Raw genomic sequence first — 55884 nt, 5'->3', positions numbered from 1 at the left:
CAGCACGATGCCGTGGTTGTAATGCGCTTCGGCGTGGTCGGGGTGAAGCGTCACCGCCTGCCGATATGCCGCCTCCGCTTCGGCGCGGTAGCCGAGCCCGTAAAGCACGTTGCCGAGTTGATAATGCGCGTTCGCGTCGAGCGGGCGCAGCGACAACAGTTGCCGATACGTCGACTTCGCGGCCGACAGGCGGCCGAGCGATCGGAATAGCGAGCCGAGACTCGCGTAGACGTCCGCGTAATCGGGCTTCAGATACAGACACTGGCGCCAACGATTCTCCGCGTCCGCCCACTGACCCAGCGCGAACGAACACGCAGCGGCGATATTGAACGCTTCGGCCCGCTGATCGTTCGGCAAGGCGGAATCTTCGAGCAGCGGCGCGACGAGGGGCAACGCGTCGGCGAACTGCCCGGCCGAACATAGCGCCACGGCTCGCTGGCTGATGTCGGCGATCGAAGAAGCAGGCGTCTGCGTGAGTGTCATGTGTCGTGGCGATGTTTCAGCGGCGGGGCCGTGCAGCGGGTGCGCCGCCGTTGCGCCGCTGTTGCGCTGTTGATTCGATACGCGCACCTCGCGCGATTTCACAGCATAAGTGATTCGCCTCGGCCTCAGCGCCCCGAAATAAGCGCTTTTTCACCGTCTAATCCGCCGTTATGCCCGTCATTGCGAATGAAAGGATCGCGCGGTGATGCTAGAATCGCGCCCGTCTTTTCTTCGACGATCATGACTCGACACTCGCGCAACCACCTGACCGCATGGCTTGGCCTCGTCGCCATGTGGCTCGTCGTGTTCGCGCCGCTCGTGAGTCAGTTGCTCGAATCGGGCCGCGCCCACGAGCCGATTGCCGCGCTATGTTCGGCGCTTCATCCGGCTGGTGCAAGCAATGTGAGCGATGCGAGCGTCGTCGCTCAAACCAGCCCCGCGCCCGTGCATCTGAGCCACGACGATGCATTCGGCGCCTGCGGCTACTGTCATTTGCTCGAACATCACGTCGCGATGCCGACGCTCGCCGCCGTCGAGCCGCCGGCCGTGCTGCCGCTGGCCGGCACCGCGCCGCCCACGCTGTCCACCCGCTTCACCCCGCTTGGCGCCTTCCCGTCGGGACGTCCGCGCGCCCCACCTGCCGTTTCCTGATCGCTACCGGTTCTGATCGCGCATTCGTCGCTCACATCGACGAGGCCTGCGATCGCCTGTTCAATGCATCGAGGAAACGCTCATGTTCAACTTCGCGCTGCGAAGGCTCTCTTATTGCGTCCGTCGTGACGCTGTCTTTTCCGCTCATCGCGCGGTTCGTCGTTCCGTTCTTTGGCCCGCGCTCATGCCTGCCTTCGTGCCGGCTTTCGTGCCGGCTTTCTTCGCAACACCCACGTATGCCGCCGACGCAAACACCGACGCGACGCTGCCCGCCGTCAGCGTCAGTGCGAGCGCCAGCGCGAGCGCCGCACCGCGCGCCGTCGATCCGAACCTGCCCGCCTCCGTCGAAACCGTCACGCGCGATCAGTTCGCGAACTGGAACGTCGTCAACACGGAGGACGTGCTCAAGTACATGCCGAACCTGGCGGTGCGCAAGCGCTTTACCGGCGATCTGAATTCGATCATCGCGGTGCGCGGCACCAGCAATACGCAGAGCGCGCGCGGCCTCGTCTATGCGGACGGCTTGCTGCTGAGCAACCTGCTCGGCAATAGCTATTCGTTTCCGCCGCGCTGGTCGATGGTGTATCCCGACGAAATCCAGCAGGTCGACGTAATCTACGGGCCGTTTTCCGCGCTGTATCCGGGCAATTCGCTCGGCGCGACCGTGCTGATCGGCACGCGCATGCCAAAGCGGTTCGAGGCCAACGCCGACGTGAAGGCATTCACGCAGCACTTCAGCCTGTTCGGCGTGAACCAGAGTTTCAACGGCAGCGAAGCGAGCGCGTCGATCGGCGATCGGATCGGCAAGTTCTCGTACCTGCTCGGCGTCAATCATCTCGAGAACACGAGTCAGCCGCTGCAATTCGCAACGCTCGCTAAATCGACCACGCCCGCAAAAGCCGGCGACACGCCTGTCACCGGCGCCTATTTCTACAACAACCAGACCAATGCGCCGACGGCCGTGCTCGGTGTGAACGGCGAAGGCATCGAGCACACGGTGCAGGACCAGTTCAAGCTGAAGATGCAGTACGACTTCACGCCGACGTTGCAGGGCGGCTTCACGCTCGGCTACTGGCACCAGACGTACAACAGCGAAACATCGACGTTCCTGCGCGACGCGGCCGGCAACCCTGTGTACAGCGGCAACGTATCGATCAACGGTTACCACTACACGATTCCGGTGGCCGCGTTTGCGCCGGGTGTCGGGCACAGCGAGAACTGGCTCTACGGCGTGTCGCTGAAAACGCGCAACGCGACCGGCTGGAACGGCGAGGCGATCGCCTCGTATTACGACATCGACAATGGCGTCGCACGCACCGCGAATGCCGGCGGCCCGGGCAATGGCCCCGGCACCGTGCTGTTCAACGACGGCACCGGCTGGAAGACGCTGGACCTGCGCGGCACCTATACGCCCTCGACGAACCAGCCAGGACTGGCCAATCACGCACTGAGCGTCGGCTACCACTACGACAACTACTTCGTCGACAACCAGACCTACAACACGCAGGACTGGCGCGACGGCGACGCGACCTCGTTCGCCAACGCGTTCACCGGCAAGACGCAGACGCAAGCTCTTTATGCGCAGGACGCGTGGCGCTTTCTGCCGCGCTGGAAGTTCGTCTACGGCGTGCGCTATGAAGACTGGCAAGCCTACGATGGCGCACAGTCGCTGCCCGGCACGACGATCGCGTTCAGCAATACCAGCCAGCGCCACCTTTCGCCGAAGGCGTCGTTATCGTTCGATGTCAGCGACGAGTTGACTTTGCGCGCGTCGATCGCTCGCGCGTATCGCTTTCCTACCGCGAGCGAACTGTTCCAGGGGCAAATCAATGGCTCCGCGATCGTCAACAACAATCCATATTTGCAGCCCGAAGACGATCTGTCGAAAGAGCTGAGCGCCGAATGGGCGCATTGGAATGGCGTGTTCCGCTTCTCGCTGTTTCAGGACGACGTGAAGAACACGATCTTCAGTCAGACCGACACCACCGTGATTCCGAACGTGACGAACTTCCAGAACATCGGCAAGGTTCGCTCGCGCGGCGTCGAAGCAAGCTATTCGGGCGAAGACGTGTTCGTGCGCGGGCTCGATCTGCTCGCGAGCGTCGCGTACACGCAGTCGAAGATCCTCGAGAACGCACGGAGTCCGGCCTCGGTCGGCAAGTACTTCTACCGGATTCCGCTGTGGCGCGCGAACTTTGCCGCGACGTATCACTTCGACGCGCGCGCGGCGCTGACGCTCGCCGCGCGTTACTCGGGTCGTCAGTACAACACGCTGACGAATACCGACACGAACCCCAACGTGTTCGGCGGCACCAGCACCTACACGGTCGTCGACGCGAAGTTCACGTTCAAGCCGACGAAGCTCAGCGAACTCGGCATCGGCGTCGACAACCTGTTCGACGCGCGCTACTTCGTCTACCACCCGTATCCAGGCCGCACGTTTTATGTCGAAGCGAAGCTGCATATCTAGGCCTGACGCAAGACGCGGCAAACCGCTTGTCGCACACGAACCATCGCCCCATTTGCCCGACGAGGATTTCATGTCCACGACTCAAACCGCCGAACGCGTGCGCGCGCAGAACGGTACAACCGCCGCCACGAGCGGCCCGACACATCCAGGCTATCGAACACTGTGGCGCTGGCATTTTTACGCGGGTCTCTTCGTGATGCCTTTTCTACTCGTGCTCGCCATCACCGGCACGCTGTATTGCTTCCAGCCGCAGATCGAGCCGCTGCTTTATCGACAGCAACTGGTCGTCGCACCGCAAGCCGTCCCGAGGCTGGCCGACAACGCGCTGCTCGCGAAAGCGCGCGCGGCGATGCCGCCCGGCTCGATCGCGACGACCGCCGTGATTACACGCGATCCGCAGCGCAGCGCGGAATTCGTATTTCGTCTCGCGGACGGCTCGCAGCAGAGCATCTATCTGAATCCGTACAGCGGCGATGTGCTGGGCACGCTGAGCGTCGAGCATCGCTTGATGCAGATGGATCGCATGCTTCATCGCAAGCTGCTGCTCGGCAAGCCCGGAGAACTGCTGATGGAACTGGCCGCATGCTGGACGCTCGTGATGATCGGCACCGGCGTCGCACTATGGTGGCCGCGCGGCAAAACGACCGCGCGCGCGGTGCTGCTGCCGCGCCTGGCGCTGAAAGGACGTCCGCTATGGAAAAGTCTTCACGCGGTGATCGGCATCTGGCTCGCGCTTGGCGCACTTGCGTTCGTATTGACGGGGCTGCCGTGGACCGGCTCCTGGGGCAAGCAGTTCAAGTCGTTCGCGACCGCGACGAAGCTTGGCGCTCCGCCGGGCGCGTGGGGCGGCTTGCCGTTGCGCTCCATCGTGCCGGGAACGCCCTCGGACCACCCGGACCACGCGAGCGCCACGGTCGCGCATGCCACGCACGCCGACATGGACTCGATGCCCGGCATGGTCATGGACGACCTGCCGTTGCCGCTGACGCCGTGGGCCGCGGGCAACTCGAGCGTGCCCTCTTCCGCGGCCACCGACGCGGCGCAGCCTCTGTCGCTCGGGCATATCGTCGCGCTCGCCGCGTCGCTCGGTATCGCGGACGGCTATCGCATCGTGCTGCCGAACTCCGCAGCCGGCGTCTACACGCTTTCCTGGTTCCCCGCGAATCCCAAAGACGAACGCACGCTGTACGTCGACCAATACAGCGGCGCGATCCTGAAGGACATTCGCTACGGCGATTACGGCGCGATCGCGAAGGCCGTGTCGTACGGCACCTCGCTGCATATGGGTCGCTACTTCGGCGTCGCGAATCAGATACTGTGCGCGGCCATTTCGCTCGGCCTTGGCGCGCTCGCTGTGACCGGCTTCGTGATGTGGTGGAAACGTCGGCCGCAACGCTCGCTCGGCGCGCCGTCGCGCGAGCGCGCCGCGCCGCCGATGCGTGGCTGGGCAACCGGCCTCGCGCTTCTCGGCGTCGTTTTCCCGCTGATGGGCGCAACGCTCGTCGCGGTGTGGCTGCTCGACCGGCTGGTTTTCGGCCGTGACTCACGACCCGAACCGCACGGCGTGGCGTGAGATCAAGACGAGCCGGGGCGCACCGCTTGTGTCTCACGAGCGTTTACGATATATTTTGCTCGTTTATGATCGATTCACTCCGAAACGGAGAGGAGACCCATGCAGCGAACCCGGGAAGATGCAATCAACGGGCTACTGCCCGAGCAGCGCGAAGCACTGATTCTGGAGCGATTGCGCACGCACGGTCGCGTGCTCGCGGCCGAGCTGGCCGCCGAGCTGCAGATCTCCGAGCACACGGTGCGCCGTCATCTGCGCGATCTCGCGGATCAGGGGCACTGCAAGCGCGTGTACGGCGGTGCGCTACTGATGTCGCCCGCCGACAAACCCGCGGCGCTGCGCATGCATGAGGCCGTCGATCGCAAGGCACGCCTTGCCGCGGCGGCCGTATCGATCGTTCGTCCGAAGCAGATCGTGCTGCTCGACGCAGGCACGACGAACGTCGCGATCGCGTCGGCGCTGCCCGACAACGCCGGCCTGACCGTCGTCACGAATTCGCCCGAGACCTGCGCGCGGCTGCTGAACCGCCCGGGTATCGACGTGATCCTGATCGGCGGCCGCATCGCCGGCGGCGCGGCGGGCTCGCTCGGCGCGACCGCGCTGCTGCAAATCCAGCAGATCCGCGCGGACCTCTGTTTTCTCGGCGCCTGCGCCTTCGACCCCGACGAAGGCGTCGCCGTATTCGACGCAGAGGACGCCGAACTGAAACGCGCGATGGTCAAAGCGAGTAGCCAGATCGCCATCGCACTGACCTCGGAAAAGCTCATGACAGCGGCGCCGTTCGCGGTAGCGCCTGTTTCGGCCGTCGATTATCTGTTCGTCGAAGCGGACGTGCCGGACGCGCGTGTCGCGAGCCTCCGGGCCGTCTGCGATAACGTGATGGCGGCACGCCCATGAACTCACTCGTCAGGGAACGCATCGCGACGCTCGCCGTCTTTCTCGCCAACGGTTTCGGCATCGGCGCATGGGCGGTCGAGGTGCCGCGCATCAAGGAAAGCCTGGCGCTCAGCGACACCTCGCTCGGCATCGCGCTGTTCTGCTTCGCGCTCGGCGCCATCGTTGCGATGCCGCTCGCGGGACAGCTCGCGCCGCGCGTCGGCAGCGGCCGCGCGACCGCGCTGCTCGGCGCGGCATTCGCGATCGCGTTGCCGTTGCCCGCGCTCGCGCCGGGCATGCTGACGTTGTGCGTGGTGCTGTTTGCGCTTGGCGCGTCGAACGGCGCGCTCGACGTGTCGATGAACGGACATGCGAGCGCGATCGAAACACGCTGGCGCGCGCCGATCATGTCGTCGTTTCATGCCGCGTGGAGCGCGGGCGGCCTGCTTGGCGCGGCGAGCGGCGCGATGTTGCAGAAAGGCGGCGTCGGCGTCATGGGCGGGCTGTTCGCGCCCGATCTGTTGATCGCAGCCCTGATCATTTTCGCCGCGTCGTTCGCGTTGCGCGATATCGGTCCCCGCGCGGCCGCCGCGTCGAGCGGCTTCGCATGGCCCGACAGCAGCGTGATGAAACTGGCGCTGCTCGCGTTCATGTGCATGCTCGTCGAAGGCGCGGTGGCCGACTGGAGCGCGGTGTACCTGCGCTCCACGTTGAACCAGGAAGCGAGCGTCGCCGCGATCGGCTACTCCGCGTTCGCGTTTTCGATGGCCGCCTGCCGGATCGCCGGCGATGCATCGGTGCGGCGCTTCGGTTCGAGCAAGGTCGTCGCGCTCGGCGGTCTGATCGCGCTCGCCGGACTCGCGCTCGTGCTGAGCCTGCCGACGGTGCTAACCGCGTGCGTCGGCTTCGCGATGGTCGGCATCGGTCTCGCGAATATCGTTCCGGTGATTTTCAGCGCGGCGGGTCGCTCGAGCGCGACGCCGGCGATCGGCGTGTCGATGGCGGCCACGTTCGGCTATGCGGGCTTTCTGGTCGGGCCGCCGCTGATTGGTTTCGGTGCCGGCGTGGTTGGCCTGCGCGCGACGCTGGGCGTGCTCGTGATGGCCACGCTGATCGTGTCGCTGCTGGGCGGCAACGCGGTGCGCGCCGCGCAACCCGCATAGCGAGCGTTATTTCACTTTCTTGTCGAGCACGGCAAGCGGCTTACGAACGGGTAACGCATCGCGTGCCGCATGCTGACCCAATGGCCAGCTGAACGCGCCGAGCAGCGAGCTCGGCTGCGTTCCATCGTCGAGACCGGTGGCGGGCCACTCGTGTTTCGCGGGCACCCAACGCGTGCCGAACACGTGATCCCACATCGGCAATAGCTGCGTGAAGTTGTGATTGAAATGCTCGGCGCGAATCGAGTGATGCAGCCGGTGATACTGCGGATTGTTGACCCACGTGACGTAGCGGCCGAGGTCCACGCGCAGATTCAGATGCGCGAAATAGTTGCCGAACATGAACACGATCGAGGTCGCACCGACGATCCACGGCTCGACCTTGAACAGTACGCCGACGAGCGGATAAAGCAGGCAGCCCTTGAGCAGCACTTCTATCCAATGATGCCGCAACGTGATCGTCACGTTGAAATCCACCGCGCTATGGTGCAGCGAATGCAGCTTCCACAGGATGGGCCATGTGTGCTGCAAGCGATGAAACGCGTATTCGAGGAAATCGATCGTCAGCAGCACGATCACGAACGAAGCGAGCGCGCCCCACCCGCGCGACACCAGCACCACCATCCCGCCGCCAAGTGCATTGACGATCGCGACGCTCGCGGCCGCCGTCAGCGGCTTCGTGGCTTCCGCCAACGCCAGATACAGGCCCGCATACGCCATGTTCAAACGCTGCCCCGCACGCGATTGCAGCAAGGCGGCCGGCCAGCGACGCTCGAGCAACGCACCGACGCCCATCATGACCAGCACGAGCGCGTAGGCTTGCAGCCACAGATTCGCGTGGTGCAGCAATGCGGGAAACGGGCTCGACGCTAACATGGAATTCCCTGATGCGGCGGTCGTTAGCATGATCTTCGCAGCCCGCCGGCCCGCGCGCAAGCGCCCTTTAGCGGGAGCCCGCCGCGAATTCGGCTTGCCCCGCATGCACGGAAAAAATGGCGGGGTCATCGCTTCACGCCGTCACGATCGCGAGCGGACGTTAGATGCAGCCGTATCGTCCACTCGCGTCGTCGTTGTTTGTCGACATCCGTTTGCTATTGGCCCCGCCGCACCTCGCAAGTTGCGCCAAGCTCCCCGAGCGCGAATCGCGAGACTTTTGCTGCCGTCGGCATTTGTTCACTGCGTGAAATTCCGGCTGCAACATATGTAGTTCTTGTGCATTCGTCATTGCAATGGCTATGCCATGCTGGGATGAAGGCTTGCTACGTATGGAGAAATGCCTGCCGGGGCACTTCGAAGCGGGCCTGATCGCACGCGATGCATCGAAAATGAGACGCCGCGGGGATGCCCCGACGCCTTCGTGCTGGCTCGCACACGTCGTTCGACGCGCGCGGGAATACCCGAACGCGCATTGACGAACCAAGCTTTGCGACCTGTACCAGCCAAAAAGCCGACACGTCATGCGATGAAAGCGCGCCTGAATCATGCGGACCGGCGTGTCGCAAAGTTGAGACGGCAAGCGGCTTACAGCAGCGGGGTCAATTGCGCGACGCGCGACTCGAACTGCCGTAATTCATCGGAGGCAAGCGACCTCTTCTGCGGCAGGTCGACCTTGAGCGGATCCTGCGGCACATCGTTCACGTGGACCTCGAAATGCAGATGCGCTCCGGTCGCCCAACCGGTCTTTCCGACATAGCCGATCACCTGATCGCGCCTTACGCGGCTGCCGGAGCGCAGTCCTTTCGCGAAGTGCGACAGATGCGCGAACGTCGTAGAAAACGGTGCGGGGTTCTGAATGACGATCACGTTGCCATAACCGGCCTGACGGCCGATAAAGCGGATTACGCCGCGCGCGGTGGCATGCACGGGCGTGCCGGCCGGCGCGGCAAGGTCGACACCGTCATGACTTTGCCAACGATGCAGCACCGGATCGAAGCGGCGCAACGAGAAAGCCGACGACACGCGCGTGAAGTCGAGCGGATAGCGCTCGAACGCAGGCCCTGGGCTGACGCCGTCTTTCGAGTAGTAGAACGGTTGGCCGTGACGATTTTTCTGAAGGAACACGTCATGCGCGGTCGAGCCTCGCATGATGCGCACCGCGAGCGGTTCGCGCGATGGGTCTTTGCTGTTGTCGCTACCGGTGTCGAATACGGCGCTCACGCGGTCGCCAGGTTGCAGATCGCGCGACAGATCGAGCTCGTCGCGAAACGCGCGCGACAGAATGGCTGTGGTGCCCGCATCGACGCCGATGCTCTGCGCGGCCGCCGCGAATGTACGCTCGACCGGCGCTTCCCTCACGGTGAACGCGGGAGCTTGCGCAGCGGGCACGACCGGTGCGGATGCCGATGCCGGTATCGGCACGCGCGCAACGGCCTGCGTCGAGTCCTTGCTCAGGAGCGACACGTCGGGTTCGCCATTGCGCGCGGCGCGTTCATGAGTGACAAGATAGGCGGCGCACGCCGAGCTCATTGCACATACGACAATGATTTTGCTGGTGCGCCCCGGCAGAAGACGAGCTACGGATAGAGGCATGGTCAGGAACGACTGTCGACCATCGCATGCGCGAAAGGCACGCACGGCGAGGTGGTTTCGTTGAATCAGCATCTCCAGGCACTGCGTAAGACGCTGCATGAGGCTCGGGGCAGCCTATGGTTGCTTTCTTATGTCAGCCTTAAGCTGCCCCCAATTGAGCCTGCGATGCGGCGAGGGCACGAGCTCGAACTTTGGCCGCTGAGGCTCGACGGGCATGACGGCGCAATCGCGCTGCGCCGACGAGAGAACAAGCCGGAATATTCGACTCGGCCGCGCGGACGTCGACCGGGTTACGACAACGAAGCAAGCATGTTCGATAGCCGTCGGACATGGGCCTTGAACGCGTCGCTCGTTTCGCGGTTCGTGGTGGGATTCAGATGCGAGCTTTCGGCGAGTTGCGCCTGCTCGTGAAAGTCGTTGGCGATCCTGCGCTTGATATCGTCGGGCAGCGACCGCACGATGGAGACCAGCAAAGCCTCTTCGGCATGCAGCATGCCGAGAATTGAATGTGTGTCCATACGGGAACCTCCGTGGGGAACATCGTCGGTGCCGGCCGGCAGTGGTGCCGGCGCTCCTCATGTTACCCCGTTGGTTCCGCGTCGTTGGTCGTGCGCGTTACTCGGCGATCGAATAGCGCGACGGACGAGCTCGCGGAAGCTCCGCCTCACGCTCGACGCGCGGATTCGCGCCGCGGATGAACAGGACCGCGCAAAACGCGACCATGGCCCAGATGCAAAGAATGACGGTCAAAGCGCTCATGTCAGTTTCCGGAACTGCGGGTTAGTACGGTGATGCTGCCGCGTAGGCTGTCAATGCAGCGTGGACCGCTCGGGCGCACCGAACAGCAGCTCATCGATCAGGGCGGTCGTGAACGTCAACTGCGTTTCGAGCAATTGGCGCGCGGCTTGCGCGCCCGCTTCGTCGCTTCGGGCGACGGCCGCGTGTGCCTGCGTGGCGAGACGCACGATGGCTTCGGAACGGCGTAGCAGTTCGCGCATCGCGGGGGCGTCCGGACCCGGTGTCGGCTGATCCCGTTCCGGGGTGGTGAGTTCCGGCAGGTCGGCGTCGAACCGGCGGGGTTTGCTGTGACGGGAAGACATCCGGGGCTCCTGACGGAAAAGCGCGATATACGCGGGGGGACGAATCCAGTGTGCGCCGCCCCCCGCGTTTCAATTCACCGAACAGAAGCCGAATCTGAAGCCAATCCGGGGCTTCGGGAAAAACGAGGGTTTTTACGGAGCAATTAGCGCAGGTGGCCCGCAAATCCCGTCGCCGGGGCGTTGGAATTCGCGGCAGCGGCAGGAAAACGTCTACCTTGCGGGCGCGGAAAAGACTTTGAGCGGCCTCAAGCTGCCGGAACAACATCGATGCGCAATACCTCGCCGCCAGCGGCAATCGCCAGCAGGTGGTCGACGTTCGGATGCGCGCCCGGACGGTTGCGCGCGTCGGCCGTATGCTCGGCAAACAGCGCGAGGCCGTGTTCGGCCGCCTTCGCGTCGAGCGTGCCGCACGCGCCGCGCAGGTAGTTGTACACCGCGAGCGAGCCCTGCTTGCCCGGTTTGTTCTCGATGCTGGCGACCACGGTGCCGCTGACGTTGACCAGATCGATGCGTGCGATGCCGTCGATCGCCGGCATTCTGGCGAGATTTTCCTTGAAAACGTTGCTCGGTTCGATCATTGAAACCACTCCTTCCGTTCTAAAAAATGCATGGCGGGCCGTATCTTATCCGATGGGCGGCGAGCGGGCGAATTGGTGGCCACGACGGATCGGCACGCGCATCTGATACCTGGTATTCCTGGTAATCTTTCGCATGGCCCCTGGTCTCGACAGATCAAAGAAAACGTTTAACCTGAAACGCACAAAGCGCACGAATTCGGCCATCGTGTAACCACTTTCGAAGGAAGTCGGCATGGAGGCGAAAGCAATGCGTCGGCTCCACGACGAGTGAATACTTCGCCAACCTAACCAGGCGGGAAGGCCTCGTTCGATGGTTGATAGGTGTAGCAGCGATACCGGTAGCAGAATTTGGACTTCGCGAGCGAAGTCGGCGAAGGCAAGCGGCCTCTCGATAGTGCGCGCGCGGCGTTGAATGCCGTTATGCAGCGGGTCAACCCGCCGTCAGCTGAAAAGCGTTGATCGAGAAGTCAGCGTGCGAGCAGCAGTTCGCCACGCCGAAAAAAAGCCCGCTTCCGCGGGCAACCCTTCTCTACGCGGCAGCGCCACGCGTGAACAGCATCACCCCTTCGTCGCGCCAAACGTCAGGCCCGCGACGAAATGCTTCTGCATTGCAAAGAACATCATGACCGATGGCAGCGCCGCCAGAATCGATCCCGCCGAAACGAGATTCCACGCGGTCGTCCACTGCCCTTTCAGCGCGGCCACGCCGACCGTGATCGGCGCGGCGTCATCGCCTTGCGTCAGACACAAGGCCCAGAAATAGTCGTTCCACACGAACGTGAACACGAGGATCGCCAAAGCCGCGAGCGCCGGACGAATCAGCGGCAGCACGATCCTGAAGAACACGGTCCACTCGTTCGCCCCTTCGATGCGTGCCGCCTCGACCAGCTCGAATGGCAACTGCTTGATGAAGTTGCGCAGAAACAGCGCGCAAAAGCCGGTCTGGAACGACACATGAAACAGAATCAGCGCGCTCACGGTATTGAACAGACCGAGTTGCAACGACAGATCCCGCACCGGAATCATCAACACCTGAATCGGCACGAAGTTGCCTGCGACGAACGTCGCGAACAACGTCGAATTGCCGCGAAAGCGATAGATCGCCAAGGCAAAGCCCGCCATCGCCGCGAGTGCGATCGAGCCCACTACGGAAGGAACCGTAATCAGCACGCTATTCCAGAAGTAATGCAGCATCGGCGACGTCGTCAATGCCTCGCGATAGTTATCGAACATCGCGAAGTGCTTCGGCCATCCCCAGTAATTGCCCTCGCTGAGTTCTTCGGTCGAACGCACGGACGTGACCAGCACCGCGATCATCGGCAACAGCCAGATCACGAGTGCAATCGGCAACGTCAGTTTGTATGCGCGGCGCGTGGCCGGCTTCCATTTGTCGATTGGAATCGGAAACATCAGCGGCTCCTCATTGCTCGGCGCGCAGCATCCGCCGCAAGTGATAGACGATGTACACGAGCATGATGCCGAACAGCACCACCGCGATCGCCGCCGAATAGCCGATGCGGTAGTACTTGATCGCCTGGTCGTACATGAAATAGGCGAGCACCGTCGAGCTTTCGAACGGACCGCCGCCCGTCATCACCGAGATCAGATCGAAGCTGCGCAGCGCGCCGATGATCGTCACGACGATCGCCATGAACGTCGTAGGCCGCAACTGCGGCAGAATGACATGCCAGAGCATCGACCAGCCCTGCGCCCCTTCCATTCGCGCAGCTTCGATCTGCTCGGCGTTCAACGTGGTCAGGCCGGTCAGATAAAGAATCATGCAGTACGCGGTTTGCGGCCACAGCGCCGCGAACACGATGCCGAGCGTCGCATAGCGCGGATCGCCGAGCACCGGCACGCCGTGGCCGAGCATCATCGCGAGCAGGCCGAAGGTCGGATCGTAGAACCATGAAAAGATCAGTCCGACCACCACGCCCGACAACACGAATGGCGCGAAAAACAGCGACTTGACGATGCGGATGCCCGCCACCGCCTGATTCAGATACAGCGCGACGGCGAGGCCCGTCGGCGGTGCGAGCAAAAACAGCACGAGCCAGATCAGGTTGTTCTTGAGCGCCGTATAGAACGTGGGCGTATGGACCAGCTCGATGTAGTTCGCGAGGCCGACGAAGGTCGGCTCGGTCATCCCATCCCAGTTGAAGAAGCTCAGGCGGATCGTCGAGAGGATCGGCCACACCACGTACACGGCCACCATGAAGCAGGCCGGGGCGAGAAACAGGAACGCGGCGCGCCGCTGCCGCCGTGCGGTCGGCGTGGGGCCGCGCCGGCGCGACGCGACGGACGCGCCGCTCAGCGCACCGCCCGACGCCGGCAAGCCCGGGCCGCCGGGTTCAACAGGACCGTCGACGCTATGACGGCTGACGGAATGCGACACGATCAATCTCCCGATCCAATCCGATGCATCGGGCAGCGGCCTTGCGGCCGCCGCCGCTCACTTCTTGTAGATACGCTGACGCGTCTGCTCGAGCTGCGCGAGGATGTCGTCCAGTTTCGACGGATCGGAGACGAACTGCTGCATCCCCTTCATCCCCTCGTCGGCCATTTCCTTCGTCATGTCGCGATCGTAGAACTGCGCAATGCCGCCCTTCGTGTTCGACAGGATCTGGAAGCCGATCTTCGAAATCGGATCTTCAGGCTCCGGCGATTTGCTGTTCGCCGACAACGAGCCGAGTCCCTTTGCGAGTTGCGCACCGATCTGAGGCGTCTCGACGAACGCAAGGAACGTGTGCGCATCGGACTTGTTCTTCGCTTTCGACGGAATATGCAGCGATTCGACCGGTCCATCCTCGGCGGTCGGCACCTTGGAGTCGATGATCGGGAACTGGAAGTACCCCATTTGCGGCTTCACGTTCTCCGGGAAACCCGCCGCAATGAACGTCCCCATCAGCATCATGGCAGCCTTGCCCTGGAACAGGAACGGCTGCACCGCGTCGAGATCGTAGGACAGTGAATTGTTGATGAAGTAGCCGTCGTCGATCAGTTGCTTCCACGTCGTATAGACCTTCTTCACGCGCGGATCGGTGTACGGAATTTCGCCGGCCATCAGCTTCTGGTGAAACGCATTGCCGTTCAGGCGCAGATCGAGATAATCGAACCAGCCGGCCAGCGTCCAGGCATCGCGGCCCGCCACCGCGATCGGCGCAATGCCGGCGGCCTTCAGCTTTTTCGCGGCGTCGAGAAACTCGTCCCACGTTTTCGGCTCGCCCTTGATGCCGGCCTTCTCGAACAGGTCCTTGCGATAGAACATCCCCCACGAGTAGTACACGGTCGGCGCGGCATACTGCTTGCCCTTGTACGACGATGCTTCCTTCGTCGACGCATACATGTCGTTCCAGCCGTTCTTCTGCCAGTCGCCGGTCAGATCCTCGAACAGGCCACGCTGCGCGTAATACGCCATACGCTCGCCGTCGTGCCAGTTGACGATATCGGGCGCGACAGTCGAAAGCCAACCCGGCAACTGAACCTTGTAGGCTTCCTCATCGATGAACGATACCTTCACGTCGACCCCGGGATGCGCCTTCTTGAACTCGTCGACCACCTGCTGCCAAACCGCGCGCTGGCCCGCGCCCTTGTACGCGATGTTCAGCGCGAGCGTGCCCGCCTGCGCGGTGCCGACGACCGAGGTCCCCGCGGCAACCGCGGCCAGCGCGAGCGCCAACAGAATCTTGCGTGGTTTCAGTTTCATCCTGACTGTCTCCTTCATTCCATGGTTTTTACGTCGTTGTCGCTTCTATATCGAATGACTGCGTGGAATTGCCTAGGCCAGACTTCTATTGCGAGCGGTAGACCGCTACCCCTTGCGGCGCCACCTCCCGGGAGCCGATCACGAATGCGTCGTCGGAAATGTCGTCGAGCGTGTGGGTTCGATCGCCATAGTTGAACACATACGTCAGTCCGCCGCGACGGCTGATGCGCACGCTGTCGCCGAGTGCCTGCGTTTCGAGGCCCGCTTCCTGCGCGATCCGCGCGAACAGGCGCACGGTCAAGGCGTCGTCGAACAGGCTTGCAAAGTAGTGATACGCGCCGCTTCGCACGTACGCAGGATGACCGTCCGCGAAACGCGCGCGCACGTCGAATGAAGATGATGCATCGCTGTCGATGAAATCACGCCAGTGTCGCGCGAAGCCCTCGGCGGCACCGCCCTGCTGTTCGAGCACCACCGCTTCGGTCACGTTCGGCCGCATCGATTCGACGCGCCACACGCGCAGCGGCAGCACCGACGTCAATGCGCCAGGCGGCAGATTCGCCGGAATCCGCAGCTCGCACGTCTTCGAGCCGGTGCGTGGACCGAGCACGACCTGCGCGCCCGAGCGCGCGAGACGTTCGGCGAAATCGTCGGGCACGACCGGCAGCGGCGGCACGACGACGAGGCTATAACCATCGAACGATGCATCGGCCGGCACGACATCGACGTCGAGTCCGAGCGCGCGCAAAGCCGAGTAGTACTCGAATGCGAACCGCGGATAGTGAAAGTCCGCGCCCTGCGGATGAATCTCGAACAACCACTTCGCTTCATAGTCGTAGACGAGCGCGACTTTCGAGCGGATCGACGCATTCGCGTCGGCACTCGCGGCGAGCACCGCGTGAATTTCCGACGCCACCCGCGATGCTTCATTACCGCCGACGTCGAGCCGGTTATCGGGCGTATTGAGGCCCGCATGCATCTGCTCCTGCGCGAACGGCGCCTGACGCCAGCGGAAATACGACACGCAGCCCGCGCCGTGGGCGAACGCTTCCCAGCTCCACAGCCGCACCATGCCCGGCAGCGGCGCCGGATTCCACTGCGCCCAGTTCACCGGTCCCGGCTGCTGCTCCATCACCCAGAACGGCAGCTTCGACATGCCGCGATACACGTCGTGATTGAACGACGCGAAGTCCGGATGACCAGTGCGCAACCAGCGCGCCTTGATGTCCGGCGCGAACCACTGCTCTTCTAGCGCACCGAGCGGATAGCTGTCCCACGTTGCGACGTCGAGATCGGCCGCGACCTTGTAGTGATCGAACTCGGTGAAGAGCTGCATGAAGTTGTGCGCGACCGGCCGCCCCGGCGAATGCGCGCGAATGATCTCGACCTGCATGCGGTTGTAGCGCGCCACTTCGTCGGATGCGAAGCGCCGGTAGTCGAGACGATGCGAAGGATGCGCCTCGGTCACGGTGCCGACCGGCGCGTCGATTTCTTCGAAGCCGCGGTACTCCATGCTCCAGAACACCGTGCCCCACGCCTCGTTCAACGCCTGGATCGTGCGATAACGCGCCTTCAGCCACTCGCGAAAGCGCGCGACCGCGGCCGGCGAATAGCTGACCACCGTGTGATGACAGCCAAATTCGTTATCGGTCTGCCAGAAAGCGACCGCCGGATGCTTGCCGTAACGCTCGGCCACCGCCGTGCAAATACGACGCGACGCCTCGAAATACGCGGGCGACGAGAAGTCGTAATGACGCCGCGAGCCGAACCCGCGCGGACGTCCATCGGCGCCGACCGGCAGGATGTCCGGATGACGATCGATGAGCCACTTCGGCGGCGTCGCGGTGGGCGTACACATGACGACCTTCAGGCCAGCCGCGCCGAGCACGTCGACGGCGCGATCGAGCCAGCCCCAGTCGTATTCGCCGGGAGTCGGCTCGATCCGGCTCCAGGCGAATTCCGCAATCCGCACCTGCTCGATGCCGAGCGCTTTCATCCGGCGCGCGTCGTCGTCCCACATCGACTCGGGCCAGTGCTCCGGGTAATAACAGACTCCAAGACGCATCCCTATGTCCCCAATGTTTTTCAAGCGTAGTGTTCGACGGATTCGAGCGACGCGGCCGCGAAACCGTCCTCGGTAAACAGATGACAGGCCGTGGACGGCACCCGCAGGCTCGCGCGATCGCCTGGAGCGAGGCGCGTGTTGCCGAGCGCCTTGGCGATCAGAACGGCGCCACCGGGTTGATCGAGGTGCACGTAGCTGTGTTCGCCAAGCTGCTCGACGAGCGATACGGTGCGCGCGAGCGCGCCGTCTTGCGACACGCCCTCATTCGTCGTGGCCGCTGCATCGACGAACTCGAGATGCTCGGGACGCACGCCGAGCGTGACCGGCTGCGCTGGCTGCAATCCGGCGCTGCTGACCGGCACGCGCACGTTCTCGCCGGTGTGATCGAGCGTGACGAGCACGCCCTGCGCATCGAGTGACGCCACCTTGCCCGGCAGGAAATTCATTCGCGGCGAGCCGATAAAGCCGGCCACGAAGCGGCTTTTCGGGCGGTGATACAGCTCGAGCGGGGCGCCGATTTGCGCGATGCTGCCGTAGCGCTCGGTGTCCTTGCCCGAATGCAGCAGCACGATCTTGTCGGCGAGCGTCATCGCTTCGATCTGATCGTGCGTCACGTAGACCACGCTCGCCTTCGCAAACTGCTTATGCAGACGCGCGATTTCGACGCGCGTTTGTCCGCGCAAGGTTGCATCGAGATTGGACAGCGGTTCGTCGAACAGAAACACGCCGGGCTCGCGAACGATCGCGCGGCCGATCGCGACGCGCTGCCGCTGCCCGCCCGACAGCGCCTTCGGCTTGCGCTCGAGCAGTGCCTCGAGTTGCAGGATGCGCGCGGCTTCACGCACCTTGCGCTCGATTTCATCCTTCGGGGTCTTCGCGAGTTTCAGGCCGAACGCCATGTTCTCGAACACGCTCATGTGCGGAAACAGCGCATAGCTCTGGAACACCATCGCTACGCCCCGCTGCGCGGCCGGCACGTCGTTGACGATCTTCCCGCCGATCGACAGGTCGCCGTCGGTCACGTCTTCGAGCCCGGCGATCATGCGCAACAACGTTGACTTGCCGCAGCCCGACGGGCCGAGAAACACGCAGAACTCGTTTTCGCCGATGTCCAGATCGACGTTGCGAATCACCGGCGCACCGTCGCCATACGCCTTCTGCACGCCTCGTAACGAAATGCTCGCCATTGCATCGACTCCGTGATTTAATCGGCGCGAAGTCGGAGATTAAGCGCTTAATCAGCATGACCGAAAAATCGATCGCAAGCGATCGTTGGGTCTGTCTCCGATATCGTTTTGTACCTTGGTTTGACGACAGATGTTGCCGCGCCTCGCGCCGCGATGCAAATGTCGGACAGCCATCCCAAATAATGACCATATCATGCCCACACTCAGCGAAGTCGCGCGTCATGCCGGCGTCACGCCAGCCACGGTGTCCAACGTGCTGCGCAATCGCGGCCGCGTTGGCGAAACGACCCGGCAACGTGTGCTCGAGGCAGTCGCGGCGCTCGGCTATCGCCCGCATCTCGCCGCGCGCGCGCTCGCCGAGGGCCGTGCGCCGACGCTCGCGCTGATGGTGTCGAGCATCGCGAATCCGTTCTATCCGGAGTTCGCGCTCGCGGTCGAACGCGCTGCGCGCACGAGCGGCCACTTCGTGATCATCTGCAATACCAACGACGATCCGCTAAGCGGCCGCGCGTACCTCGACCAGATCGCCGGCACCTTGTCCGAAGGCGTGCTCGTGACCAACGCGAACCTCGATTTCGCCGATCTGCACAAGACCGAAGCGCGCGGCACGCCGGTCGTGCTGTGCATGTGGGAGCGGCCCACCGAGCCGCCCGGGCTGCCGTGCGTCGCGGTCGATTTCCGGCTGGCCGGCCAACTGGCCGGCGAGCATCTGCTCGAGCTCGGGCATCGGCGCTTTGGTGCGATCGTCGGCAGCAAGGCGTCGGGCATTCACGCGGCGCGCTACGAAGGTTTCGTCGACGCGTTGCGCGCGGCCGGTGTAACGAGAAATCGCGTGCGGCACGCGCTCGACACGATCCACGGCGGCTACCTGGCGGCGCGCGCGCTGCTCGAAGCCGATCCGCAACTAAGCGCGATCTTCGCGACCAACGATTTGCCTGCGCTCGGCGCGATGCACGCGGCCGCGGATCTCGGCCTGCGCGTGCCGGACGATCTGTCCGTGATCGGCATCACCGACATCCAGCTCGCGCGCGAGTCGCGCCCCGCACTGACGACGGTGGCGGTGCCGACGGTCGAAGTCGCCGGACTTGCAGTGGAACTGCTGCGCGAGCTGATCGAGACTTCCTACGGACAGCCGGAACGCGCCGCGCGGGACCTGCCGGCGCACGTGCCGATGCGGATTTCGTCCGAGCTGAAACTGGTCGTGCGCGCATCGACGGCCGCACCGCGTTCGCGTTGATGTGGCGGTTACAGCCGCGCCGCAACGTTGCAGTCCGTAGCAGTTGGACCAGGCTTGGCCAGCTTGCCGCGCGTCAACTCGCGTGACGGGGCCGACGCGCGCCGACCGCCAACGCAATGCAGGCCAATACCGCGGAAACCGCCGCGAACGCGACGTTCGCCCACAAATGTCCGACCCGGGTCGACAGCAGCGCTATGCCGACCGCCGGCAACGAGTTGCCGGTGTAACAGCAGAGCAGATACGCCGATAGCAATTCGGCGCGTTGGTCCGCGGGCGCGATCCGGTTGATCTCCTGCAAACTGCCGCGAAACCCGAGCGCGGCGGCGATCCCGCACAGCGCCGTCGCCGCGCTCAGCACTACGATCGACGCGGCAACCTGCGCCCACAGCAGCAACGCGAGACTCGGCGGCAACAGCCACAGTCCGGCGAACATCGCGGTGCGAGCGGCGAGTTTCGACGTGACCATCACGGTGATCGTGCTCGCGGCGAACAGTTCGGCGACGAGCGCCCCGCTCAGCGCGGGGCTGTGCAGATGCATGCTGTTCGCGATCAGATTGGGCAACAGCGCCGCGAAAAAGCCGAGCAGCGCGAAGGTCGCGAATGCGGTGACGGCAGGCACGACGAATGCCACGCGCAATTGCGCGGGCACGCCGATGCGTGGCGCGAACGACACCTGTGCAAACGTCCGGGCGCGCGCCTGGACCGTTTCGCATGCGAGCGCCGCCAACGCCGCGGTGACCAGAAGCGTCGACAGATAAACGACGAACACCGTGCGCAATGGCCAGGGCGCGAATTCCGCGAGCAGTCCGGTCAGCAGCGGTCCCACTCCGAGCCCAGCCAGATTGACCGCCGCGGCAAGACGGCTGGCGGGCGCCTTGTCGGCGCCGGCGTGCAATTCCGCGATCCACGCGGTCGCCGTCGCGGCACCGACGCCGATCGCAAGGCCGCTCGCCGCTCGGGCGACGAAAAGCCACGTCGCATGCGTGGCGAACAGAAAACACATCGTGCTCGCGATCGCGGCTGCGAGCACGAGCAGACTGACCGATCGGCGCCCGGCCTGGTCGGACACGCGACCGAATAGAAACAAAGCGCCGAGATTACCGATCACGTAGGTCGCGTACACGAGCGTGATCGTCAGATCGGACAAGTCGAACCGGCGTTGATAGAGCGGATAAAGCGGCGTGACCATCGTGCTGCCCGCGTACAGAACGCCGATCACGAGGGCGGCGGCGATCAGCGATGCGCGCGAGCCGAGTCGTCGCTGCCACCAGTGCGAAGGCATGGGTCTCTCCGAAAGGTTCGCATTCTGTCGAGGCGAGCAAGCGCTGTTCCGCCGCAACCTCTCGCAAACATTCAGCGCCCACCGAAAAAGCGCGTTACGCACCGCGAATTGCGTTGAAAAACCATCGTTGACGTTTCAACCAGCTTTCATACGGGCCAGGACTTTCCCCAAGCCGAGAAGCGCCGCTTCGCACTGCAACACAACGCCAAAGCGTTACCACACAAGGCTTTCAGCCTGCACACGGTTCGCGGCGCGGCGAATTTCCGCGCTTCACATTTCCTTGACGAGCGGTCGCGCGCCTGCTGTACTAAATCAACCAAAGTGATTTAGGCGATTTCCTTCGGACCACATTACGTCGAAGCGTCATCGCCAAACTTCAAGCCCGCAGCTTCGCAGTTTCGATCTATCTGCAGTCCCATACGTCGTTGCCAATAACCGGAGGAGCGTCTCATGAATCTGAATTCCCACAGGCGTCCTGTCGCCAGGACAATCGCGTCGATGTGCGCCGCGGCAGCGGCGCTCGGGTGCGCAAGCGCGAGTCAGGCCGCCGACCAGCCCGTCATCGGCCTGATCACGAAGACCGATACGAACCCGTTCTTCGTCAAGATGCGCCAGGGCGCGGACGCGGCTGCTTCGAAAGACGGCGCGAAACTGGTCACGGCCGCCGGCAAGTTCGACGGCGACAATGCGAGTCAGGTCACCGCGATCGAAAACATGATGACGGCCGGCGCGAAAGCAATCCTGATCACGCCGAGCGACACCAAAGCGATCGTGCCGAGCATCAAGAAGGCGCGCGCGGCCGGTGTGATGGTCATCGCCCTCGATACGCCGACCGATCCGCAGGACGCAACCGACGCCCTGTTCGCCACCGACAACTTCAAGGCCGGCGTGCTGATCGGCAAATATGCGAAGGCCGCGCTGAACGGCAAGCCCGCGAAGATCGCCACGCTCGATCTCGCGCCGGGCGTGTCGGTCGGCGTGCTGCGCCACAACGGCTTCCTCGAAGGCTTCGGCGTCAAGGAAGGCGATCCGTCGATCGTTTGCAGCCAGGACACCCGCGGCGATCAGGCGAAAGGTCAGACGGCGATGGAAAACTGCCTGCAGAAAGCGCCCGACATCAACGTGGTCTATACGATCAACGAACCGGCCGCGGCCGGCGCGTATCGCGCTCTGAAGGCAGCGGGTAAGGACAAGGGCGTGATGATCGTGTCGATCGACGGCGGTTGCGAAGGCGTACGCAACGTAAAGGCCGGCGCGATCGCGGCGACCTCGCAGCAGTATCCGCTGAAGATGGCCGCGCTCGGCGTCACCGCCGGCGTCGAGTACGCGAAGACCGGCAAGAAGGTGTCCGGTTATCAGGACACCGGCGTCACGCTGATCACCGACAAGCCGATGTCCGGCATCGACAGCAAAGACACGAAGTTCGGCCTCGACAACTGCTGGGGCAACAAGTAACGCGCATTGCACAGCGGCCCGTTGCGCGTCGTGCCGGGCCGCCAACTGATTTGCGGCGTGACCTTCACGTCACGCTCATGTACCGAGGACTGCCATCATGTCGACCCCTTCCGCGCCCGCCGGCCGCCCGCGCCAGTCTTTCACCGAGCACCTGCCGTCGCTGTCCGAAATCGGACCGCTGATCGCGCTGGTGCTGGCCTGCGCATTCTTTATCTCGCAGAGCACCCGTTTTCTATCGTTCCAGAACCTGTCGCTGATCCTGCAACAGACGATGGTCGTCGCGGTCATCGCGATCGGCCAGACACTGATCGTGCTGACCGGTGGCATCGATCTGTCCTGCGGCATGGTGATGGCCTTCGGCTCGATCATCATGACGAAGTTCGCGGTCGTGCTCGGCGTGCCGCCGATCCTCGCGATTCTGTGCGGCATCGGCGCCAGCACCTTGTTCGGCTTACTGAACGGTCTGTTGATCACGCGCATCAAGTTGCCGGCGTTCATCGTCACGCTGGGTACGCTGAACATCGCGTTTGCGCTCACGCAGATCTACTCGAACGCGGAAAGCGTGTCGAACCTGCCCGATGCGATCATGTTCCTCGGCAGCACGTTCAGGCTCGGACCGGCGGAAGTCACGTACGGCACCGTGCTGACGCTGCTGATGTATCTGGCCACGTGGTTCGTGCTGCGCGACACGGTGCCCGGCCGGCATCTGTACGCGCTCGGCAACAACGCCGAGGCCGCGCGACTGATGGGCCTGTCGTCGCAGCGGATTCTGCTGACCGTCTACACGCTCGCCGGCGCGATCTACGGCATCGCCGCGCTGCTGTCGGTAGCACGCACCGGTGTCGGCGATCCGCAGGCCGGGCAAACCGAGAACCTCGACAGCATCACCGCGGTCGTGCTCGGCGGCACGAGTCTGTTCGGTGGACGCGGCTCGATCGTCGGCACCTTGCTTGGAGCGCTGATTGTCGGCGTATTCCGTAACGGCCTGACGCTGATCGGTGTTTCCTCGGTGTACCAGGTATTGATCACCGGCATCCTCGTGATTCTCGCGGTCGCCGCCGATAAACTCTCGCACCGCGGCCGTTGATCCCGCACAGGAGCCCCCTCATGTTGACCTCCGCCCCCCCTTCCACGTCCGCTCCGATGCCGGTTCTGCAGGCACGCGGGCTCGTCAAACGTTATGGCAACGTGACCGCGCTCGACGGTTGCGATTTCGAAGTGCTGCCCGGCGAGATCCTCGCGGTGATCGGCGACAACGGCGCGGGCAAATCGTCGCTGATCAAGGCGCTTTCGGGCGCCACGGTGCCCGACGAAGGCGAGATTCTGCTCGACGGCAAACCGGTCAAGTTCCGCAGTCCGCTCGATGCGCGCGCACAAGGCATCGAGACCGTGTACCAGGAACTCGCCGTCGCGCCGGCGATGAGCATCGCCGAAAACCTGTTTCTCGCCCGCGAATTGCTGAAGCCCGGCTGGCGCGGCTCGCTGTTCAAGATGATCGACAAGCGCCGCATGCTCGAGGAAGCGACCGCGGCCATGAAGGATCTGCAAATCGGCATCCGCTCGATGCGCCAGGCGGTCGAAACGCTGTCCGGCGGCCAGCGCCAGGGCGTCGCCGTTGCGCGCAGCGCGGCATTCGCGCGTCACGTGGTGATTCTGGACGAGCCCACCGCCGCGCTCGGCGTGAAGGAAGGCAACATGGTGCTCGAACTGATCCGGCGCGTGCGCGAGCGTGGCCTGCCGGTAATTCTGATCAGCCACAACATGCCGCACGTGTTCGAGATCGCGGACCGCATCCATATCCAGCGGCTCGGCCGGCGCGCGGCGCTCGTCAATACGAAGGATGTGCACATGTCGGAAGCGGTCGCGATCATGACCGGCGCGAAGACAGCCGACGTGAAGGCGATCGCATGACGCGCCGCTCAATCCGCTGAGCCACGAGGCCGGTACACGACAATGGACACCTCCAGCACCAGCAGGCGTTCGCCGGTCAAACGCACGGTCGGCTCGAATCAGGTCGGCATGCGGCAATTCAACGAGCGCATCGTGCTGCAAACGATCCGCTTGCATGGACCACTGCCGAAGGCCGAGGTCGGCCGCCTCACGCGTCTTTCGATGCAGACGGTGTCGATGATCGTCGACCGGTTGATCGCCGACGGCCTGCTCGAAAAGCAGGCGCGCCTGCGCGGCAAGATCGGCCAGCCGTCGGTGCCGATCGCGTTGTGCGCGGACGGCGCGTACACGATCGGCATCAAGGTCGGACGCCGCAGTCTCGACGTGCTCGCGATGGACTTCGCCGGGCGCATCGTATGCCGCGACGTATTCGAGTATGCGTATCCCGATCCGCGCGCGCTGTTCCCCGCGCTCGAAAACAAACTCGCGCGCGTGAACCAGACGCTCGGCGCAAAGGCGGGCAAGGTGGTCGGCGTCGGTGTCGCCGCGCCGTTGTGGCTCGGCGGCTGGCGCGACTTTCTCGGCGCGCCGCCCGACGCGCTCGACGCCTGGAACGACATCGATCTGCGCGCGCGCATCGCGACGATAACCGGCCTGCCCGTCGAGTTCGCCAAAGACACCACGGCCGCGTGCGCGGCCGAACTCGTGATGGGCCAGGGCCGCGGCATCCACAACTTCCTGTATCTGTTCGTCGGCACGTTCATCGGCGGGGGTCTCGTGATCGACGGACGTCTGCATGGCGGTCCGCACGACAACGCGGGCGCGGTCGGTTCGATCCCGCTGCGCGAAGGCAGCGCACGCAAACCAGCGCGGCAGTTGCTGCACGCGGCATCGGGCTTCGTACTCGAACAACTGTTCAGCGATGCGGGTGCGCCGGCGGCCGCGGCGCATGATCATCGCGCGTTGTCGCCCGAGTTGTGGCGGCATACCGAGCGATGGCTCGACAGCGCGTGCCCGGCGATCGCGAACGCGCTAACCAATGCGGCCGCGTTGCTCGATCTCGAAGCCGTCGTGATCGACGGCGAGTTCGACCGGCTATTGCTGCGCGAGATCATTCGCCGCACCGAGCGCGTGCTCGATCGTTTCGAATGGGAAGGGATGGTGCGGCCGCAATTGCTCGAAGGCGCGATCGGCGCCGATGCCCGCGCGATGGGCGGTGCGATTCTGCCGCTATATGCGCATTTCGCGCCGGTGCATGAGCTGTTCCTGAAGCCGGCGGCGTCGGAGACGGCTTATGACGAGCGGTGAGCGATTCACTGCGCGGCAACCTTCGTCGCAGCAGGCGTCGATCCCGCCGGCGGCGCCATCACGGTTTTCTGAACCGGCTTGTCGAGCAACGGCTGCAACGCAGGGGCCATCGACTTCAGCAACTGCACCGCCAGCGCACTCGTGAAGTCGTAACGCGCGGCATACGGCTCGTGCACCCACGCAGTCAACGTGCCGTAGAAGCGGTCGCCGAGCGCGAACACGAAGGTCGCGCTGCGATTCACCTTGCGTGACTCGATCAACCGCGCGCCCTTCGCGTACACGTTCAAGCGCTGATCGCCGGTGCCGGTCTTGCCATAGACTTCGAGCGTTTCGCCGTTCGGGAACGTCATGCCTTGCGCGAGACGCCTCGCGGTGCCACCCGTCACGACGTCGCGCAACAGCATCCGCACCTCCCCGGCAATCTCCGGCGACACCTGCTGCTGCGGCGCGACCACCGCGCGCCTGAAATGCGTTTCGTACGGCGTATCTTTCGCGAAGTCGATTTGCGTCAGCGTTTCAGTCGGCACCTTGTTGCCGCCGTTCGCGATCACACCGATCAGTTGCGCGAGCGCCGCCGGACGATCGCCCGACGCGCCGATCGCCGCCGCATACGACGGCGTCAGCGACGCGAACGGATAGCCGAGCGCCTGCCAGGATTTGCCGATCGCGTCGTAGGCGCGCAGCTCGACCATGCGCTTGATGCGGTGATCCTGGGTCACGTGATAGCGCGTCTTGAAGAGCCACGAGTAAGTCGACAGGCGCACGTCCTGGCTCGCGGCTTCGATCTGCGCAAGCGTCGCATCCGGATGCGAGCGCAGGTAGTTCAGCGTCCATAGTTCGAGCGGATGCACACTCGAAATATAGCCGCGGTCGTTCAGGTTGAAGCGGTTGATGCCGTACTTGTCGTACAGATTCGCGAGATCTACGTCGTCGAGCATCGAAGCCGCCGGCGTGTTCTTCAGCGCCGCGTACATCATCCTGTTGAACCACGCGTTCGATTGATCCGGCGCGACGCTGCGCAACGCGGTCGCCACTTTCGGGGGCGACTTGCGTACCCCGAGCAGCAATAGCGTGATCTGCTGATCAGGCGTCTTGCCGTGGTACTTCGTGTAGAAACGCTTCATGTACACGCGGCTTTCCTGATCGGCGAAACGCGTCAGGTACATCTTGCGGGTCGCCGGATCGCCGAGCCATTGCGACGACGGCCCGGTGGTCTGCACCATTTCATAGTGCACGATATCGCGCATCAGTCGCACGAACACGAGGTTCACCGAATGCTGGAACGCGCGATGCACGGTCAGGATGCGGCTGTTGTCGTCGGACTCGAAGTTCGCGAAAGTCTGCGCGCCGCCGCCCGTAAAGAACGTTTCGCCCGGGCTCGCCGAGTATTTGCGCTCGACGGCGGCGTCGAGCATAGGCTGCAACGAATGGTCGCGCGTGTGCAGCAGATAGTCGATCGCCCAGCGCGTCAGCCGATCGTTCGGATCGGGCGTGAGCGCCTTCAGCTCGGCATTGCTCAGCGATGCGTAACGTGTGTGCAAATCGGTGACGATCTGCAGATACGTGACGACGGTGCGCAGTTTCGCGGTCGAGCCGAGGTTCAGGCGCGCGCCGGAATTGATGTCGAACGGCTGGTTCACGCTATCGGTCTGCACGCGCACGAGGTTCGCGTCGCCGTGCCGCTCGAACAGCGTGAAGCTGTAGGCGATATGCGACGGATCGTCGGACCCGCGCAACATTTCGTAGCCGACGAGACCCGCGGCCTTCGCGCCGTCTTTCGTCGCGGCGGCGGCGAGGCGCTCGGCAACGGCTTGTTGCACGTCATTGTTGAGCGTGCCTGTCGCCTGCACGTCGAGGCGGTCCAGTTCATAGAAACTACGCACGCCGAGCGCGGCGAGCAGATGCGAGCGCATCGACGTGACGGCCTTGCGCGACACGAACGAACCGAGATCCGGTGTGCTGCGCGGCGCGCGATGCAGTTCGACGTGCGCCGCCAGCGCCGCGTCGCGCAGCTGCTCAGTGATCACGCCGCCACTCGCGAGCAGCCGCAGATAGCTGTCGGTCAGCCGTTCGAGCTCGGGATAGCCGCGCTGCAAAAAAAACGACGGCGCGCGCTGCGCGATCATCAGCGACAGCACTTCGCGAAACGCCAGACCCTGGTCGGGCAGATTTGCATCGGTCGACGGCGACTTGAGCAGCCGGTTGGTCTCGCGGAAATCGCGCCCATACCAGGCGGCGAGCCCATCGCCGATACCGTTGATTTCGCCGACGCCGGGCTGCGCGGCAAGCGGCACCGAGTTCAGATAATGGACCACGATCTGTTCGCGCGCGGGCAGCGTTTGCGGCCCGTTCAGATAAGCGCGCACCGACGCCGACGCGATTTGCCGCAGCTTTTCCGGCGGCGTCGCGGTGCGGCCCCCCGCCGAGTGACGGAATTTCTCGATCTGCGTCGCGAGCGTGCTGCCGCCGGGCGTCTGCTGATGACGATTGAACACGCGCGCGCCCTGGTCGACGAGCGCGCGGCTGAAGCGCCCCCAGTCGATCGCCGGATTGCGGTTCGGCTGATTCGGATCGAGCAGATAGCGGTCTTCGATGAACAGCAGCGAGTTCACCACGAGCGGCGGAATTGCGTCGAAGCCGTCGTACACGCGACCGGGAAACTGAGCGCTGTATAGCGGCACGCCGGTGCCGTCGAACAATTGCAGGCCGGCCGTGTCTTTTTCGTCGTAAGGCAGGAACAGGCCGTCATCGGCTAGCGAGAGCATGCGTTCTGAATCGCGCGCCTGCGAGCTGATTTCGAAGCCATGTTGCAACAGACGCTGCTGGATCGCCGGCAACAGCGCGTAGCCGAGGCGCGCGTCGTACGGGCCCTTGTCGGCTTGCGGAAAGCGGATGGAATGACTAGGACCGTCGGCGACCGAAAAAGCGACGTCGCGGGTCAGCTCGGAAAGGTATCGCGCCTGCAGTCGCGAGGTCTCGATCTCGATCTGCACGAGCCGCGCAATCAGCGCCACCGCGAGCAGCAAAAACGCGCCAAGCCCCCATTTGAGCCAACGCCAACTCCGCACGGGCACGGTGCTGGTCACGCGAAGCGGAAACCGAAGCGGTGGCCGATTCATGGCTGCTCTCCCCGAGCGATGGCCAGGGTGTCGAGCCTGGCTCAGTTCATTCAAACCAGTGTAGCTCGGAACGAGAAACCCTCATCGGTTCGGATTGATGCGACAGTGTCGCGGCTACAACACCTGCTGGCGCCGGATGACAAAACGCGAACCGGCATGAGATATTGAAGCTCTTTTCACACGAATAACAAACCGCCTTTTCGGGCGGTTTTGCCGTTTCTGGCGGGCCTTGCCGAAAGAAAGTCGCTTTTTTGCTGGCATTCTTACCGGCAACCGGGCAGACGGCTGAGCAATTTGATTGCGCAGCGCCTAAATTTGCGCTTTCGTCTGTGCACGCAACAGCGCGATAAACCGTTCCGCCGGCGGCGACAGCACGCCGCCCTTGCGCGTGACGATGCCGAACGTCTGCGATGGCGATTTGAGCCTGACCGGCACGACGCGCAGCATCTTGTGCCGCACGAACGGCCCAGCAATTGCACTCGGCAGCAGCGAAACGAGTTCGGCGCTGCTTTGCAGCAGTGCAACTGTCACAAACGTGGAAGCCGTCGAAATCGGATTGTCGGGCATGTCGAGGCCGGCGAGATCCATCTCGCGTTCGAGCAGCGCATGCAGCGGCATGTGTGACGGATACATGACCCAGCGATGCCCGGCGAGATCGCGCAACATCATCTCGCGGCGCGGCAACGGCGCATGCTGATAACCGACCACCACCGCCAACGGCTCGTCGCCGAGCGGACGATACTGATACTTCGACGGATCGGCCGCGACCGCCGCTCGGCCGACCACCAGATCGAGCCGCCCGTCGTCGAGCTGCGCGAGCATTCGTGCGCTGGTGTCCTCGACCACTTCGATCGACAGGCCCGGTTGCGCCGCATGCAATTGATTCAGCGCGGGCACCACGCAGTCGGGAATCGCGCCCATGATCGCGCCGAGCGCGAGCCGCCCGCCCCGCCCCGAACGAATTTCGGCGACGTCCTGGCAGAGCGCGGTGAGGTCCGACGTCACGACGCGCGCATATCGGATCACGCAATGACCGAGCTGGTTCGGGATCATGCCGCTTTTCGAGCGCTCGAAAAGCGGCGCGTCGAGCATCGATTCGAGTTCCTGCAGCGCCTTGCTCGCCGCCGATTGCGTCATCGACATTACGCCGGCCGCTTTGTGCAGCGATTTGTGATCGTCGAGCGCGATCAGCAGATGCAGTTGCTTCATGCGCAGCTTCGACAGCAGCACGTTGAGCGTGTCTTTCATCGGTGGGGTGAATCGCAAAAGCGATCACGATATGGAAACAATTCAATATACCCGCGAGGCCCAGCGCCGTATAGTCGCCGAAGGAGACATTCATCCAGTTGCGCCGCCCGTTCCCGGGCTCGAGCGCAATCCTTCCATCCCCGTACGGACCACATCGCCATGAGCCAAGCGTCACACTCTCCCGCCCTGCGCGGCGTCTTCCCCGTCGTGCCGACGATCTTCGACGACGCCGGGCGTCTCGACCTCGAAGGCCAGAAGCGCTGCCTCGATTTCATGATCGACGCCGGCTCGAACGGCCTGTGCATTCTCGCGAACTTCTCCGAGCAGTTCGCGCTGTCAGACGACGAGCGCAACACACTGATGCATCTCGCGCTCGAACACGTCGCGGGCCGCGTGCCGGTGATCGTGACGACCACGCACTTCAGCTCGTACCAGTGCGCGGAGCGCAGCCGCGCAGCGCAGGCCGCGGGCGCCGCGATGGTGATGGTCATGCCGCCGTATCACGGCGCGACGATCCGCATCGGCGAGCGCGGCATCTACGAGTTCTATCGTACGGTGTCCGATGCCATCCAGATTCCGATCATGATCCAGGACGCACCGGTCAGCGGCACGCCGTTGTCCGCGCCGTTCCTCGCTCGCATGGCGCGCGAGATCGACAACGTGTCGTACTTCAAGATCGAAACGCCGCAGGCCGCGAACAAGCTGCGCGAGCTGATCGAACTGGGCGGCGACGCGATCGTCGGTCCGTGGGACGGCGAGGAAGCGATCACGCTGATGGCCGACCTCGATGCGGGCGCGACCGGCTCGATGACGGGCGGCGGTTATGCCGATGGCATCCGCCTGATCGTCGATGCCTATGCGGCCGGTGATACCGAGGCCGCCGCCGCGCACTATCAGCAGTGGCTGCCGCTGATCAACTACGAGAATCGCCAGGGCGGCCTCGCATCGTGCAAGGCGCTGATGAAGGAAGGCGGCGTGATCGGTTCGGACGCGGTGCGTCACCCGCTGCCGCCGATGCATCCGGCGACGCGCGAAGGACTGTTGAAGATCGCACGCCGACTCGATCCGCTGGTGTTGCGCTGGGGTCGATAACGCAGAACGAAGCGCGGCGGGGCGCCTGTCGACGTGCGGGCTCACGCGGGCTGGACGGGCACACGCGATTGCCGCTAACCTAGGGCGTGTCCACAAGCTCGCGCCCCATGCAAAGTTTCTACGAAGCCACCGTCACCCGCTCCTCCGCCTATGCGCCGCTCAACGGCCGAGGCAGCGCGCACGTCTGCATCGTCGGCGGCGGACTTGCGGGACTCTCCGCCGCGCTGGGACTCGCCGAACGCGGCGTCGAAGACGTCGTCGTGCTCGAGGCGCAGCAGGTCGGCTTCGGCGCATCGGGACGCAACGGCGGCTTCGTGTTCGGCGGCTACAGCCTCGATTGCGCCGACCTGCTGAAGACGCTCGGGCCGACTCGCGCGCGCGAACTCTATGCGCTGACCACCGACGCGGTCGAGCTGATGCGCAAGCGAATTGCGCGCTATCGGATCGACTGCGACGCGACCGATGCCGGCGTGATCCTCGCGAACTGGTTCGACGAACCTGCGCGTCTCGAAGCGCAACGGCGTTTGATGCGCGATTCGTTCGGCGTCGACTGGGAACCGATCGCTGCCAACCAACTCGCCGCGCATCTGAAAACGAGCCGCTATCACGGCGGCCTGTTCGAGCGCAACGCGTTCCATTTTCATCCGCTCAAGTACGTTATCGGCGTCGCCGCGGCGGCCGCGCAAGCGGGCGTGACGATACACGAGCGCTCGCCGGTCGTCAGCTTGCGGCGCGACGGCGCGGGCTTCGTCGTCGAGACGCCGCAAGGTGCGCTCGACGCGCGTCACGTCGTGATGGCGGGCGGCGGCTATGCGCGCAACGTGTACGCGCGCGTCGAGCGCGCGGTGCTGCCTATCGCCACCTACGTGATGGCAACGGAGCCGCTCGGCGAACGCTTGCACGACGCAATCGCCACGCGCGCCGCGATCTATGACACCCGCTTCGCGTTCGACTACTACCGCCCCTTGCCCGACACGCGCATCCTGTGGGGCGGCCGCATCTCCGTGCGCGACCGCGAGCCCGAGGCGATCGCGCGACTGTTACGACAGGACCTGCTGAAGGTCTATCCGCAGCTGCGCGACGTGCGCATCGATCACGCATGGGGCGGCCTGATGAGCTATGCGCGACACAAGATGCCGCAGATCGGCCGAAGCACGGACGGCGTCTGGTACGCGGTCGGTTTCGGCGGACACGGCATGGCGCCGACCACGGTGTCGGGCGAACTGCTGGCCGCGGCTATCTGCGGTGAACGGCCGGTGCCCGACGCGTTCGCGACCTTCGGCCTCACGCGCACATACGGCGCGCTCGGCCTCGCGGCCGCGCAGCTCACGTACACCGCGATGCAAACACGCGACGCACTCGCCGCGCGCCGCCGGCCCACGCGCCCGGTCGCGTAAGCGCCACGCAAGCTCCTTCGAGATGCCTTCGCCGATGCCCGGGACCCACGCCAGAGGCCCATTTCGCCATGCTAGAATGCGCCGTCACTGCCGCTCGAAACCACAATGAAAAAGGGAAGCAAGGCCGCCGAGCCTGATACCAACGGCATCGTGTCTGGCACGCCGCACGCCGACGCGCGACGTACCGGCGCCAGGCATGCCGACGCCCGGCGTGTGGACGCCCCACGCAAATACGATCCCGAGCAGACTAAGCGCAACATCCTCGACGTCGCGACCCAGGAATTCTCCGCGATGGGGCTGACTGGTGCCCGCGTCGACGCGATCGCGGAACGCACGAATACCACCAAGCGCATGCTGTACTACTACTTCGGCAGCAAGGAAGGGTTGTACCAGGCGGTGTTGGAAAAGGTGTATGGAGACATTCGCGCGCTCGAACAGGACCTGCACATCAGCGAACTCGATCCGATCGAAGGCATGCGCGCGCTGGTCGAATTCACGTTCGACTACCACGACCGCCAGCGCGATTTCGTGCGCCTCGTGACGATCGAAAACATTCACGGCGCGAAGTACGTCGAGCAGGTCAAGACGTTCAAAGGACGCAACGTCACCGTGATTCACACGATCGAGGATCTGCTCGCGCGCGGCATCGCGGCGGGCCAGTTCCGCAGCGACATCGATCCGATCGATCTGCATCTGATGATCAGCTCGCTGTGTTTCCATCGCGTGGGCAACCGGCATACGTTCGGCACCGCGTTTGGGCGCGATCCGTCGCATCCGCGGCTGCGGGCGCGGCATCGGGCGATGATCGTCGATGCGATCTTGCGGTTCGTGAAGAAGGACGATTGACGCCGGTTGCGCGGCGACCGGCTGAAAAGGAAACGGGATGTGGCGAAAGCCACATCCCGTTTTTTATCGCTTCGAGAAACGCAGCGCGTTCAGCGGCTTACTGCCCCGGCACACCGGTGACGGCAGTCGACGTGGTTGCCGCCGCACCGCGACGACAACCGGGGATTCGAAGGGAACCACGTCCGTCACATGAAGCGACGGCTCAGCGGGGAAGACTCAATCCACCAGCACGATCCGCTTGATATCGCCGACGACGAAGATATACGACAGCGCGCCGATCAACGCGATGACACCGATAAACACCAGCGCGCCCACGAACGAACCGGTCGCCGCGACGATCAGGCCCACCACGAGCGGCGTCACGATACCCGCCAGGTTCGCGGCGAAGTTGAAGATGCCGCCAGTCACGCCGAGCAGCCCCTCGGGCGCGATATCCGACACCAGCGTCCAGCCGAGCGCGGCCATGCCCTGCGCGAAGAACGCCACCGACAGAATCGCGATCACCACGACGTTGCTCTCGACATAGTTGGCGAGAATGATCGTCGACGCGAGCAGCAGACCCGCGATGATCGGCAGCTTGCGCGCGACGTTCGCCGATTTGCCACGGCGCAGCAGCCAGTCGGAGAACACGCCGCCGAACATCACGCCGATCGAAGCCGCGATGAACGGCATGATCGCGAAGAAGCCGATCTTCAGCCACGCCATATGACGTTCGGTGGCGAGATACGTCGGGAACCATGTGAGGAAGAACACCAGCGTCGAATTGCCCGCGAACTGGCCGAGGCAGATGCCGGTCAACTGGCGATGCTTGAGCAGCTGGCCAATCGTGCCCCATTGGAAGCCGCTCTTCTTCGATGCCGCCGCATCGGCTGCACCCGCGGCCGCACCCGCGACATCCTTGTTGCGTTGCGTGAGACCGCCGCCCGCCTCGATATAGTCGAGCTCTTCCTGATTCGCCGACGGATGATCGCGCGGCTCGCGATACAGCAGCCACCACACGACGCCGAACGCGATACCGACGCCGCCGACCACGAGGAACAGCGAGCGCCAGCCGAATGCGCCCATCAGCATGAACAGGAACGGGCTGAAAAACGCGAGGCCGATATATTCGCCGACCGTATAGGTGCCGGTCGCCATCGCGCGCTCGCTTTGCGGAAACCACGTGGCGACCACGCGGCTATTGGTCGGAAAGCATGGCGCCTCCGAAACGCCAAGGCCGAGACGGAAGGCGAACAGCCCGCCGATGCCCCCCACGAGCCCTTGCGCGAGCGTGCAGAGCGACCAGAACGTCATCGACAGGAAGTATGTGAGCTTGCTGCCGAAGCGGTCGAGAAACAGGCCGCCCGGAATCTGCGAGGCCACGTAGCTCCACGAAAACACGGAGAACAGCAGGCCCATCAGCGCGGCGTTGATGCCGAGCTCCTTCGTCAGCTGCGGTGCCGCGATGCCGAGCACGGTGCGGTCGAGATAGTTGATCATCGTGCCGACCGCGAGCAGCGCGAGGATCTTGTAACGGGCTTTCGAACGGCGCGCGGGGCTCGCCGCCTTGTTCTGCGCGGGCGAGCCCGCGGAGCTGGATTGGAACGATTGCGTCATGGCGTGCTTGTCTCCTCGATCAGCTTGGGTGCCGGTCTCTACGCGGCCGGTTAGCGTTGCAACAACGATTGAAAGTGGGTGTAGACGCGCTCGGCGTCCGGCTCGAGGCCCGTGAAAATACGCATGGCGTCGACCGCCTGGTAGACCGCCATGCCGCCGCCACTCAGCGTGCGGCAGCCAAGCGCCTCGGCCGCCTGCAGCAGCGCGGTGCGAATCGGGAAATAGACGATGTCGGCGACCCACAGGTCGCGGTGCAGCAATTCGGCCGGCAGCGGCAGGCCCGGCATTTTAGCCATACCGGTCGGGGTAGCGTGAATCAGGCCTTGCGCGACGCAGAGCGAATCTTCGAGCGACGTGCCCGCGCTGACCCTGGCTTTCGGGAAACGCGCCTGCAACTCGTCGGCGAGCGACTGCGCACGGGCGGCATCGACGTCGAACAGCGTCAGCGACTGCGCGCCCATGTTCAGCGCCGCGTGCGCGACCGCCGCGCCGGCGCCGCCGGCGCCAAGCTGCACGACGCGTTCCAGCGACACGTCCGGCAGGCCGCGCTGGAACGCACGCGCGAAGCCAGACCAGTCAGTGTTGTGACCGATACGCTTGCCGTCCTTGAACAGCACGGTGTTGACCGCGCCGAGCGCGCGGGCGTCGTCGGACAGTTCGTCGAGCAGGGGAATCACCGCCTGCTTGCACGGATACGTGATGTTCAGGCCGTTGTAACCCATCCGTTCGGCCGCCGTCAGCAGCTCCGGCAGCGCGGCGGTGTCGAGCTTCTGCGCATCGAGATCGATGCGTCGATAGACATAGTGCAGTCCGAGCTTGCTGCCCTCTTCCTCGTGCATCGCGGGCGTGAGCGAACCGCTGATGCCCGAGCCGATCAGACCGACCAGAAAGGAGTGGGGAGTGGCCCGCAAGCTCGCCTGCGCATTGGCCAACGCGGTGATCTGCGCGTCGGTTCGGGAATTTCCGCGAGTGTTCGCTTGAGTGTTCATTTCGCCGCCCTATTCTTAAGAATCGTCGCCATCCGTTCCAGCGCGAGCACATAGCCCTGCGTGCCACAGCCGACGATGATCGCGTCCGCCACCGCCGACACGTACGAGTGATGCCGGAACGCTTCGCGCCGATGCACGTTCGAGATATGCACCTCGATGACGGGCTTTTCGATCGCGCTCAATGCGTCGGCGATCGCGACCGACGTATGGGTGTAAGCGGCCGGATTGATCACGATGCCGTCGACCTTGGTGCGCGCCGCGTGCAGCCAGTCGATCAGCTGATGCTCGGCGTTCGACTGGCAGAAGTCGATCGCGAGGTCGAGGCGCTCGCCCGCGTCGCGGCACAGCTTCGCGACGTCGTCGAGCGTTTCCGCGCCGTAGATGGCCGGCTCGCGCGTGCCGAGCAGATTGAGGTTCGGTCCGTTCAGGACCAGTACGGAGGCAAAGCTCATGACAACGACTCCCGCAAAATAAGGCGCGACTCGAACCGCGGCACCCGCGGCGGTTCTTCGACGCATGGCGAAGTGTGCGCGCATCGGCCGCCGTCGTCATTCGGGGTTTCTACGAATTTGTACCATCTAGTTAGTTTGTATAGACTATCGAAACTCCCGGGTAGTGTGGGGTATTCTGGCCTGCGTCTTGCTTCAGTGCGTAACGAACTAGCTCATTTTTGCGCATTGCAGCAAGCCCGGCAGGCCGCGCCTCCAGGCGCGCCGCCGCGGTTTTTCTCTGAGTTTCCCCCTCGTTTGTCCGTTTTTGCAGGAGCCGTTCATGCAACGTTCGATTGCCACCGTGTCGATTAGCGGCACCCTCGTCGAGAAGCTGAGCGCGATCCGCGCGGCGGGTTTCGAAGGTGTCGAAATCTTCGAGAACGACCTGCTGTATTTCGACGGCTCGCCCGCCGACGTGCGCCGCATCGCCGACGACCTCGGCCTGAAGATCATGCTGTTCCAGCCGTTTCGCGATTTCGACGGTGTCAGTCCCGAACGGCTCGAGCGTAATCTCGACCGCGCGAAGCGCAAGTTCGACGTAATGCACGAGCTAGGCACGGACCGCATCCTCGTGTGCAGCAACGTGTCGCCGGACACGATCTGCGACGACTCGCTGATGATCGACCAGTTGGGCGCGCTCGCCCGCGCGGCCGAAGCGGCTGGCGTGGTCGCCGGTTACGAAGCGCTCGCCTGGGGCAGGCACGTAAAGACCTATCGCCACGCGTGGAAGCTTGTCGACGCCGTGAATCACCCGAATCTCGGGCTCGTGCTCGACAGCTTTCATACGCTGTCGCTGAACGACACGCCCGACGCGATCGCCGACATTCCTGGCGAGCGCATCGCGTTCGTGCAGATCGCGGACGCGCCGAAGCTTGTGATGGACGTGCTCGAATGGAGCCGCCACTACCGCTGCTTCCCCGGCCAGGGCGACTTCGATCTCGCCAACTTCACCGCGCAGGTCGTCAAAGCTGGCTACAAGGGCCCGCTTTCGCTGGAAATCTTCAACGACGGCTTTCGCGCCGCCCCCACCACGATCACGGCCGCCGATGGCCATCGCTCGTTGTTGTTCCTCGAAGAGCAAACTCGCGCGCTGCTCGAGGAGCAACAGCAGCCGCGCAAGACGACAGGCGGCCTGTACCGCTCGCCCGCCGCGCCCGCGCACGTCGGCTATCAGTTCCTCGAATTCGCGGTCGATGACACCACGCGCACCCAGCTCGCCGACTGGCTCGGCAAGCTGCGCTTTCGCCAGGCCGGCCAGCATCGCTCGAAGGACGTGACGCTGTATCAGCACGGCGCGGCCTCGATCGTGCTGAACGCCGAGCCCGATTCGTTCGCGAACGCGTTTTTTCAGCAGCATGGTTTGTCGCTGTGCGCATCGGCATTTCGTGTCGATGACGCGAGCCACGCATTCGAGCGCGCGGCCGGCTTTGGCTACGCGCCGTTCTCCGGCCAGATCGGGCCGAACGAGCGCGTGCTGCCGGCCGTGCAGGCGCCGGATGGCAGCCTCAACTATTTCGTCGACGAAACGCCCGATCAGCCCACGCTGTTCGAGGCCGATTTCGTCCTGACCGACGTCAACGGCCCGACCGAGGTGGGACCGCTCGAGCGCATCGATCACGTGTGTCTGTCGGTGCCGGCGAGTGCGCTCGATACGTGGGTGCTGTTTCTGCGCACCGCGTTCGGCTTCCTCGCCGAGCCGGGGGTGCTCGTTCCCGATCCGTACGGCCTCGTGCGCAGCCGCGCGCTGCGCAGCCCCGACGGCTCGGTGCGGATCGCGCTGAATGCATCGGTGGATCGCCATACGGCGGTGGCCGAGGCGCTGCACACGTATCACGGCTCCGGACTGAACCACGTCGCGTTCAGTACCGGCGACATCTTCAGCGCTATTCCCGAGTTCGTCGCGGATGGCGTGCCGATCCTGCGCATTCCGCGCAATTACTACGACGACCTGGCGGCCCGCTACGTGCTGTCCGACACGCTGCTCGAAGCGATGCGCGCGAACAATATCCTGTACGACCGCGACGAACGCGGCGGCGAGTTTTTCCACGCTTATACGGAGCAACTCGACCAGCGCTTCTTCCTTGAGATCGTCGAGCGGCGCGGCGGCTATGACGGCTACGGCGCGGCCAATGCGGCGGTGCGGCTCGCGGCGCAGGCGCAGCGGCGCAAGTAACGGGCGGACCCCGGAGGCACCACGGCGGCTTCGTCATTGGAAGTCGCCGCGTCGATACGGATTTCGTCTTTTCAGGCACGCGACCTGCGTCCCCGATCGGGACAGGCTCGCCGTCTCGATATAATGGCGCCTGCTCAGCCGAATCGCCGAATCAACGCCAGGAGAGATATGAAGAAGTTCGCTGCAGTCCTGTCCCTTTCGCTGCTGCTCAGCGCTTGCGCGTATTTCCAGAAAGACCCGGATTCCGGCGAACCCGTCACGGACACGACGACGCAGCGTTCCGTCGACGACGTGGTCGCCTGTCTGACGCAGATGGCCAATCATCACAACGCCGCGTTCAAGTCGACCGGTATCCCGCAAGGTCAGATGCTCGACTTCGGCGACTCGAACATCGTCAAGGTACGCAGCGACAACGGCGCGACAACTTACCGTTTCTATGCGGGCAAGCGTCATGTAAGCAACCTGTGGATCGAATCGGCAGGCAAAACCTGCGCGCCATAAGGCTTGGTGGCGCATAAAGGCGAAGTTGCAGGCGCCGGAATCTGATCCATTGCAACGTTCATGTCACGGTGTTACAGGACAATGGGGTCTTAAGAATCGTTTAAGACTTCGTCCGCAAGATCCCCGGACATGTCCCCGTACCAGGTGCGCTCCATGAACCAGCCCGAACCGAAAACCAACGAAACACCGGCCAAACGGCCTACTATCCTGCGCCGTCTGTTGAGCCATCACGAACTTGCGACGCTGCTGCTGCTGCTGCACGCGCCGATCGATGCATCCGCAAAACCCGAAATTCCGCAGCTTTACGAAGCAGGTCTCGTCGAGACCGTTTCGAACGATGCGGGCACGCCGCATATCCGTCTGACGTCCGAGGGTAACGCTGTGTTGCGAGGGCTTGGGGTGAAGTAACCAGATCGGCTCGCGACCCGGTCATCTGAGGCCGCGTCAGCGCTTTGCGCTGACGCGGCTTTTTTCTATTCAGGCACAGCCATTGAGTGTGGCCTACGTTTTTGGCGATAGATCAGACCGCCGCGCTTCTGCATCAGTTTCGTAGACATGCGAGGCATCTTTAAGAACGCTCCCATTGTCTGGCACCGACGTACACGCAATAGTCATTGCTCCGCCACCGCAGGGAATTCCGGAGCAAAAGCCAACGACTGTAAGCTGTACCTTCGAGCTCAATCGGAAAGAGACTTCACGATTCGTCTGTTCAGAATTCGGCCGCGTCAAGCCTTTCAAGCCTGCCACACCCCATACCCCGCCTCGCGCAGCCCGATCGCCAATTCCACTTCCATATCCTGCGCGCCGCGGTAAGGCATCGGGTTGAACACTTCGTACAGTTCGGGCATCAGACGCAGGCCGTAGTCGCGCACATAGCGATTCGCCTGAATGCCCGCCTTGTGCCGATCGAAGCGCAAGTCCGGGTCGAGCCCCGTCATGCCGACGTACACGCACGGCTTGTCGAAACGGTAACCGGGATTCGCGCGACGAAAGCGCGCCTCGTTCCACACCTTGTCGTCGAGCGCGACGACGTACACGTAGTAGTGATGCGCGCGACCCGCCATGACACGCCCGACGCCGCTCAGCCGCGCAGCGTACCGTGCAGCAACATCCGGTATTCGGTCGGTGTGACGCCGACGGTCGCCTTGAATTGCCGTGTGAACGCGCTGTGATCGGTGTAGCCGCAACGCGCGGCGACGTCGGTGACCTTGTCGTGCGACACCAGCAGCGCGGTCGCCGCATCGAGTCGCGTTTTCAGGAGCACCTGGCGCGGTGTCAGATGAAACACCTTGTGAAAGTATCGCTCCAGCTGCGCGACCGACATGTCCGCCATCGCCGCAAGCTGCTTCAGGTTCAGCGGCTGCACGTAATTCTCCTGGATCGACTGCACGACGGCGGCAAGCCGGCTGTAGGCCGGGTGGCTGCTTTCGTCGGCTTTCAGATCGCGGGAGATGCCGGCGAGGCCGACCACCTTGCCGGTCGCATCGCGCAACGGTTGTTTGCAGGTCAGGCACCAGCCCGGTTGACGGCCCGGATACAGATGCAGTTCGAGCTGATCGAGCATCTGCTTGCCGACGCCGATGATCGCCTTGTCCTGCGCGGTATAGATGCGCCCGAAGCGGCGCGGAAACACGTCTTCCGCGGTCTTGCCGAGCAGCGCAGCCTTTTCCTTGAAGCCGCAACGCGAAGCGAGCGTGCGGTTGACGAGCGCATACCGCGCGTCGGCGTCCTTGACGAAGAACACGACGTCCGGCATTGCATCGAATACCGGCTCGAGCAACCTGAAATGCGACAGCATGCTGGACAGCGTCGTATCGTCGGGTTCGAGCGGATGCGCCAGCGTGTTCATCGTGCGGTTCCGTGGGTGCGTGCCTGGTTGATTGCGTTAGGTTGCGTTCGCGGATCGCTGCGCCGGTGCGGCCGGGCAGACTGCTCGTGCGGTTGATTGCGGTCGATTATAGAGCCGCGCGTCGCCCGCCAATATCTACCGAGGGTAAGCGCGGAGCCGTCATGGCGCCGCAGTCGGCGGTTCGGCGGCGCTCATCAGCGTGCCGATTTGCGCCGGACTGAACGGCGGACGCGCCGCCGCGGCCGGCCAGCCGAAGTACAGACTCGCGGCCGCGCCGCAGATGCGCCCCTGGCAAGGGCCCATACCGCAGCGCGTCTGCAGTTTCGCGTCACGCCAGTCGGCGCAGCGGCGCACCTCGCCGACGCTCACGTCCTCGCAACGGCACAACAGCGTCGCATCGGCGGGCGGCGTGCGCGCGGCCTCGCCCAATGCGAACGACGCCGCGACGCGCCCGCCAAAGCCCCGCCAGCGCGCGCGTTGCGCGACGAGCGCCGCCAGTGCGGCGCGTTGCGTGCTCGCCGCGCCGCTCGCCACGAGACCGGCGATCTCGCCTTCCGCGCCAGCGAGCTCAGCGCCGCCGACGCCCGTGCACTCGCCCGCTGCATAAACGCGTTCGAGCGAGGTGCGCTGCCCGTCGTCGATGACGATTTCGCCCGCGTCGTTGATCGCGCAGCCGAGCGCCTGGGCAAGCGTGACGTTCGGCAGCAGTCCGTAGCCGCACGCGACGCGGTCGCAATCGAGCGTCACCTCGCGCTTGCCGCGCCGGATCGTCACCTGTCGCACGCGCTCGGTGCCGCGGGCTTCGCTCACGATGCTGCCGGTCCAGTAGCGCAGTCCCGCGAAGCCGCGCGTGAGGCTGATCGCCTGACGCAGCTTTGTGGGCTCGCGCAGCAGCGACACGCCGAAACGCGCGACCTCGGCCACCGATGCCTGCTCGACCACCGCGATCACGCGCGCGCCGGCCTCTCGCGCGGTGGCGAGCGCGGCCAGCAGCAGCGGGCCGCTGCCGGCGATCACGATCCGTTCGTCGCGCACCGGCATGCCGCCTTTGATCAGCGCCTGCAATGCGCCCGCGCCGGTCACACCGGGCAAGGTCCAGCCGGGAAACGGCAGAAGACGCTCGCGCGCGCCGGTCGCAAGAATCAGTCTGTCATAGGTGATCGACACGCCGCCGTGTTCGGCGGATTCGAGCATCAAGCCTTGCGCGCCGAGCGGCGCGATCACGCGCGTCGATGGCCAGTAAGTGAAGTTTTGCTGCGATTGCAACGCCGCGAGCAACGCGTGCAACGCTGCTTGCGGCGGATAGGCGGGCCCCTGGCGCCAGATCTGGCCGCCGGCGCGCGGATTGTCGTCGATCTGCGCGACCGTCGCGCCCGCCTGCGCCGCCGCTCGCGCAGCATTGAGCCCGGCCGGACCACCGCCGATCACCACGATGTCGAAGTGCTGCGTCATGCGTGTACTGTCCCGTTTCGTGTCTGCACGCGCTGGCCGTCGCGGCATAGCGTCTGGCACGCGAGCGCGTGCGCGTGACCGTCGATCGTCACGCGACACTCCTGGCACTCGCCCATCCCGCACAAGGCTTCGCGTGGCTCGCCCTTGACCGACAGCCGCGAGCCGCGCACACCCGCGATCGCGAGCGCCGCGGCTATGGTCGTGCCGGGCATCACTTCGATGCTGCGGCCGTCGACGGTCAAACGGATGCGGGCCGCGTCAGTGTCGGTCATGGGCCACCTGTTTTGCAAAACGCACCGGTAGATAAGGTTCGCACGGAATCGGCGCGGCATGGCCCGCGATCTGCGCCGCGAGTAGTTTCGCGGTCGCGAGCGAGGTCGTCACGCCAAGCCCTTCGTGACCGACCGCGAGCCATAGGCCGGATGCGGAGCCAGAGCCGACGTCGGGCGCGAACTCGCCGGCCGGTCCGATCAGCGGCAGGCCGTCCGGCGACGCGGCACGAAACCCCGTCCACGCGCGGACGCCGCTGAGCGCCGGCAACCCCGGCAGATACTGCGCGGCGCGTTGCAGCATCTGCGCGAGCACCGGCATCTCGACGGCGGGATCGGTTGTTTCGAACTGGCGCGACGAGCCGATCAGCAGTTGCCCGGTCGGACGGGGCTGTACGTTGAACGCGACCGACGTGCCGGTCGCGTGATGCGCGCTCTTGATATAGCCAAGTTCGAGCAGTTGATGACGGATCAGCCCCGGGTAGCGGTCGGTGATCAGCAGATGGCCTTTCTTCGGCTGCAACGGCAGCCACGGCAACAATTGCGCCGCCCCGAGGCCGTTCGCGACGACCACGTGCGCCGCGCTGGCGCGCTCGCCGCACGCCAAGGTCACGCCACCCGCACCGACCGACGCGACCTGCGCTCCAGGTCGCACGCTGATATTCGCCGCATGCGGCGACTGCGTGAGCAGCCATTCGGCGGCGGTCGGCGCATACACGATGCTGTCGTGCTCGATGCGCAAACCGCCCGCCATCGATGGTGCGAGCGCCGGTTCGCAGACGCGCAGTTCGGCCGAGTCCAGCAATTGCGCGGTGACACCTTGGCTCCCAAACGCCGCCTGCATTGCGCGGGCGGCTCGCCGTTCTTCGTCGTCGGCTGCGACCCACAGCGTGCCGCAGCGCGCGAACGCGTCGCGCGCACGCAGCTGCGGCGCGAGCTCGAGCCATAGCTCGCGCGAATAGCGGCTCAGCGCGAATTCGGCCGGCGAGTCGTTCATCACGACGATATGGCCCATGCCGGCCGCCGTCGCGCCGCCGCCGATGCGCTGCGCGTCGAGCACGTCGACGCGCATGCCGAGCGCGGCCAGTTCCGCCGCGCACGCGGCACCGACGATACCCGCTCCGATGATCAGCACGTCCGGGCTCATGCGGTCCGGATACCCCATGCGAACGGATCGCGCTCGTCGAAACACAGACGCCCTTCGGCCATGATGTGCGCGTGACCGGTGATGGTCGGAATCACGTGGACGCCGTCGCCCGCCGCGCGATAGCTCGCCTCGAACACGCTGCCGATGATGCTCTCCTGGCGCCACACCGCGCGTTCGGCGAGCGTGCCGTCGGCCGCGAGACACGCGAGCTTCGCGCTCGTGCCGGTACCACACGGCGAGCGGTCGTACGCATTGCCGGGACACAGCACGAAGCTGCGGCTGTCGAGGCCCTCGCGCGAGCCCGGTCCGAACAGCTCGATATGGTCGATCAGCGCACCGTTCGCGCCCGTGATGTTCTGTGCGATCAGCGCGTCGCGAATCGCCGAGCTGAAAGCCGTCAGGCTCGCGATGTTCGCGGCTTCGAGCTCGTGCCCATGCTCGGCGACGAGGAAAAACCAGTTGCCGCCCCAGCCGATGTCGCCGGTCAGTTCGCCATAGCCTGGCACCTCGACCTGCGCCGCCTTGCGGTGGCGATACGCGGGCACGTTGCGCACCGCGACGCCGCCGTCTTCGTTCAGCGTCGCCTCGACCACGCCGACCGGCGTTTCGATGCGGTGTCGTCCCGGCCCGATCCGCCCCATGTGCGCGAGCGACACGACGAGCCCGATGGTGCCGTGCCCGCACATGCCGAGATAGCCGACGTTGTTGAAGAAGATCACGCCGGCCGCGCAAGTCGGATCGTCGGGCTCGCAGAGCAACGCGCCGACCACCACGTCCGAGCCCCGCGGTTCGGTGGCGATGCCGGCGCGCCAGTCGTCGAAGCGGGTGCGGAACACGTCGAGCCGTTGCGCGAGCGTGCCGCGGCCCAGATCCGGACCACCCGACACCACGAGGCGGGTGGGCTCACCGCCGGTGTGCGAGTCGATGATGTTGAGGGTTTTCATCTCGCCCATGGTAGGAATCGCGGGCCGGTGGGTCTTGGTGCGCGTGCGCGCGGATTGAGACGATTTCGGCATAGCGGCGCGATGCGTGAGACGCCGCGCGCGCGGGGCGCGAAACGTCCCGCTATTCGGTATCGGCGTCGACGACCCTCGGTGCAAACACGGTAACCCGGCTAACCGATACGAACACGTAAGGAGAATGAACGCCGCTGGCGAGCGCGACAGGCTGCAACGCGGATTTCAGCATATACCTGGTCGCGGGGACCTCATGCCGTGCGCGCCGACTGCCAATCTTCACTCCCTGAGCACATGGTCGTGAAGCCGCAGCAACCGGTAGCCGCTTCTGTATACCGGCTGCAGCCGGAAACCATTGTGCGGCTCGATCGCGAGCAGCAGACGCAGCCGTGACACGTGACTGTCGACGGTCCGCGTGAACTCGCGCAGTTCGCGGCCCCACACCGTCGCGAAGATATGGTCGCGCGACATCACGCGATCGACGTTGGAAAAGAACAGCGCCGCGATCCGGTACTGGGTGGGCGACAGCGACACCGGCTCGCCGCGCAGCGTGACCGCCCGGCGGATCGTGTCGAAGCGATAGGGGCCGATCTCGAAACCGGTCGCGGCGCTGAAACGCTCCGGATACGCGCGCCGCAGAAGCGCCGCGACTCGCGCGCGAAACTCCGCGTCCCGCAGCGGCAACGCGAGGTAATCGTCGGCACCGCCTGCGAGCGCGCGCACCATGCTTTCCTCCGAGCCGTCGTTCGACACGAACATGATCGGCACGTGCTCGCCTGCCACGCGGCGCACCGAGCGCAACAGGTCCGCGCCGGCGGGCCGCATATCCTGCCAGTCGAGCACCAGCAGATCCATCGTGGAGCGCACGAGCGACCTCGACAACGCAACGCCGTCGTCATAGGCCGCGCAGAAATGGCCGGCTCTCACCAGACTTGATTCAATGGACTGACGCATGAACGGGTCACGCTGAAGAACTGCAACGCGCATGGGATGGACTCTCGACAAGGACATGCAGGCCATTCTCCGAGCCGCACCCCGGTCCCTCCCTTCGGAGCATTCCTATTTTCCGCCGCTTTCTTCGCCCAACTGGGCGCTCCCGCAGGACTTCCGCTTCCATCCTGTAAAATCCGCGCCGGCCGCCGTCGTCAGCGCGCCCGCCCTATCCGGACGGCGCGCCCGTGTCCCGTGCTCTACCCAGCGCCTGTCACACTTCTCGCCCGACGACCGCCGTATGTCCACGCGTCACCCGCCGCGTGGCTCACAATTCATCCAAAGACATGGCAATGCAAGCGACAAATCTGGGTGGAGCGCAGGCTGTCACCCCCCGCCCGCTTGGGCACAGCGATTACAAGACACTCGGTCTCGCCGCGCTAGGCGGAGCGCTCGAGTTCTACGACTTCATCATCTTCGTTTTCTTCGCGCCGGCGATCGGCCAGCTGTTTTTCCCGGCGGCGATGCCGGACTGGCTGCGTCAGCTGCAGACCTTCGGCATTTTCGCGGCCGGTTATCTGGCGCGGCCGCTCGGCGGCATCATCATGGCGCACTTCGGCGACCTGTTCGGCCGCAAGCGTATGTTCACGCTGAGCGTGCTGCTGATGTCGGTGCCGACGCTGCTGATTGGCCTGATGCCCACCTACGCGAGCATCGGCGTGCTCGCGCCGGTGCTGCTGTTGCTGTTCCGCGTGATGCAGGGCGCGGCGGTCGGCGGCGAAGTCCCGGGCGCATGGGTGTTCGTCTCGGAGCATGTGCCCGGGCGGCACGTCGGCTATGCGTGCGGCACGCTGACGGCCGGCCTCACGGCGGGCATTCTGCTCGGCTCGCTGATTGCGTCGGCGGTCAATCGCCATTTCACGCCGGCCGATATTTCCGAATATGCGTGGCGCGTTCCGTTCCTCATCGGCGGCGTGTTCGGCATGTTCTCGGTCTATCTGCGCCGCTGGCTGCACGAGACGCCGGTGTTCGCCGAACTGAAGCAACGCAAGGCGATCGCCGCGGAAGTGCCGCTGAAGGCCGTACTGCGCGATCACGGCCGCGCGGTGATCGTGTCGATGCTGCTCACCTGGATGCTGTCGGCGGCGATCGTCGTCGTGATCCTGATGACGCCGACGCTGCTGCAAAAGCAATTTCACATCGAGCCGGCCACCGCGCTGCTCGCGAACTGTGTCGCGACGCTGTGCCTGACGATCGGCTGCGTGGTGGCCGGTTCGATCGCCGGACGCATTGGCGCGGGTCGCACGATTTTCGTCGGCGGCGTTGCGCTTGCGATCACGTACTACGTGATGTTTCGGCAGTTGGCCGTCGATACGTCCCTGCTCGTGCCGCTGTATGCACTGGCCGGACTTTTCGTCGGCGTGATCGGCGCGATTCCGCTCGTGATGGTCCGCGGATTCCCGCCGGTCGTGCGCTTCTCGGGCATCTCGTTCTCGTACAACGTCGCGTATGCGGTGTTCGGCGGTCTGACGCCGATCGCCGTATCGCTGATGATGAAGTCGAACCCGCTGGCCGCGCCGCTGTACGTCGCGGCGATCTGCGTGCTGGGCGCGCTGACCACGCTGTTCATCAAGGATGCGCCGCGGGGGCGTTGATCCGGCGGATCTCGCTTCCTCGATCCGCATCTAGCGCGTCGACGGAACGCTCCGCGACGGCGCGGTTTTCGACGCGCCGTCGCTCGCACCGGCGACATCCATACTTCACGCCACGCCGAAACGTGGCGCGCTGCATCGGGCTTACGATGCAGTCATGAACTCATCCACACCCTCCTTTTCGCCCGCCCTCGGTCGCGTTCTCGCGACCGTCAGCGTCGGCTTCGTGGTCACGCAACTCGACGTGACCATCGTCAACATCGCGTTGCCACGAATCGGCGCGGACCTGCACGCGAACGTCGCGGGCCTGCAATGGGTCGTCGACGCATACACGCTCGCGTTTGCGGTGCTGATGCTGTCGGCCGGCGCGCTCGGCGACCGCTTCGGCGCGCGGCGCATGTATGCGTGCGGAATCGTGCTGTTCGCGCTTGCCTCGCTGGCCTGCGGGCTCGCGCTCGACGCCCCGATGCTGATCGCCGCGCGCGCGGTGCAAGGCATCGGTGCGGCCGCGATGCTGCCGAATTCGCTCGCGCTGCTCAACCAGTCGTTCGGCCACGAACCGAAGCTGCGGGCACGCGCGGTCGGCCTGTGGACCGCCTCCGGCGCGATTTCGATCGCGGCCGGGCCGGTGGCCGGCGGTCTGCTGATCGCCGCGTTCGGCTGGCGCAGCATCTTTCTCGTCAATCTACCGATCTGCGCGGCCGGCCTGCTCGCGACACTGCTGTGGATTCCGCGTCCGCAAACCTCGCAACGCGGCGTGCCGGCCGCCGCTCGCGGCAACACCGGCGACACGCCACGCGGCATCGATCTCGGCGGCCAGTGTCTCGCGATCGTCGCGCTAACCGCGTTCGTCGCCGCGGTGATCGAATGGCGGCCGCTCGGGCTCGCGCATCCGCTGGTCGCCGGCGGCTTCGTGCTGGCGCTGCTGGCGGCCGGTGCGTTCGTGTTCGTCGAAGCGCGCGTCGCGCGCCCGATGCTGCCGCTCTCGCTGTTCGGCACGCGCACGTTCAGCGCGGCGGTGCTGTTCGGCATCTGCGTGAATCTGACGTATTACGGCATGGTGTTCGTGCTGAGCCTTTACCTTCAGCGCGTGCGGGGCTACACGCCGTTGCAGGCGGGCCTCGCGTTCCTGCCGCTGACGGGCGGCTTCCTGATCTCGAACGTCGCGAGCGGCTGGGTGATCGGCCGCCTGGGAGTGCGCGTGCCGATGATCCTCGGCGCGATCACGGCTGGTCTCGGCTATGGCCTGCTGCATCTCGTCGACGCGGAGACGCCGCTGATTGGCCTGCTGCTGCCGTTTTTGCTGATTCCGTCGGGCATGGGACTCGCGGTGCCGGCGATGACCACGGCGGTGCTCGCATCGACCGAAGCGCGGCGCGCGGGCACGGCGTCGGCGGTATTGAACACGGCGCGCCAGGCCGGCGGCGCGGTGGGCGTGGCGGCCTTCGGCGCGCTCGCGAGCGGTGCGGCCGCGACGCAGATCGTGCCAGGGATGCAAGCGGCGACGGCTATTTCGGTGGGACTGCTGGTGCTGGGTCTCGTGCTCGCGTGTTTCGTGCATCCGGAGCCGCACGCGGCGGCATCGTCTGAGCGCGGGGCGAGCGCCGCGAGCAAGTAAGCGGTGTGTAATGCAGCCGCCTACAGCGACGCCTCCTGAATCGTGCCGGTATCGATTGCGCGCTCGATCAGGCCTTCGCTGCGCGCCTTGGCGATCGCATCCGCGACCAGCTTTTCCGGGTCCTCGATATCCGCCTTCAGCGTGCCGATGAATCCGGACGCATCCAGAACCACCAGCGTCTTCGCCGACTCGGCGAGGCTGATGATCACACGATGCGGCGTCGGCCCTTCGCCGAGACTCGCGCACAGTTGCGTGAGCTTGCCGCCGATCATTTGCTCGAAGTTCTGAATCATCATCTGCTCCCTTGCTTGGCGCGGATTGGAAATCCGGCTGTGTAGCAGGATGCGGGCCGAGCCGACTGCGCGCGCTCACGCTTCACAGCCCGCTTCACAGCCCGCTTCACAGCCCGCTTCACTGCCCGCTTTACAGCCCGCTTTACAGCCCGCCGAGTCCGCCGCGCGGCGCGCGCGCGTTGTCGATGCTCAGACGCCCCGCGCCGGTGACGAACAGCAGCAGGAAACCGCCCGCTATTCCTATGTTCTTCCAGAAATGAATCACCATGTCGTGCTGCAACGCCGGGTCGGTGATATTCCAGAAGTCGTGGCCGAGCACCGCCGTCGCGACCGTGTACACCGCCATGACCAGCGCGAGCGGCCGTACCTTGAAGCCGACCACGAGCAGCAGGCCGCCGAGCACCTCGACCGCGGTTGCGATCGGCGCGGCGATTTGCACGAACGGCACGCCTTTCGAATGCAGGTAGCCGACGAAGCCCGCATAGCCCAGCAGTTTCATCACCCCGCTCCACAGGAACAGCACGGAAAGCGCAAGACGGGCGATGAAAATAATGCCGAAATCGACGGGACGCGACATGGGGGGACTCCTGTAATGAATAAGCAGCAGACCCGAATGCAGGGGCTCAGTTCCCCGCCTCGCCCCTGAGCATATGAGCAATGGCCGCGATTTCCAAGCCCGCTCAGGCTGACGGATACGTGGCGACCTCGATCAGGTTGCCGTCCGGGTCGCGGCAATACACCGAGGTCATCTTGCCGCGCGCGCCGTCGCGCTCCACCGGCCCCGCCTCGATAGCAACGCCTTGCGCGAGCCAGTGCGCCTTGACGTCGTCCGGGCTTGCGGTGGTCACGAAGCACAGGTCCGACGTGCCCGGGACCACCTCGCGCGACGTGAACCAGGCGACGGTATCGGCCGACGCGGGACGCAGATTGATCTTCTGATCGCCGTAGTTCATCGCCACGCGCGTGCCGGTGCGCGACGCGAACTCGGTGCGTCGCATGCCGAGCATCCGCGCGTACCACGCCGCGCTCACTTCGACGTCGGCGACGTTCAGAACGAGATGATCGAGACTGGCTAGCTGGAAGCTCATGGGTTTGTCGTGATGAATCGAGAAAGGTGGTAGCGACTATGCGCGTGGCGCGTCCGGCGCGAGCAACACGCCCTTCGTGAATACGAAGCAGCCGTAGCCGCGCTCCTCGCCCGTCGCGATCACACAGTATGCCTGGCGCGCACGCTCGTAAAACGCGAATCGCTCGATCGACACGAAGCGCACCTCGCGCCCCTCGCCCGCGTTGACCTCGGCTTGCGCTTCGCGCTGCACCGCGGGAATCGTGTGCGGCTCGCCAACCACTTCCATGCGCGACGCGGGATGCTCGATGAAGGTGTCGAGCGGCAGCACCGACAACACCGCGCGGATCGCGCGCGGCGAACTGACACCGTCGAGACGCAGCGGCTTGCCGAGCACGGTATCGCGCGCGACGGCGTCGGCCGGGAAGTTGGCGTCGCAGATCACGAGCTCGTCGCCGTGGCCCATCGAGCGCAGCGCGTGCAGGATATCGGCGGTCAGTAGCGGGTCGAGATTTTTCAGCACGGGGTCTCCAGGTCGTTCGGTTGGGAACATGCTGAGGGGGTGAGGTCGTGCGCTTTGCGCAAGACGATGCGTGTCACGCTTCATCCGCACGACGATCGATTGTAGCAAGCGCGCCGGACGTCTTGCGGCGCTGCGCTCGCACCGCATTGCCAGCGCAGCCATCCGACCAAAGCGAGCAGCACGAGCCCCGCGCCGCCGAGCACCGGCTCGCGCCAACCGAGCAGTGCGATGAACATGAACGCCCGCGCGCCGCCGAGCAGCGCGAAACCGGCGATCGCGCTCGATAACGCATCGAGCGCGGCCGCGACGCGCAGCAACGCGAGATGGACTTGCGCGGGCTTGGCAGCGGCGGGCTCGTGCATGATCGTCTCCGTGAAAAACGCCTCAGGCGGCGCCGGGGGTTTCGTCGAGAAAACCGGTGACCGCTTGCAGACGCCCATGCGCGTCCACCACGCCGAAGTCCGACCCCTTCACGATCGCCTCGCCCGTGGGGGTCGTCAGTGCCCACGAGAAGCGCAGGCGATTCGCGAAGCCGTCGACGTCGGTCGTACGGCGAAACGTGTGATGCGGAAAACGCTCATGCACCGCGCGGATCATGGCGTCGATGCCATCGTGGCCCGCGCCCGCCAGCAGCGGGTCGCGATAGTCGGCATCGGCGCTCCACGTTGCCGCGATCAACTCGCGACGACGCGCGCCATCGGTCTCGTTCCAGGTATCGAAATAACGGTCGATCAAATCGGTATGCGCATTCATCTCAAACTCCTCGATTGACAGGACTGAGCACTTCGCGCGGCATACGCATCGCATGCGGCGGGCTCGGAATGAAGATTGACGGCTCGCGTGCATTGCGTCGATTACGTGAGAGGTAATGCTTATCAAACAGAGGATTCCTCAATTAATTCATGCGGTTAGGCTGTGCCGGACGGCTGCGGAGTCTGCATTAGGATGCACAATTGCTACCTAATGAAATCAAGGGCTTACAACGCAATTCCAGACAGGGCATCGCCTCTGCTCTCGTGGCGCGCATCAGACGCGAATCGGGCGAGCGGTGTAGCATCGACCTGTACGGATATGCAGGTATCGAGATGGGGCTCACCAATCCATATGGAACCGCGCGGCCGTGCCGAGCATGCGAGCATTGGGGCGGCGACATTGATGGAACATCGCACGCCCGCTGCATGCGGGACAACCGTGCTCAAGTGCAAGCGGACCGCGAATATGGGTGCGCGTTCGGGTGCGCGCGACCGGCGCGGATGACGAACAATCGACACCGCACAAAAATAAACAAAATCGCTTATAAATCTCTTGCACAGATAAACGTTAATGTTTATAGTGTCTCCATGTTCAACAACACGGAGAGGTGGTGAAGCAGAGTGAGTTCAGGAGGTGGTTGGAAGCTCAAGGCGTTGTAGTGAAAGATGGCAAAGGGCACTTAAAGCTCTACTACAACGGAAAGCAGACCATCCTCCCAAGGCACCCGTCGAAGGAACTGAAAGAGCCACTGAGACGAGGAATTCTGAAACAACTCGGTCTGAAATGAGAGGCGGCCCCGAAAGGGGCTTCCCTCGCACCATCTTTCAAAGCATGGAGTGCTATATGTTGCGGTATCCAGCGGTATTCGAGCCCGACAGCGGCGGGTTCGTCGTCACATTCCGGGACATTCCGGAAGCAATCACTCAGGGCGACTCCCTCGAAGAGGCTCGCTCTATGGCCGCTGATGCGCTCTTCACGGCGATGGACTTCTATTTCGAGGATAAGCGGCCGGTCCCCAAGCCATCGAAGGCGAAGAAAGGCGAGGAATTGATCGCATTGCCGGCGAGCGTGTCAGCGAAAATCCTTCTGCTCAACGAGATGATCGCTCAGAAGGTAACGCCCGCCGAGCTTGCACGGCGTCTCGATACGAGTCCGCAGGTCATAAACAGGATTGTGGATATTGGACACGCAACCAAGATCGATACGATTGCCGAGGCGCTTGAGGCGCTGGGCAAGCATCTTGAGATCGCGGTTGGTGATTGAGGCGCTGTCGGATGACAGGCTAGATGGACGAGCGCTAAAATCGCCAGAGCCGTTGGATAGACCCCTCGGCGTAGTGTGTTCTGCCCGCTTCGAGCGGGCTTTTTTCATCTGATGGGATCAGGCTGGACCGAGCGCCGGAATCACGCGCGCGAGCATGTGGTCCTGGACGTTCGCGATCGGCAGCACGGCTTTGCCGATGTGCGTGAGCAGCGCGGCATGGTTTAGCCCGAGTGGCAGGTCCGGGACGATGTCGTTCCCGTTTTTGTACAGGCGCACGGGCACTTTCGACAGCAGCGCCCGCACACCGAGCCCTGAACTGACGCGCGGCGGCTCGAAGCCGTACACCGCGGCCGGGGGCTTGCCGGCGAGCGTCAGCGACACCGCAGCCATGATCGCGATCGCGGCGCCGAGGCTGTGCCCCACCAGCGTGACTGGCTGAGCGCCGACGGCGGCCGTCACCGCCGGCGCGATCGCTTGCCATGCCTGCCAGAACCCACGATGCACATCGCCAACGCCTTCCACCGATACCTGACGAATGTCCAGATCGGCGAGCCAGCACGGCACGTTGTCGGTGCCCGGAAACGCGACAGCGAGCCCTGCTGCAGTCTGCCGTACGATGGCGCGCGAGGCGCTATCCGCGCGGCCGATGTCGGGCTTTGCGGTGTACGCCTCTTGCGCCAGCAACGCGAAGTCGCGCGGGGTCATTACTGGCCCGCGGCGACGGGTGCGGAAGCGGCCACGGTAGCCGAGGCGGTCGTCGCAGTCACAGCCGGCACAAGGTTGATCGCGACATTGAATGCCAGCACGCCCGAATCGATCGCGGCGTCAGCCACATTCTTCTTGTCTTGCGCCAGAGCCGAGGCGTCGACGAACGACTTCACGAGCGGCAGCGTCGCATTGACGATCGTTTGCAGGTCGGGCTTCGTGATCGTCGCGCCGACAGCGCACACCTTGTCGATGTCCGGCTGAACGGTTTTGGACAGCGTATCGGCTGCGCCGCCAGTGAATACGCCGTCACCCGTCAGGATCGCGATTTCGCCTTGGGCTGCGCCGCATGCGATGGCGACTTGTTGCTGGAAGGTCAGCGTCGGCGCAGTGCCGTTGCACGCGGCGAGCGAGAACGTGACAACACCTGCCGCAAGCAGCATGAATTTGCGAAGCATGGGATTTCCTTAAGGTGCGAGTTTGATGACCGCAGCGGCGGCGCTCGAGACTGCGCCGGCAACAGCAGTGGTGGCTTGAGACTGGGCGGCGATGGGTGCGGTCGCGCCGACGCCGGTTTCAGCAAAGTCGAGCGCGTAGCCGTCAGCCGTTTTCTGGACGTGGACTGTCACGCTGGAAATGTCTTTACCGTTGGAGATGGATGCGGCACAACACAGGACTTGCTTCGAGGCTTCGTCATAGAACGGACGAACGTCATAGGTCGCCTGGCCGGCGCATCCTGTCAGGCATAGCGCCAGCAGGGCGGCCTTCATTGCGACGGTGCTTGCTTGGCTGCGGAACGTGCTGCGAACCAGTTGTAGGCCGCGTGAATCGCCATCACGACCGCGCCAGCGATGAGGCCGGAAAGATTGGCCGGCGGACCGCCGTGAAAGCCATTCATTGCCCAGTCGACCGTCGGGATGATGTCGGCAGCCGATACTGTCAGGCCGCCGCTGATGATTGCTCGATTCATGAATGCTCCTTTGTAGAGGCAATAAAAAACCCCGCCGAAGCGGGGTTTGGGTTTATTTGGCCAAGAGACGTTCGGGTGGCCAACCTTGTTTGACGCCGTAATACATTCGACCTGCACTTAGGCCGAGCTCTACGGCCCACTGAGAGACCGTCTGACGTCGCCCTTCATATTCGATAAAGACGTTGTTCCGTTTGTTGACTGACTGCTCTGCTGGCGTGGCCCAACGACAGTTATCTGGCGAGTAGCCCTCGTTCACGCGATCGCGCTCGAGCGTCATTCCGCGCGGGCTCTCGCCCATATCAGCGAGGAAGAATTCGAACCCTTGCTTCCATCTTTCACAAACCGTTATTCCTCGACCTCCATAGAGGTGGAACTCCGCGTAGTTGGCGTTCTCACAACGGGTCCGCATGTCGCGGTAGATCTGGTAAGTGCGACTACGCGTGCCTTTCCGACTATGACCATGCTTGGCTCGGCCAATGGCAGACGTCACTTTCTGGCAACCGCAAGAGCTTGTGTGACCGCTGCGAATGTTGTCGATGTTGGCTACGGTTAGCTGGCCGCAATCACATTGGGCCTCGACCATTCTTCCGCGACCTTGATGGCCGACGCCCCGCAGAATTGTCAGTTTCCCAAACGTCTGACCGACGGGCAGAGGATAGATGTCATACTGAAATTCGCGTCGATAGCAACCGCACGACGTAGTTTTCCCGCTGCGAAGATCGGCGACTGCAACATCTTTTTCGGTGCCGCAATCGCACAGACAACGAACCTTCCGTCGCGCGCCCGAGCCAATCGTTTCGCCCGTGAGGATCGATAATCGGCCAAATTTTGACCCAGCGGAAACCGAAGCCACCTTTCCGCTTTCGATATTCATCGAAACACGCGCGCGAACTGCATCACCACGGAGACACCCGCACGACTTCTTTATCCCGTCGACGAGTTGTCGGCAGCTCGCTTCAGTTTCTTTACCGCAATCGCATAAGCAGCGAACTCGCTTGATGTAGAACTTGTCGGTCCAATAGTCACTGGTAACGATGAGACGGGAGAATCGAGACCCGATGGGAGTAAAATCACTGGCAGCCATCGTTTGCTCCTCATAAGCAGATGGTGGTTAGAGGGGCTATCCGGTTTTCCGTGTGGAAGTCTTGCGATGAGCAATAACCTTCTCCGTGTTGAAACGCGACTCGCAAACCTCGCAGACCAGGGCGCGCTTCGCACGCTGTCCGCGAGTCACCGGCGGCAACGTCACGAGGTGCATGTCCTCGGCGCGGCACGGCAGCCCGCAGTTCGCGCATGGGTTCCCGTCGTCCTTCAGCAGGAACTCGAAGAAGAGCGGTTCCTTGACCGGGTCGCCATAGTTGGCAAGGATGCGGGCGCGCAATACCTCGAAGCTGTACCCACGACCGGCCTTGACTATGTGCTTGGTCAGGTTGTTCAGC

At 64.2% G+C, this 55884-nt stretch carries 57 protein-coding genes (2 of these 57 running past the window's edge); 20 read left to right on the top strand and 37 right to left on the bottom strand.

Features of this window, described 5'->3' with window-relative positions:
* Nucleotides 1-483 carry the beginning of a tetratricopeptide repeat protein gene (locus tag HDG39_RS18285; RefSeq protein ID WP_184007383.1) on the bottom strand. 1653 nt of this gene lie to the left of the window's left edge, so the window shows 483 of its 2136 coding nt (coding positions 1-483); its start codon is at nt 481-483; the stop codon falls past the left edge of the window.
* 240 nt (nt 484-723) lie between these two features.
* Here HDG39_RS18285 and HDG39_RS18280 point away from each other — a divergent pair, with 240 nt between their 5' ends.
* From HDG39_RS18280 to HDG39_RS18260, 5 genes are all read left to right on the top strand, one after another.
* Nucleotides 724-1134 carry a DUF2946 domain-containing protein gene (locus HDG39_RS18280; RefSeq protein ID WP_184007381.1) on the top strand — a complete coding sequence of 137 codons (411 nt, stop codon included), beginning with the start codon at nt 724-726 and terminating at the stop codon, nt 1132-1134.
* Between the two features lie 184 nt (nt 1135-1318).
* Nucleotides 1319-3604 carry a TonB-dependent receptor gene (locus HDG39_RS18275; RefSeq protein ID WP_409259171.1) on the top strand — a complete coding sequence of 762 codons (2286 nt, stop codon included), beginning with the start codon at nt 1319-1321 and terminating at the stop codon, nt 3602-3604.
* A gap of 70 nt (nt 3605-3674) precedes the next feature.
* A complete protein-coding gene (locus HDG39_RS18270; RefSeq protein WP_184007377.1) occupies nt 3675-5177 on the top strand; it encodes a PepSY-associated TM helix domain-containing protein in 1503 nt (500 codons plus the stop codon).
* A 99-nt stretch (nt 5178-5276) separates the two neighbouring features.
* The gene (locus tag HDG39_RS18265; RefSeq protein WP_184007375.1) at nt 5277-6071 is read left to right on the top strand and encodes a DeoR/GlpR family DNA-binding transcription regulator; all 795 of its coding nucleotides are present in this window, start codon (nt 5277-5279) and stop codon (nt 6069-6071) included.
* Nucleotides 6068-7213: an MFS transporter gene (locus HDG39_RS18260; protein ID WP_184007373.1), complete on the top strand. Its 1146-nt coding sequence runs from the start codon at nt 6068-6070 to the stop codon at nt 7211-7213. The genes HDG39_RS18265 and HDG39_RS18260 overlap by 4 nt, the downstream gene beginning before the upstream one ends.
* Nucleotides 7214-7219: 6 nt before the next feature.
* Here the strand turns inward: HDG39_RS18260 and HDG39_RS18255 are convergent, their stop codons facing one another.
* The 11 genes from HDG39_RS18255 to HDG39_RS18205 all read right to left on the bottom strand — a co-directional run bounded on the left by HDG39_RS18255 (nt 7220) and on the right by HDG39_RS18205 (nt 18375).
* The gene (locus HDG39_RS18255; RefSeq protein WP_184007371.1) at nt 7220-8086 is read right to left on the bottom strand and encodes a sterol desaturase family protein; all 867 of its coding nucleotides are present in this window, start codon (nt 8084-8086) and stop codon (nt 7220-7222) included.
* Nucleotides 8087-8731: 645 nt separating this feature from the next.
* Nucleotides 8732-9610: a M23 family metallopeptidase gene (locus tag HDG39_RS18250; protein ID WP_311666335.1), complete on the bottom strand. Its 879-nt coding sequence runs from the start codon at nt 9608-9610 to the stop codon at nt 8732-8734.
* Nucleotides 9611-10029: 419 nt separating this feature from the next.
* Nucleotides 10030-10257, bottom strand: coding sequence for a hypothetical protein (locus HDG39_RS18245; protein ID WP_013092139.1), 228 nt, complete (start codon nt 10255-10257; stop codon nt 10030-10032).
* A gap of 97 nt (nt 10258-10354) precedes the next feature.
* Nucleotides 10355-10498 (bottom strand): hypothetical protein, encoded by a 144-nt coding sequence (locus HDG39_RS18240; RefSeq protein WP_184007367.1) that lies wholly within the window; start codon nt 10496-10498, stop codon nt 10355-10357.
* Between the two features lie 50 nt (nt 10499-10548).
* Nucleotides 10549-10839 (bottom strand): hypothetical protein, encoded by a 291-nt coding sequence (locus tag HDG39_RS18235; RefSeq protein ID WP_184007365.1) that lies wholly within the window; start codon nt 10837-10839, stop codon nt 10549-10551.
* 245 nt (nt 10840-11084) lie between these two features.
* Nucleotides 11085-11417, bottom strand: coding sequence for a DUF2322 family protein (locus HDG39_RS18230; RefSeq protein WP_184007364.1), 333 nt, complete (start codon nt 11415-11417; stop codon nt 11085-11087).
* A gap of 558 nt (nt 11418-11975) precedes the next feature.
* On the bottom strand, nt 11976-12827 hold the full coding sequence (locus HDG39_RS18225) for a carbohydrate ABC transporter permease (protein ID WP_018423397.1): 852 nt from the start codon (nt 12825-12827) through the stop codon (nt 11976-11978).
* A gap of 10 nt (nt 12828-12837) precedes the next feature.
* On the bottom strand, nt 12838-13812 hold the full coding sequence (locus HDG39_RS18220) for a carbohydrate ABC transporter permease (protein WP_026226330.1): 975 nt from the start codon (nt 13810-13812) through the stop codon (nt 12838-12840).
* A 57-nt stretch (nt 13813-13869) separates the two neighbouring features.
* Nucleotides 13870-15123, bottom strand: coding sequence for an ABC transporter substrate-binding protein (locus HDG39_RS18215; RefSeq protein WP_184007362.1), 1254 nt, complete (start codon nt 15121-15123; stop codon nt 13870-13872).
* Nucleotides 15124-15208: 85 nt separating this feature from the next.
* Nucleotides 15209-17188, bottom strand: coding sequence for a beta-galactosidase (locus tag HDG39_RS18210; protein WP_184007359.1), 1980 nt, complete (start codon nt 17186-17188; stop codon nt 15209-15211).
* 20 nt (nt 17189-17208) lie between these two features.
* Nucleotides 17209-18375, bottom strand: coding sequence for an ABC transporter ATP-binding protein (locus tag HDG39_RS18205; RefSeq protein WP_184007358.1), 1167 nt, complete (start codon nt 18373-18375; stop codon nt 17209-17211).
* 193 nt (nt 18376-18568) lie between these two features.
* Here HDG39_RS18205 and HDG39_RS18200 point away from each other — a divergent pair, with 193 nt between their 5' ends.
* Nucleotides 18569-19612: a LacI family DNA-binding transcriptional regulator gene (locus tag HDG39_RS18200; protein WP_184007356.1), complete on the top strand. Its 1044-nt coding sequence runs from the start codon at nt 18569-18571 to the stop codon at nt 19610-19612.
* A gap of 73 nt (nt 19613-19685) precedes the next feature.
* Here the strand turns inward: HDG39_RS18200 and HDG39_RS18195 are convergent, their stop codons facing one another.
* The gene (locus HDG39_RS18195; RefSeq protein WP_184007354.1) at nt 19686-20894 is read right to left on the bottom strand and encodes an MFS transporter; all 1209 of its coding nucleotides are present in this window, start codon (nt 20892-20894) and stop codon (nt 19686-19688) included.
* Between the two features lie 450 nt (nt 20895-21344).
* Here HDG39_RS18195 and HDG39_RS18190 point away from each other — a divergent pair, with 450 nt between their 5' ends.
* From HDG39_RS18190 to HDG39_RS18175, 4 genes are all read left to right on the top strand, one after another.
* Nucleotides 21345-22349, top strand: a complete 1005-nt coding sequence (locus HDG39_RS18190) for a sugar ABC transporter substrate-binding protein (RefSeq protein ID WP_184007352.1) — start codon at nt 21345-21347, stop codon at nt 22347-22349.
* A 97-nt stretch (nt 22350-22446) separates the two neighbouring features.
* A complete protein-coding gene (locus HDG39_RS18185) occupies nt 22447-23436 on the top strand; it encodes an ABC transporter permease (RefSeq protein ID WP_184007350.1) in 990 nt (329 codons plus the stop codon).
* A 20-nt stretch (nt 23437-23456) separates the two neighbouring features.
* The gene (locus HDG39_RS18180) at nt 23457-24260 is read left to right on the top strand and encodes an ATP-binding cassette domain-containing protein (protein WP_260328039.1); all 804 of its coding nucleotides are present in this window, start codon (nt 23457-23459) and stop codon (nt 24258-24260) included.
* Nucleotides 24261-24302: 42 nt separating this feature from the next.
* Nucleotides 24303-25547, top strand: a complete 1245-nt coding sequence (locus tag HDG39_RS18175; protein WP_184007348.1) for an ROK family transcriptional regulator — start codon at nt 24303-24305, stop codon at nt 25545-25547.
* A 5-nt stretch (nt 25548-25552) separates the two neighbouring features.
* Here the strand turns inward: HDG39_RS18175 and HDG39_RS18170 are convergent, their stop codons facing one another.
* Both HDG39_RS18170 and HDG39_RS18165 read right to left on the bottom strand, forming a co-directional pair.
* Nucleotides 25553-28666, bottom strand: coding sequence for a transglycosylase domain-containing protein (locus HDG39_RS18170; protein ID WP_184007346.1), 3114 nt, complete (start codon nt 28664-28666; stop codon nt 25553-25555).
* 309 nt (nt 28667-28975) lie between these two features.
* A complete protein-coding gene (locus HDG39_RS18165) occupies nt 28976-29914 on the bottom strand; it encodes a LysR family transcriptional regulator (RefSeq protein ID WP_184007344.1) in 939 nt (312 codons plus the stop codon).
* Between the two features lie 159 nt (nt 29915-30073).
* On the opposite strand from HDG39_RS18165, the gene HDG39_RS18160 reads away from it, so the two are divergent.
* From HDG39_RS18160 to HDG39_RS18150, 3 genes are all read left to right on the top strand, one after another.
* A complete protein-coding gene (locus tag HDG39_RS18160; protein ID WP_184007342.1) occupies nt 30074-31006 on the top strand; it encodes a dihydrodipicolinate synthase family protein in 933 nt (310 codons plus the stop codon).
* A gap of 107 nt (nt 31007-31113) precedes the next feature.
* Complete coding sequence (locus tag HDG39_RS18155) at nt 31114-32403, top strand: NAD(P)/FAD-dependent oxidoreductase (RefSeq protein ID WP_184007340.1); 1290 nt, start codon at nt 31114-31116, stop codon at nt 32401-32403.
* Nucleotides 32404-32508: 105 nt separating this feature from the next.
* Nucleotides 32509-33249 carry a TetR/AcrR family transcriptional regulator gene (locus HDG39_RS18150; RefSeq protein WP_184007338.1) on the top strand — a complete coding sequence of 247 codons (741 nt, stop codon included), beginning with the start codon at nt 32509-32511 and terminating at the stop codon, nt 33247-33249.
* A gap of 216 nt (nt 33250-33465) precedes the next feature.
* On the opposite strand, the gene HDG39_RS18145 is transcribed toward HDG39_RS18150, so the two are convergent.
* The 3 genes from HDG39_RS18145 to aroQ are packed head-to-tail and all read right to left on the bottom strand — an operon-like array spanning nt 33466 to nt 36286.
* Nucleotides 33466-34845: an MFS transporter gene (locus tag HDG39_RS18145; RefSeq protein WP_184007336.1), complete on the bottom strand. Its 1380-nt coding sequence runs from the start codon at nt 34843-34845 to the stop codon at nt 33466-33468.
* 50 nt (nt 34846-34895) lie between these two features.
* Nucleotides 34896-35834 (bottom strand): shikimate dehydrogenase, encoded by a 939-nt coding sequence (locus tag HDG39_RS18140; RefSeq protein ID WP_184007334.1) that lies wholly within the window; start codon nt 35832-35834, stop codon nt 34896-34898.
* A complete protein-coding gene (gene aroQ / locus HDG39_RS18135) occupies nt 35831-36286 on the bottom strand; it encodes a type II 3-dehydroquinate dehydratase (protein WP_018423415.1) in 456 nt (151 codons plus the stop codon). The genes HDG39_RS18140 and aroQ overlap by 4 nt, the downstream gene beginning before the upstream one ends.
* Before the next feature lie 319 nt (nt 36287-36605).
* On the opposite strand from aroQ, the gene HDG39_RS18130 reads away from it, so the two are divergent.
* The 3 genes from HDG39_RS18130 to HDG39_RS18120 all read left to right on the top strand — a co-directional run bounded on the left by HDG39_RS18130 (nt 36606) and on the right by HDG39_RS18120 (nt 39407).
* The gene (locus HDG39_RS18130) at nt 36606-38498 is read left to right on the top strand and encodes a bifunctional sugar phosphate isomerase/epimerase/4-hydroxyphenylpyruvate dioxygenase family protein (protein WP_184007332.1); all 1893 of its coding nucleotides are present in this window, start codon (nt 36606-36608) and stop codon (nt 38496-38498) included.
* Between the two features lie 168 nt (nt 38499-38666).
* Nucleotides 38667-38999 (top strand): hypothetical protein, encoded by a 333-nt coding sequence (locus HDG39_RS18125; protein ID WP_018423417.1) that lies wholly within the window; start codon nt 38667-38669, stop codon nt 38997-38999.
* A gap of 153 nt (nt 39000-39152) precedes the next feature.
* Nucleotides 39153-39407, top strand: a complete 255-nt coding sequence (locus tag HDG39_RS18120; RefSeq protein ID WP_018423418.1) for a hypothetical protein — start codon at nt 39153-39155, stop codon at nt 39405-39407.
* 326 nt (nt 39408-39733) lie between these two features.
* Here HDG39_RS18120 and HDG39_RS18115 read toward each other — a convergent pair whose 3' ends face one another.
* The 7 genes from HDG39_RS18115 to HDG39_RS18085 form a co-directional block, all read right to left on the bottom strand.
* Nucleotides 39734-40063, bottom strand: coding sequence for a hypothetical protein (locus tag HDG39_RS18115; protein WP_018423419.1), 330 nt, complete (start codon nt 40061-40063; stop codon nt 39734-39736).
* A 17-nt stretch (nt 40064-40080) separates the two neighbouring features.
* Nucleotides 40081-40848: an AraC family transcriptional regulator gene (locus HDG39_RS18110; RefSeq protein ID WP_184007330.1), complete on the bottom strand. Its 768-nt coding sequence runs from the start codon at nt 40846-40848 to the stop codon at nt 40081-40083.
* A gap of 159 nt (nt 40849-41007) precedes the next feature.
* Nucleotides 41008-42300: an NAD(P)/FAD-dependent oxidoreductase gene (locus tag HDG39_RS18105; RefSeq protein ID WP_184007328.1), complete on the bottom strand. Its 1293-nt coding sequence runs from the start codon at nt 42298-42300 to the stop codon at nt 41008-41010.
* Nucleotides 42297-42572 carry a 2Fe-2S iron-sulfur cluster-binding protein gene (locus tag HDG39_RS18100; protein ID WP_184007327.1) on the bottom strand — a complete coding sequence of 92 codons (276 nt, stop codon included), beginning with the start codon at nt 42570-42572 and terminating at the stop codon, nt 42297-42299. Before HDG39_RS18100 ends, HDG39_RS18105 begins: the two co-directional genes overlap by 4 nt.
* Nucleotides 42559-43716, bottom strand: coding sequence for an NAD(P)/FAD-dependent oxidoreductase (locus HDG39_RS18095; RefSeq protein WP_184007485.1), 1158 nt, complete (start codon nt 43714-43716; stop codon nt 42559-42561). Before HDG39_RS18095 ends, HDG39_RS18100 begins: the two co-directional genes overlap by 14 nt.
* Nucleotides 43713-44669: a 4-hydroxyproline epimerase gene (locus HDG39_RS18090; protein ID WP_184007325.1), complete on the bottom strand. Its 957-nt coding sequence runs from the start codon at nt 44667-44669 to the stop codon at nt 43713-43715. The genes HDG39_RS18095 and HDG39_RS18090 overlap by 4 nt, the downstream gene beginning before the upstream one ends.
* A gap of 282 nt (nt 44670-44951) precedes the next feature.
* Entirely contained in the window at nt 44952-45659 is a 708-nt protein-coding gene (locus HDG39_RS18085) for a response regulator transcription factor (RefSeq protein WP_184007323.1), read from the bottom strand.
* A gap of 296 nt (nt 45660-45955) precedes the next feature.
* Between HDG39_RS18085 and HDG39_RS18080 the strand changes: the two genes are divergently transcribed.
* Together HDG39_RS18080 and HDG39_RS18075 are read left to right on the top strand one after the other, a co-directional pair.
* A complete protein-coding gene (locus HDG39_RS18080; protein ID WP_184007321.1) occupies nt 45956-47257 on the top strand; it encodes an MFS transporter in 1302 nt (433 codons plus the stop codon).
* 154 nt (nt 47258-47411) lie between these two features.
* Nucleotides 47412-48872 (top strand): MFS transporter, encoded by a 1461-nt coding sequence (locus HDG39_RS18075; protein WP_184007319.1) that lies wholly within the window; start codon nt 47412-47414, stop codon nt 48870-48872.
* A 20-nt stretch (nt 48873-48892) separates the two neighbouring features.
* On the opposite strand, the gene HDG39_RS18070 is transcribed toward HDG39_RS18075, so the two are convergent.
* The 6 genes from HDG39_RS18070 to HDG39_RS18045 form a co-directional block, all read right to left on the bottom strand.
* Nucleotides 48893-49165, bottom strand: a complete 273-nt coding sequence (locus HDG39_RS18070; RefSeq protein WP_184007483.1) for a hypothetical protein — start codon at nt 49163-49165, stop codon at nt 48893-48895.
* 142 nt (nt 49166-49307) lie between these two features.
* Entirely contained in the window at nt 49308-49742 is a 435-nt protein-coding gene (locus HDG39_RS18065; RefSeq protein WP_018423430.1) for a DoxX family protein, read from the bottom strand.
* 103 nt (nt 49743-49845) lie between these two features.
* Nucleotides 49846-50253: a VOC family protein gene (locus tag HDG39_RS18060; protein WP_184007317.1), complete on the bottom strand. Its 408-nt coding sequence runs from the start codon at nt 50251-50253 to the stop codon at nt 49846-49848.
* Nucleotides 50254-50289: 36 nt separating this feature from the next.
* On the bottom strand, nt 50290-50754 hold the full coding sequence (locus HDG39_RS18055; protein WP_184007315.1) for an RbsD/FucU family protein: 465 nt from the start codon (nt 50752-50754) through the stop codon (nt 50290-50292).
* Nucleotides 50755-50834: 80 nt separating this feature from the next.
* On the bottom strand, nt 50835-51116 hold the full coding sequence (locus HDG39_RS18050) for a hypothetical protein (RefSeq protein WP_090806947.1): 282 nt from the start codon (nt 51114-51116) through the stop codon (nt 50835-50837).
* Between the two features lie 22 nt (nt 51117-51138).
* Nucleotides 51139-51507: a nuclear transport factor 2 family protein gene (locus tag HDG39_RS18045; RefSeq protein ID WP_184007313.1), complete on the bottom strand. Its 369-nt coding sequence runs from the start codon at nt 51505-51507 to the stop codon at nt 51139-51141.
* 607 nt (nt 51508-52114) lie between these two features.
* Here HDG39_RS18045 and HDG39_RS18040 point away from each other — a divergent pair.
* Nucleotides 52115-52294, top strand: coding sequence for a type II toxin-antitoxin system HicA family toxin (locus HDG39_RS18040; RefSeq protein WP_409259181.1), 180 nt, complete (start codon nt 52115-52117; stop codon nt 52292-52294).
* Between the two features lie 56 nt (nt 52295-52350).
* Entirely contained in the window at nt 52351-52770 is a 420-nt protein-coding gene (locus HDG39_RS18035) for a type II toxin-antitoxin system HicB family antitoxin (protein ID WP_184007309.1), read from the top strand.
* Nucleotides 52771-52887: 117 nt separating this feature from the next.
* Here HDG39_RS18035 and HDG39_RS18030 read toward each other — a convergent pair whose 3' ends face one another.
* The 6 genes in view from HDG39_RS18030 to HDG39_RS18005 are tightly spaced (at most 52 nt apart) and all read right to left on the bottom strand, a layout consistent with a single transcriptional unit that may run on beyond the window.
* Nucleotides 52888-53475: a lipase family protein gene (locus tag HDG39_RS18030; RefSeq protein WP_184007307.1), complete on the bottom strand. Its 588-nt coding sequence runs from the start codon at nt 53473-53475 to the stop codon at nt 52888-52890.
* Entirely contained in the window at nt 53475-53933 is a 459-nt protein-coding gene (locus HDG39_RS18025; RefSeq protein WP_184007305.1) for a hypothetical protein, read from the bottom strand. Before HDG39_RS18025 ends, HDG39_RS18030 begins: the two co-directional genes overlap by 1 nt.
* A gap of 9 nt (nt 53934-53942) precedes the next feature.
* Nucleotides 53943-54245 carry a hypothetical protein gene (locus HDG39_RS18020; protein WP_184007303.1) on the bottom strand — a complete coding sequence of 101 codons (303 nt, stop codon included), beginning with the start codon at nt 54243-54245 and terminating at the stop codon, nt 53943-53945.
* Nucleotides 54242-54445 carry a hypothetical protein gene (locus tag HDG39_RS18015; protein ID WP_184007301.1) on the bottom strand — a complete coding sequence of 68 codons (204 nt, stop codon included), beginning with the start codon at nt 54443-54445 and terminating at the stop codon, nt 54242-54244. The genes HDG39_RS18020 and HDG39_RS18015 overlap by 4 nt, the downstream gene beginning before the upstream one ends.
* 52 nt (nt 54446-54497) lie before the next feature.
* Nucleotides 54498-55529 (bottom strand): hypothetical protein, encoded by a 1032-nt coding sequence (locus HDG39_RS18010; RefSeq protein WP_184007299.1) that lies wholly within the window; start codon nt 55527-55529, stop codon nt 54498-54500.
* A gap of 36 nt (nt 55530-55565) precedes the next feature.
* A protein-coding gene (locus HDG39_RS18005) for an ISL3 family transposase (protein ID WP_184007297.1) crosses the window boundary here: on the bottom strand, nt 55566-55884 show its 3' portion. 1007 nt of this gene lie beyond the right edge of the window; only the last 319 of its 1326 coding nucleotides appear in the window; its start codon lies beyond the right edge, outside the window — the gene reads right to left on this strand; the stop codon is at nt 55566-55568.

It is taken from the genome of Paraburkholderia lebeckiae (genome assembly GCF_014201005.1).
Classification (GTDB): domain Bacteria; phylum Pseudomonadota; class Gammaproteobacteria; order Burkholderiales; family Burkholderiaceae; genus Paraburkholderia; species Paraburkholderia tuberum.
Note: the sequence above shows the minus strand (reverse complement) of the source record. Positions and strands in the feature narration are given on the sequence as shown.

Excerpts from the sequence above, each read along its gene's own strand:
- HDG39_RS18255 (WP_184007371.1), bottom strand. The coding sequence starts at position 8,086 with ATGTTAGCGTCGAGCCCGTTTCCCGCATTGCTGCACCACGCGAATCTG.
- HDG39_RS18185 (WP_184007350.1), top strand. The coding sequence starts at position 22,447 with ATGTCGACCCCTTCCGCGCCCGCCGGCCGCCCGCGCCAGTCTTTCACC.
- HDG39_RS18110 (WP_184007330.1), bottom strand. The coding sequence starts at position 40,848 with ATGAACACGCTGGCGCATCCGCTCGAACCCGACGATACGACGCTGTCC.
- HDG39_RS18105 (WP_184007328.1), bottom strand. The coding sequence starts at position 42,300 with ATGACGCAGCACTTCGACATCGTGGTGATCGGCGGTGGTCCGGCCGGG.
- HDG39_RS18215 (WP_184007362.1), bottom strand. The coding sequence starts at position 15,123 with ATGAAACTGAAACCACGCAAGATTCTGTTGGCGCTCGCGCTGGCCGCG.
- HDG39_RS18025 (WP_184007305.1), bottom strand. The coding sequence starts at position 53,933 with ATGCTTCGCAAATTCATGCTGCTTGCGGCAGGTGTTGTCACGTTCTCG.
- HDG39_RS18150 (WP_184007338.1), top strand. The coding sequence starts at position 32,509 with ATGAAAAAGGGAAGCAAGGCCGCCGAGCCTGATACCAACGGCATCGTG.
- HDG39_RS18175 (WP_184007348.1), top strand. The coding sequence starts at position 24,303 with ATGGACACCTCCAGCACCAGCAGGCGTTCGCCGGTCAAACGCACGGTC.
- HDG39_RS18190 (WP_184007352.1), top strand. The coding sequence starts at position 21,345 with ATGAATCTGAATTCCCACAGGCGTCCTGTCGCCAGGACAATCGCGTCG.
- HDG39_RS18035 (WP_184007309.1), top strand. The coding sequence starts at position 52,351 with ATGTTGCGGTATCCAGCGGTATTCGAGCCCGACAGCGGCGGGTTCGTC.
- HDG39_RS18050 (WP_090806947.1), bottom strand. The coding sequence starts at position 51,116 with ATGCACGAGCCCGCCGCTGCCAAGCCCGCGCAAGTCCATCTCGCGTTG.
- HDG39_RS18270 (WP_184007377.1), top strand. The coding sequence starts at position 3,675 with ATGTCCACGACTCAAACCGCCGAACGCGTGCGCGCGCAGAACGGTACA.
- HDG39_RS18260 (WP_184007373.1), top strand. The coding sequence starts at position 6,068 with ATGAACTCACTCGTCAGGGAACGCATCGCGACGCTCGCCGTCTTTCTC.
- HDG39_RS18060 (WP_184007317.1), bottom strand. The coding sequence starts at position 50,253 with ATGAGCTTCCAGCTAGCCAGTCTCGATCATCTCGTTCTGAACGTCGCC.
- aroQ (WP_018423415.1), bottom strand. The coding sequence starts at position 36,286 with ATGAGCTTTGCCTCCGTACTGGTCCTGAACGGACCGAACCTCAATCTG.
- HDG39_RS18095 (WP_184007485.1), bottom strand. The coding sequence starts at position 43,716 with ATGAGCCCGGACGTGCTGATCATCGGAGCGGGTATCGTCGGTGCCGCG.
- HDG39_RS18280 (WP_184007381.1), top strand. The coding sequence starts at position 724 with ATGACTCGACACTCGCGCAACCACCTGACCGCATGGCTTGGCCTCGTC.
- HDG39_RS18030 (WP_184007307.1), bottom strand. The coding sequence starts at position 53,475 with ATGACCCCGCGCGACTTCGCGTTGCTGGCGCAAGAGGCGTACACCGCA.
- HDG39_RS18235 (WP_184007365.1), bottom strand. The coding sequence starts at position 10,839 with ATGTCTTCCCGTCACAGCAAACCCCGCCGGTTCGACGCCGACCTGCCG.
- HDG39_RS18020 (WP_184007303.1), bottom strand. The coding sequence starts at position 54,245 with ATGAAGGCCGCCCTGCTGGCGCTATGCCTGACAGGATGCGCCGGCCAG.
- HDG39_RS18225 (WP_018423397.1), bottom strand. The coding sequence starts at position 12,827 with ATGTTTCCGATTCCAATCGACAAATGGAAGCCGGCCACGCGCCGCGCA.
- HDG39_RS18200 (WP_184007356.1), top strand. The coding sequence starts at position 18,569 with ATGCCCACACTCAGCGAAGTCGCGCGTCATGCCGGCGTCACGCCAGCC.
- HDG39_RS18130 (WP_184007332.1), top strand. The coding sequence starts at position 36,606 with ATGCAACGTTCGATTGCCACCGTGTCGATTAGCGGCACCCTCGTCGAG.
- HDG39_RS18160 (WP_184007342.1), top strand. The coding sequence starts at position 30,074 with ATGAGCCAAGCGTCACACTCTCCCGCCCTGCGCGGCGTCTTCCCCGTC.
- HDG39_RS18115 (WP_018423419.1), bottom strand. The coding sequence starts at position 40,063 with ATGGCGGGTCGCGCGCATCACTACTACGTGTACGTCGTCGCGCTCGAC.
- HDG39_RS18100 (WP_184007327.1), bottom strand. The coding sequence starts at position 42,572 with ATGACCGACACTGACGCGGCCCGCATCCGTTTGACCGTCGACGGCCGC.
- HDG39_RS18120 (WP_018423418.1), top strand. The coding sequence starts at position 39,153 with ATGAACCAGCCCGAACCGAAAACCAACGAAACACCGGCCAAACGGCCT.
- HDG39_RS18045 (WP_184007313.1), bottom strand. The coding sequence starts at position 51,507 with ATGAATGCGCATACCGATTTGATCGACCGTTATTTCGATACCTGGAAC.
- HDG39_RS18080 (WP_184007321.1), top strand. The coding sequence starts at position 45,956 with ATGCAAGCGACAAATCTGGGTGGAGCGCAGGCTGTCACCCCCCGCCCG.
- HDG39_RS18265 (WP_184007375.1), top strand. The coding sequence starts at position 5,277 with ATGCAGCGAACCCGGGAAGATGCAATCAACGGGCTACTGCCCGAGCAG.
- HDG39_RS18010 (WP_184007299.1), bottom strand. The coding sequence starts at position 55,529 with ATGGCTGCCAGTGATTTTACTCCCATCGGGTCTCGATTCTCCCGTCTC.
- HDG39_RS18195 (WP_184007354.1), bottom strand. The coding sequence starts at position 20,894 with ATGCCTTCGCACTGGTGGCAGCGACGACTCGGCTCGCGCGCATCGCTG.
- HDG39_RS18170 (WP_184007346.1), bottom strand. The coding sequence starts at position 28,666 with ATGAATCGGCCACCGCTTCGGTTTCCGCTTCGCGTGACCAGCACCGTG.
- HDG39_RS18245 (WP_013092139.1), bottom strand. The coding sequence starts at position 10,257 with ATGGACACACATTCAATTCTCGGCATGCTGCATGCCGAAGAGGCTTTG.
- HDG39_RS18275 (WP_409259171.1), top strand. The coding sequence starts at position 1,319 with ATGCCTGCCTTCGTGCCGGCTTTCGTGCCGGCTTTCTTCGCAACACCC.
- HDG39_RS18165 (WP_184007344.1), bottom strand. The coding sequence starts at position 29,914 with ATGAAAGACACGCTCAACGTGCTGCTGTCGAAGCTGCGCATGAAGCAA.
- HDG39_RS18230 (WP_184007364.1), bottom strand. The coding sequence starts at position 11,417 with ATGATCGAACCGAGCAACGTTTTCAAGGAAAATCTCGCCAGAATGCCG.
- HDG39_RS18085 (WP_184007323.1), bottom strand. The coding sequence starts at position 45,659 with ATGCGCGTTGCAGTTCTTCAGCGTGACCCGTTCATGCGTCAGTCCATT.
- HDG39_RS18125 (WP_018423417.1), top strand. The coding sequence starts at position 38,667 with ATGAAGAAGTTCGCTGCAGTCCTGTCCCTTTCGCTGCTGCTCAGCGCT.
- HDG39_RS18180 (WP_260328039.1), top strand. The coding sequence starts at position 23,457 with ATGTTGACCTCCGCCCCCCCTTCCACGTCCGCTCCGATGCCGGTTCTG.
- HDG39_RS18210 (WP_184007359.1), bottom strand. The coding sequence starts at position 17,188 with ATGCGTCTTGGAGTCTGTTATTACCCGGAGCACTGGCCCGAGTCGATG.
- HDG39_RS18015 (WP_184007301.1), bottom strand. The coding sequence starts at position 54,445 with ATGAATCGAGCAATCATCAGCGGCGGCCTGACAGTATCGGCTGCCGAC.
- HDG39_RS18065 (WP_018423430.1), bottom strand. The coding sequence starts at position 49,742 with ATGTCGCGTCCCGTCGATTTCGGCATTATTTTCATCGCCCGTCTTGCG.
- HDG39_RS18075 (WP_184007319.1), top strand. The coding sequence starts at position 47,412 with ATGAACTCATCCACACCCTCCTTTTCGCCCGCCCTCGGTCGCGTTCTC.
- HDG39_RS18240 (WP_184007367.1), bottom strand. The coding sequence starts at position 10,498 with ATGAGCGCTTTGACCGTCATTCTTTGCATCTGGGCCATGGTCGCGTTT.
- HDG39_RS18155 (WP_184007340.1), top strand. The coding sequence starts at position 31,114 with ATGCAAAGTTTCTACGAAGCCACCGTCACCCGCTCCTCCGCCTATGCG.
- HDG39_RS18070 (WP_184007483.1), bottom strand. The coding sequence starts at position 49,165 with ATGATTCAGAACTTCGAGCAAATGATCGGCGGCAAGCTCACGCAACTG.
- HDG39_RS18140 (WP_184007334.1), bottom strand. The coding sequence starts at position 35,834 with ATGAACACTCAAGCGAACACTCGCGGAAATTCCCGAACCGACGCGCAG.
- HDG39_RS18090 (WP_184007325.1), bottom strand. The coding sequence starts at position 44,669 with ATGGGCGAGATGAAAACCCTCAACATCATCGACTCGCACACCGGCGGT.
- HDG39_RS18205 (WP_184007358.1), bottom strand. The coding sequence starts at position 18,375 with ATGGCGAGCATTTCGTTACGAGGCGTGCAGAAGGCGTATGGCGACGGT.
- HDG39_RS18145 (WP_184007336.1), bottom strand. The coding sequence starts at position 34,845 with ATGACGCAATCGTTCCAATCCAGCTCCGCGGGCTCGCCCGCGCAGAAC.